Here is a 56,173-nt window from a genome sequence, read left to right as displayed (position 1 = left end):
GTCTACCAGGGCGCCAACGACGGCATGCTCCACGCCTTCAACGCGACGAGCGGGAATGAGCTGTGGGCCTACGTGCCAGGCGGCGTGGTCAACGCCAACCTCTCTACCAGCAGCACGGGCCTCAGTTCCCTGGTCGGCTTGACGCAATCTCCGCCGACCTTCCAGCACCGCTTCTACGTGAACGGCACGCCCTCTGCGACCGATGTGGACCTGACGAACACCTACGCCAACCAGCCCACGCCTTCCGGTGTCAACTGGGCCACGGTGCTCGTGGGCGGGCTAGGGGCAGGCGGCCGCGGCTACTATGCGTTGAACGTCACCAACCCCGACGCCAGTTCGGACGCTGACGTGGCCAGCAAGGTCATGTGGGAGTTTCCCAATGCAGGCACCGACAGCACCGTCAAGGCCAACGTCGGCAACACCTACGGCACGCCCCTCACCGTCAAGACCAAGGCCGCGGGCTGGGTGACGCTGGTGACCTCGGGCTACAACAACGGCACCGACACGACCGGCGGAGATGGCAAGGGCCACCTCTTTGTTTTGAACACGGCCACCGGCGCGTTGATCAAGGACATTCCCACGACGGCGGGCTCTGGCGCGGCGCCGAGCGGCCTCGCGAAAGTCAGCGCGTATCTGGTCAACCCCGGCGTGGATGACACGGCGGACTTTGTCTATGGAGGCGACCTGCTGGGCAATGTGTGGCGCTTCGACCTGTCGGGCGATGCAGTCACCAACTGGAACGTCAAGCGTCTTGCCACGCTGGTGGACGCGAGCGGCACCGCCCAACCGATCACCGGCGCGCCGGACATGGGCGTTGTGGATGGCAACCGGATGATCTACGTCGGCACCGGCCAATACTTGGGCGGCAAGGACATTCCGGGTGCCACGGGAGCCAATGCGAGTGCGACCCAGCGGCAATCGTTCTATGGCCTGAAGGATGACAAGACCACGACGCCGACGATCACGCCCTTGCGCACGCAACTGGTCGCCCAGACGGCAACGGCCACGGGCACCGCCGACGGTGCAGCCATCAATGTGACGACCAATCCCGTGAGCCTCACGACCAAGAAGGGTTGGGTGCTCGACTTTGCAACGACGCCGCAAGGAGAGCGCTCGTACACGAGCCCCGTCCTCTTCCAAGGTGTGATTGCATTCACGACGAACGTCCCTTCGAGCGACGCCTGCTCGCCGGGGGGTAGCTCCAATCTCTACTTCCTGAACTACTCCACCGGCGGGGCCATTCCCAACCTGCCCAGCCGCCACGTGGGCAATGTGCTGGCCAGCCGCGTGCAGCCTGAAGGCCTGCCGAATGGTTCCGTCAAGAGCCTGGTGCGGACGTCGGATGGCAAGACGAAGGTGTATGACGTAGCGATACCATCGTCGACGACTCCCACACGGATCATGTGGCGGCGCGTGACGATGAATTGATGGGCCTGCGCGCGTGGATAGCCTCTAACGGCTGTCCATGTCTGCCACCAAAATTGCAGCCCTCCCCAATTGACGTCGGGCTACACTCGCTATTTGGGCGCCGGGAGTTAGGTCCGGGCCTATTTACCACCTAAATTCAGAGTCTGACTACAAATCATGTTTGGAAAATTGTTCGGCTCTGCCGCGGCAAAACAATTCGGCACCGAAATGGCGCTGCTCCTGATCGAGAGGGCGGAGAACGAAACAAAAAAGCACGCGCAAGCAAAGTCGATCAAGAAAAGCGAAAAACGTCATGAAGGCACACTCCTCCTGATTGAAAAACACCTGGATCAATTCAAGAAAATAAATCGCCTGAACATCCTCTCCAAGGCACAATTGGGCAGCGCGTTCAAATATACACTCCTCGACAACGGCTACGATCAGGAATTCTCGGACAAGACAACCACTTGGCTCTTGTTAAAGTGCAAATAGGCATGTTCAATTCCCTCAAAAATAGCCTGCAAAAATTCTTCGCAGGTGCCGATCGCCCTTCCGAAGTGGCAGAGGCGGTTGCGCTGGAAGATCTCTTGCGGCAAGGCAATATTGCGGTTCAAAACGAGGATTTTCCCAAGGCGATCGAGTGTTACAAACGGTTTGCCGCCGCACGCCCCAAGAGCCTTTCAGCGCTCATTGGTCTTGGATTTGCCCTGCTGGAGACACATCAATTCAAGGAGGCGATTGACGCCCTGCAAAGAGCAGTTGCGCTGGATTCCAAGAGCATCGATGGTTTCTACATGCTTGGAAAAGTATATTTCGAAACAGGCGACTTCGAGATGGCAGAACTTGCGTGGCACAAGGCACACGCCCTTTCGCCTGAATTTGAGCACCTCTATCTTGACTATTGCCTTTTGCTGTTCAACAAAGGCAAGTTGCCCCAAGCGAGAAGGCTTATCGAGACGGGTCTGTCCCATTACCCTCAAAATGCCAACTTCCTGTTCTACTTGGGCAATCTGTACGCAGAAGGCGGGGACTACGCGCGGGCGGCGGAAATTTACCCACGATCCATCGAATTGCAACCAAACTCGCCGAATGTACTTTCGAACTACGGCACGGCGTTAATGCAAACAGGGGACCTCGAAAAGGCCGCAGAGTTTTTGGAAAAGGCGCGGCACCTCGCACCTGATGTAGCGTCAATTTTCAGCAATTATCTGTTTTGCATCCAATATAGCAACAAATTCTCGCATCAGGAGCGATTCGAGGCGCATGTCGAGTTCGCATCGCTATTTGAGAACCCACTTAAGGCGCAATGGGGCAATTACGAGAGATCCCTGTTAGCTCGACAGAGGATTAGAATCGGTTACGTGTCAGGCGATTTGCGCGCTCACGCATTGTCCTTTTTTATTGCGCCCATCATTGCCCGCCACGACCGGACAAAGTTCGAAATTTATTGTTATTACTCCCATCCCGTCCACGATGCGACCTCCCAGCGGATCAAGGAAATGGCAGATCAATGGACGCCCTGCCATGGGATGACGGACGAAGACCTTGCGAAGCAAATCCGCCTTGACGAAATCGATGTGCTGATCGATTTGTCCGGCCACACCGCGCACAACCGGTTGCTTGTGTTCGCGCGCAAGCCGGCGCCAGTTCAGATGACTTGGCTGGGATATCAGGCCACGACTGGACTTCGTGCGATCGACTTTCGTATCACGGATGAAGCGCTCGACCCTATTGGTGCGACCGAGAAATTCCACACTGAAGCTCTGCTGCGCCTTCCCGCTTGCGGCACCTTCAACCCTGCGCCGGATAGCCCTCAGGTGAATGAGTTGCCCGCGCTCAGCGGCGCCCCCTTTACCTTTGGCTGCCTGAACAACCCATCTAAAATCACGGATGACGTTATTGACTTGTGGGCTGAGATCTTGCGAAGGAACACATCGTCAAGGCTCATGCTTGGAAATGCCACGCCGGACCTGATTGAAAAATTATCGGCTCAATTCTCCCGTCGAGGTATTGAACCGACACGATTGATTTTTCATCCCAAGGTCTCGCTCCAGGAGTACCTTGCGCTCCATCATGAAATTGATCTGGCGCTCGATACCTTCCCCTACAACGGCGGTACGACGACTTTTCATTCACTCTGGATGGGTGTTCCCATTGTCGCGCTCGACGGCAGTTCTTCTCTTTCGAATGTCGGGTCTTCCGTCATGAAGGGCTTTGGGCTTGGTCGCTTCTGTGGAGACACTGCAGCGGCCTATGTCGAAAACGCAATCTACTTTTCTGAGCACCTTGACGAGCTTAGCCAAGTTCGTCTGATGCTTCGCGAAAAAATGGCTGATGTGACCGGAGAACTCACGTCGGTGGTCACGACTTCACTGGAAAAAGCCATTGAAGGATGTTGGAAAGAGTACTGTGAAAAGGCGCACGTCTTGGAAATCACTCAATGACGCCGATTTACGTCGCCCAGCCAGATCTGCCACCGCTGGAAGAATTTCTTCCGTTCTTGCAGCAGATATGGGCCAACAAGATATTGACGAACGGGGGTCCATTCCATCAGCAGCTGGAAACGGCGCTGTGTGAATACCTCGGCGTCGAACATCTGGCCCTATGCTCGAACGGCACCTTGGGGCTGGTGACAGCCCTGCAGGCACTGGGGGTGAGTGGCGAAGTCATTACCACGCCTTATTCTTTTGTTGCCAGTGCCCATTCATTGCTATGGAACGGAATTCAACCCGTCTTCGTAGACATCAAGGCTGAGACGCTCGGTCTAGATCCTGCCAAGATTGAAGCAGCCATCACATCGCGCACGACCGCGATCCTGCCAGTGCATTGCTATGGGCATCGGTGTGATGTCGAGGCAATCCAAGAAATCGCTGACAAGCACAATCTCAAGGTCATTTACGACGCGGCGCACGCCTTCGGCGTACGGGACACCGGCGGAAGCATATTGCGGCACGGCAACCTGTCGGTTCTCAGCTTTCATGCGACCAAGGTTTTTCACACCTTTGAAGGCGGCGCGATCATTTGCCCTGATGCGGAGACGAAGCGGCACATCGATCATCTAAAGAATTTCGGCTTCGTCAATGAAACCACCGTCGTTGAGGCCGGCATCAACGGCAAAATGAGTGAGATCAACGCGGCCTTCGGCATGCTGCAGCTCACCCATATCGACAAGTCGCTGCGCAAGCGCCGAGACATCGATTCCATTTATCGAAGGCAACTTGCCGAAGTACCCGGCATACGCTGCTTGAGCGGATCCAAAGAGCTGACGGCGAACTATTCTTACTTTCCGATACTGGTGGGGCCCGAATACCCGCTGAGCCGGGACGATTTGTATCAAAGGCTGAGGGAGAACGAGATCTATGCGCGGCGCTATTTCTACCCTTTGATCGCAGACTTTCCGATGTATCGCGGAATGCCGTCGGCACACCCTTCGAACCTGCCGACTGCCCGAGAGGCGGCACAAAAAGTGCTGTGTCTGCCAATTTATGCCGACCTGAGCGCTCAGGATGTTGGACGCGTTATCAACATAGTTCAACAACCGTAAACTCGATCACTACAGCGTCCAGGCGATAGCCATCGTTTCGTTCAACCACTAAGTCGTCATTCACGCGACGGCTTAATACCAATTACTACACCCATGCAAACACTCACAGAGCAAAGCTTGCCGACCATCGAGCAATTCATCGAAAACTTCCTGATTGCCGTCGATTTTCAGGATCCGGTCGAAGTGGAGGCTGGCACCGAGCTGCGCAGCCTGCCTGAATGGGATTCGCTCGCGGCCTTGGGCGTGATCGTCATGTTCGACGTCGACTACGGCAAGACCATCGTCGGTGACGACCTGAAGAACTGCGTCACGATCGCCGACCTGTACAAGTTGCTGGGGTAAGGTGCCATGGGCCTGTCGACGCTACACAACGTTCGTTTCGCTGGCATGGCCAGTTGCGTTCCCAAGCGAGTCCTTTCGAACCTGGACGACTGCGCGCCCAAGATGCGTTCTGAGCGCGAACGCCTCGTTCGAAACATAGGCATCCAGAACCGACGAATTTGCGCGGACTGGCAGTGCTTTTCGGATCTGGCATTCGATGCTGCGGAGCGGTTGTTGGCAGACCTGGAGTGGCGGCGCGACGAAATCGACGCGCTGATCGTTGTGACGCAGTCGCCTGACTACCTGATTCCGGCGACGGCGATCATCCTGCAAGACCGCCTGAAATTGTCCAGCGCCACCATTGCGTTCGACGTGAACCTGGGATGCTCCGGCTATCCTTTCGGAATCCACATCTTGGGCAGCATGATCGCGTCGGGTGCTGTGAAGAAGGGGCTCGTGCTGGTGGGTGACCGTTGCGCCACCGTGAATGACCCACTCTTTTCGGATGCGGGCACGGCGACGGCCCTGGAATTCGACGCGAACGCTGCGCCGATGCATTTTGATTTGAACAGCGATGGGACCGGTTATCGCGCGATCATGCTGCCTGTCGGTGGGCATCGTGAGCCCTTCGGTCCGCAGCACGCTGTTCCCACGCGCGACGAGAACGGCGTCCTCCATTGGCCCGCGGAATTGATCCTTGATGGTCCGGCCGTCCTCAGCTTTTCCACCCAGCAGGTGCCGCCTTCCGTGCGCCGTGTGCTCGAATTTGCAGGCGCCACGACGGACGACATCGACTACTTCATCTTTCACCAGGCCAACCGGATGATCAATGAAACCATCCGCAAGAAGTTGGCGCTGCCCGCAGAAAAGGTGCCCTCGACATTACACGACTTTGGCAACACCAGCGGTGCATCGCTGCCAGTGACGATGACAGCGCGCATCCAGGAGTCGTTGAGCAAGGGGCGTCATCGACTTGTGTTGGGTGGATTTGGAATAGGCCTCTCGTGGGGCACATGTGTGCTGGAAATTGATGGTGCCAAGTTTCCGCCCTTGCTGATTTCATGACGCTGCCCTTCGACGCTCCCGTCTCAAATCCGGACCGGCGAGTTGCATCAACCAATGCGTTTTCGCTGGAAGGTCGCGTCATCCTTGTGACTGGCGCGTCTTCGGGCATTGGTGCCGCGACGGCGCGCCTGTGCGCCCAACTGGGCGCACGAACAGTGCTAAATGGTCGTGACACCGAGCGCCTTGAAGCTGTACGTGGCGCGCTCGCCGGCGATGGCCACGTGGCAATTTCGGGCGATCTTTCCCTTGTCGAAACACGAGAGGCCCTTGTTGAAGCCGCGGAGTATGACGGCTTGGCTTCGTGCGCCGGGGTCGCGGCACTCGTGCCTCTTCGCATGGCGAACGAAACGCACCTGCAAAAAATGCTGTCGGTGAATTACCTCGCGCCGATCACGTTGACCCAGCGCCTGCTCTACAAGAAGCGTTTGCGTACTGGCGCATCACTTGTGTTCGTGACTGCTCTCTCGGCCAACGCGGCTCCACAGGCCGCCGCGGGCTATGCCGCCTCGAAGGCCGCTCTGGAAGCAGCGTCGCGTACGCTGGCGCTCGAACAAGCAAAGCTTCGCATCCGATCGAATTGCATTGCGCCAGGGTATGTCGAAACACCCATGCTGAAAGGATTGGGCGCTCAGGCGGGAATGGATGAAAAGATCGATCTCACGCCGTTGGGCAGGCTTGCGCCAGAGGACGTCGCATCATCCGTCTGCTTCCTGCTTTCCGCAGCCAGTCGCTGGATTACTCGCTCCACGCTGACGGTCGACGGCGGTTTGGGCATTCCGATGCGGATCTAGAAATGATGACAACACTTTCGGAGAGCTCTGGTCAGGTCGCGCGCCATCTATTCGGCCTTGAAGGCAAGACTGTACTAATCACCGGCGCCTCGAGGGGGATCGGCGAGGCGGTCGCTCGCAGTTGCGCCGAAGCTGGAGCGCGACTCGTACTATCGGGACGCGACCGCGAACGACTTCGGGCAACGCTCGAAAGCCTTCCAGGTCATGGCCACAAGGCGCTGCCTGCAGACCTGACCGACATGGGCGCGCTACGTCAGTTGGCCCTCGACTGCGGGCCAATTGACGGCGTCGTACACAGTGCAGGCATCCGCGGTCTTTCACCCATGAAAATGGTGGGCGATGACTTCCTGCGCGAGGTCATGGAGTCCAACTACATCGCGCCGATGATGCTGACGCGTCATTTGCTTAGTCGTTCATTCATCAAGCCGGGCGGCTCAATCGTCTTTCTCTCGTCAATTGCAGCTGTGACCGGAACAGTGGGCCTCGGGCCGTATGCCGGCTCAAAGGCGGCTCTTATCGGCACGATGCGCCCCTTGGCCCTGGAGATTGCAAAGCGTCGTATTCGAGCGAATGCGTTGGCGCCTGGGATCGTCGAGACTCCATTGACCACAATCGACGCGGACTGGTTCGACTCTATTCGCAAACGCTATCCGCTTGATGTCGGGCAGCCTGAAGACGTCGCGTGGGCCTGCTTGTTTTTCTTGTCGGATGCCAGTAGCAAGATCACAGGCACCGTGTTCAGTCTTGACGGGGGCGTCGAATACACGTGACTTCAACGCCGACTCCGAAAGTCCCTAACCACCTCATCGTGATCGGCGCAGGCGGCTTTGGACGCGCCATGGCCAGCCTCGCCAGGTCCGACGTCGCATGCGGCGTGCATTGGGACGTCAAGGGCTTTCTGGACAACCGACCGGATATCACTACGCCATCAGACCTTCCGATCTTGGGTGATCCCCTCACGTACGAAATCGTTTACGGCGACATCTTTATCTGCGCCTTGGGAGACCCCGCCCAACGTCGTCACTACTCCGCGCCCCTGAGCGCAAAGGGCGCCGATTTCATCCGCTTGCAGACGGACATGCACGTCGGCGAACGGGCGCATATCTCGCGCGGCTGCATTTTCGAGCGAAAGGTGTCGCTGGGCCCTGATGTGCACCTCGGTGAATTCGTCACCATCTTATCGACCACCATCGTCGGCTACGACGTTCGCATCGGCGACTACTGCCAGATTGGCAGCTTCGTTTTCATTGGCGGGGGCGCGCAGATTGGCAACGACGTTGTCGTCCATCCCCATGCAACTATTCTTCCCGGCGTCCGCGTCGGCGATGGCGCCGTCATCGGCGCAGGCAGTGTGGTGATACGCGATGTTGCACCTCACACCACGGTCATGGGCAATCCTGCCAAACCATTCAACTTTCGCTAGGTTCAGGCCCTCACGGTGTTATCCAGACTCACGCCTGCTCACTATCTGAGCCAGGCCATCTTCGACCTTGAGCGCGAGCGGATTTTTCGCAAGCTCTGGTTGTTCGCCGCTTTTCGGACGTCGTTGGCCGAACCGGGTGCGTTCGTGACGCGAACGATGGCGGGCCTTCCGGTGCTGCTTCAAAACTGCGGGGGAGACATCCGCGCCTTCGAGAACCTTTGCCCACATCGCCAGATGCCGCTGCAAAGGGAAGCCTTCGGGCAGGCGCGAATGGTGTGCCCGTACCACGGCTGGGTTTTCGATGACGAAGGCAAAGTCAAATCCATCCCCCACGAAGAGACGCTCTACGCCTATCCGGCGGAGGAACGCGAACGACTGTGTTTGCGGCGCTATGCCGTCGCAGTCATCGGGAACTTGGTCTTTATCAACTTCGATGTGTCGCCGATGTCTGTGGACGATCAGTTCACGCGCGGATTTCAGGCAGCATTGGCAGAAGCCTCGTCCCACTTTGCGTCGCAGGCGGTTCACGTCAACATTCCCGTTCGGTACAACTGGAAGTTCAACTACGAGAACGTGCTGGACGGCAATCACGTTCCATACGTTCATCCCAAGAGTTTTCAGCCCTTGTTGCGGGAAGGTGCAACCGCGCACAAGCAGTTGTCGCCGACAACAGCGCCCGCATCGCGCAATGCATTGCCGGCAGGCGAGTCGATCGCTTTGTCCAAATTACAGGCGCAAAGTTGTCTGGAGAGCACCCCATTTCGCGTGGAGAGCTGGCCATGGCACGAATCCGTTGAACGATATGGCGACGGCGACCTATTTCATACCTTCTCCATTTTTCCGAACGTCAACTTCATCTCACCAGGTGGATTGACTTTTATCGCCCAGCAGTTCGAACCCGTGGCGCCCGGCCAAACAGAACTGCGCATGACTTTGACCCTCGCGCGCGAGAAGCGCCGCATGCCGGGACTACCGGCCTTATTGCGGACCTATCTCAAAGGCGAGGCTGCCGTGGTCAACGAAGACATTGCCTACCTTGAAGCGCTGCAGTCGCACCTGCATCTCGGTGCGCCGCGTGCGCAGCAAGGGCGCTACGAGGCGAGTCTGCGCTCTGCTGCCGACGCCTACCTTGACCTTTTGGGTCCGGAGGGATGCCTATGAGCGCGTCCATGTCGTATTGCCTGGTCGGCGTTGGTAGCGTGTTTGACGCGATTGCGGCCGAGACGCATGCGTACGGGGCAGATGCCGGCTGGGAGATGCGTCCTGCCGCCGGAGTGGCGCAACTTGCTGGAACAGCAAGCGCGTTGCTTGCCGGCATCGATCCGACGACGACATTGCTGTTTGTTGCGGTCGATGCGCAAGCTCTCAACTACGCTCGATTGGAGTTGTACGGCGTTGCGCGATTGGCCGGACTGAAGATGGCGACGCTTGTACACCCCACCGCATGGGTGTCCCCCGGAGCCCGCCTTGCCGACAACGTCTGGGTGGGCCCAGGCGCGCGCGTGGCCACCGGCTGTCGGATCGACAGTAACGTGATGATCAATGTGAGTTCCCGCATCGACGAGAAGGCTCGCATTCACGCACACGGCTGGATTGGCTCAGGCGCATCTTTGGGCGCCTGTGTGCAGGTCGGCACGCACAGTGCGATTGGTGCGGACGTCCATGTCCGTGCAGGCCTTCAAATAGGGCGTCATTGCACCATCGACCATCCGGGTCCTTGGACCCGCTCACTGGCCGATGGCAGTTTTGTCGAGCCGGAAATGCCCGGCCTTGCGCAGGTAGTTGGCGCGGGCTACAACTTTCTAAAGAGATCCTGACATGCGTTCCCTGATGCCGGCAGAGGCATACGCTGATGAATCCTGGTTCGCGCGCGAGCGCGAGTTGCTGATGCGCCCGCTGTGGCAGTTTGTCGGTCCACGCATGCTGCTGGGGAAGCACAATTCCTTCTTGCGCCGAAGCATTTGTGGCGTGGATGTGGTGGTGCAGAACTTCAACGGCGAGCTTCGCGCTTTCGACAACGTGTGCCTGCACCGCCAGAATCCGTTGCAACAACAACCACAAGGCGTTCGCCCACTCGTTTGCAGTTACCACGGGTGGGGATACCGAGCCGACGGCGCGGTGGAGAACATTCCGTTCCACGACGAGGCATACCGATTGCCGCAGGAAGAACGCGCGTGCCTCAAGCTTAAGCGCTATGCATTGGCGTGCATCGGAAGCTTGGTTTTCGTGAACCTCAGCGAGCAGCCAATACCCATTGAAGCGCAATTTTCGATGGAGGCGCTCGAGAGCTTGCGCGCAGCATCTGAGCAGTTCGACGATGAAGTCCTTATCGCCACCTTTGAAATGCGCTGCAACTGGAAGCTCGCTTACGAGAACCTGCGCGACAGCATGCATCCGCGCTTCGTGCATTCGCGTACGCTTTACCAGCAAGTGAAGTTTCAAGTGGGAATGGACGAGGCTGGGATCGCGGCCTCTCGCGCCTACCGCGCCCAAGGAAGCCCCAACCTCGAAGGTCATCTTGAGACGCTGCGAGGCTTCAGCAGCGGTGGACTCAACGAACCCCTTGGACAACTACGGCATTACGCTTGGCACGACAACGTAGCGCGCTACGGCAAGGACGACTGGTACCTCAACTGGTTGGTCTTTCCCAACTTACACGTCGCTTCGGGCTCGGGCGGCTACTCCTTCATCATCGAGCATCACCAACCGGTGTCTGCATCGCGCACCGAACTCACCGTCTACTACGTCACCGCCCGCAAGACGCGCCGCTACGCAACTTCGGCTGCCGTTTTGCTCGCGCACCTTGAAGGCGCCGAAAAGGTGCTTCGCGAGGATATTGACGTCATGGAAAGGGTTCAATCCAGCCTGCGCCCCGGCTCACCGCGCGCAACATTGGGCGACTACGAATACGCCAACTCGGCAGTCGAGCGTTGGTACATGGACGTCATGGAGGGGCGCCATGCCCTCTAAGAAGTTCGTCATCGGCACCGGGAGCCTTCTTGTCTGGGCAGTGTCCGCTTGGGCCGAGGTATCACCAGAAGAGCTACTGATTCCTATCGACGTTGGCCAGGATGCCGACTACCGATTCGAGCTCGGCGCCCTCGACGACGTTTCGCCTCAGGACGCGACAGCATTTGTTGTATGGGGCTCCCAGTTTTTGAACTTTCGCCGACTCGAACTCATGGGGGAGTTAAAGGCGCGCGGCTTCAAGCTGCCTCCGCTGGTGTGTAAGGGTGCAATCGTGAGCTCATCTGCCACGCTCGGCGAAAACTGCGCAGTTGGCGCAGCGTCTGTTGTCGGTAGCGGGTGCAAGATCGGATTCAACAGTCATATCGGGGCCGGAGCAATCATTGGCCACCATTCGATTGTTGGCACGTCCGCCTGGATCGCGGATGGCGCACAGCTCGGCGTGCACGCCAAGATCGGAGCAAATGCCTCGCTCGGACGCAGCGTCGTTGTGGACGATGGTGTATCCATCGGCCGTCAGTGTGTGCTGGACCTACCTGGCAGACGTAGCTCCCCACTACCAGACAAGACGTTTATTACCACCGCCTTCCCAACCGGCATCGTCGTCGTTGATGGCGGAGGCGCCATTTCTACTAGCTGAACTCATTGCACGAGATAAATGATGTACTCAACACTTTCTGAAAAACTAAGAGCTCAACTCATGGAGGCGAGCGCGGAGGGTTCAGAAGCCACCATTTCCGAGCTGAATAGCCGCCCTGTATTTATTCTTGCACCGCAATCATTGCTGGGAAATATTCATGGTCCCGCTATCGTAGCCGCCGCGAAAGGAGTTGTTGCCGTGGTGGATGACTTTTCAACGGCATCGACCATTCATGGCGTTGAACGATGGACGAGCGAACAATTCATGCAACGCGCCGGTCAACACCGAGGTGCGGTCGCGATTGATTTTTCGTGCGAACCGGGTGCACGTGCCATGTTCGCGGATCTCTGCGAGCGAGCAGGCGTTGAGCGCAAGGATTGCGTCGTGGCCCAAGCGCAACTTGGCCTGGTGTCGGTATACGAGCCTGCTGCCGAATATCGCCGCAAGACGCTTGAGCGCATGGATGACTTCTTGCGTCTGGCGGATCGGCTTTCGGACGACCATAGCCGCGCCACGCTCTATGCGAACCTGTTGTTTCGCATCACCTACGATCGTTCCCACATGATTGCGACGTGGGCCAACCCGATTGAAGAATATTTTTCGACCTACGCCACCCCGTCTACCTTCAGGCTCGGCAGCAACGAGCATTTTTGCGACTGTGGCGCCTATCAAGGACCCATTGTTTCGAAATTCTTGGGCGCAACCCGCCACCGCTACGCCAGCATCACGGCGTTTGAACCGGACCGGCCCAACTTTGAAGCGCTCCAGCAAGTCAGGCCGCTGCCGCTGCCAAACTTTCGTGCAGTCAACAAGGCCGTTTCGAGCCGCCGGCAGACATTGCGTTTTATGGAAACGGGAACGATGTCAAGCTACGTCTCTGCGGATGGCGGGGTCGCCGTTCAAACCACAAAGCTTGATGACGAACTTGAGAACTTAACGTTCCTCAAAATGGACGTCGAAGGCTTCGAGGCGAAAACTCTGCAAGGGGGCGCGCGGTTGTTGAATAGTCAACGCCCCCGCGTTGCTGCGTGCGTCTATCACTACGCTCATGACCTGCTGGACGTCATGGATCAATTCGACAAGAGTGTTGACGACTATCACTTCCGCCTGCGCCAGCACAACGGCAGCTACTACTATGACCTCGTGCTTTACGCGTCACCGGTAGCGGGAGTTGAAGCGCCCTCATGGGCTGCCTAGCGTATTAATCAGTGGTCAGCGAGACGAATGCCAAATCAGGCGTTCGAAGGCCCCAGCCTGTGTGTCGATCGATGCTGCCGCGCACCGTGTGCGACATTGCGTCGGTTAGTGAGCGCAGCAGGCGAAGTTAGAGAGAAAAAGGCGCCGAGGTCGATTGCAGTGGGCCGGGCCCGGTGCGAGATCGCTTAAACGACTTTTCGCTGACAGCATGGCGACCATCCGAGATGCATACGCCTGAATTTTCAACTTTTCGTCGTGATATCAACGGCCTGCGTGCATGGGCCGTCATAGCCGTCATCCTGTACCACTTTTCCGTTCCAGGATTTGGCGGCGGCTTTATTGGGGTTGACGCATTTTTTGTGGTGTCTGGATTTCTAATGACCGGCATAGTTGTCGGTCAATTGGAGCGCGATGGCAGTAAATTCTCGCTACTGTCTTTCTACCTTGCAAGAGCGCGCCGCATTCTTCCGGCATTGATCGCGCTTTGCGCTGTGGTCTTGGCCTTGAGTTGGCCGGTCCTGCTTCAAGCGGACCTTCGAAATTTGAGCAGTGATGTAGCGCTGAGTCTTGCATTTCTCTCTAATTTCAAGTTTTGGCTCGAAGCCGGATACTTCGACGCCGCGTCGCACGAGAAGTGGCTGCTCCACACATGGTCGCTCTCTGTGGAGTGGCAGTTCTACCTGCTACTTCCGGTGATCCTGCTGGTTGTGTGGAGATGGCGACCTGATCGCACTTCCGTCACACAGGTGATGGCGGCAGGCTTTGTAGCGTCGTTGCTCGTGTGCGTTGCGCTAACGCCGTGGTGGTCTTCCGCGGCGTTTTACCTGCTCCCAGCGCGAGGTTGGGAGCTATTGGCCGGCGGACTTGTAAACCTGCTGGGGCAGCGGTGGTCGCCGACATTGAAACAGCAAAGATGGCTTGAGGCCGGAGGTCTGGCAATCATCACAAGCATGGTTGTTGGCTTGGATTCCTCGCCCCCTTGGCCCGGCTGGCGCGCTCTCCTGCCAGTGATCGGCACCGTCGCCGTACTGCTGGCCTCACGGCATGACTCCATCTTGACCGGCCTGCCGATTGCCCAATGGCTCGGAACGCGCTCGTATTCACTTTACCTGTGGCACTGGCCCATCATGGTCGCGCTGAATGGCCCAGACGGACAGATGCCGCCAGAGGTGATTGCCAGAGGCCTTGTGTGGACGCTAGTGGCGGGTCATCTGTCGTACGTGATGGTGGAACGGCCATCTCGAACTCTTCTCAGTCGATTGCGGATGCGCTGGATAATCTTGACGTTATGCGTCGCGATGCTTGCGGTAGCCGGGCCAGGCGCCGCGGCATATCTGAGGCAAGGCATCTCTGATCGGTTCCCTTCCCCGGCCGAGCTAGCGGCCAGAGAGACCGACAACATGAATCCGCGTCGCGAAGCCTGCCACGCGATGAAAGGCGTCGAGTCCCCCTCCTGCGTTTACGGCGGTGAACGGCTGCGCGCCATCATGATCGGAGACAGCCACGCCAACGCGCTGGTCACCGGGCTGGCCGCTGCTGCGCCCGAGGCCGATGATGGGGTCATGGAGTGGAGCTATACGAGTTGCCCGATTCTTTTGGGGTTCAGGTTCATAGATCCAACCTTCAATCCAGAATGTCGTACCTTTCTGGACTGGGCCGTCAGCAAACTTGCCGCCATGCCCAAAAACATTCCAATTGTCATCGTCAATCGAAGTTCGGTGTACGCCATCGGGCACAACGAGTTAACTGCCCATGATCAAAATCAACCATCGGTGTATTTCAGCAAACCCTATGAGGCTGCTTCGCCAGAATTCCTCTCGGAATACGCGGAACATCTGATCGCCACAGCGTGCCAGTTCGCAAAGGATCGACCCGTGTTCCTCGTGCGGCCGATTCCGGAAATGGGCGTCGACGTTCCGAGGACAATGGCGCGGGCGATTATGCAAGGCAAGACAGATAACGTTTCAATTTCTCTTGCAGACTATTACAAGCGCCATTTCACGGTATTAGCAGCGCAAGATGCCGCTCATGAGCGCTGCGGCGCTAGTATTCTTGATCCCCTGCCCTATTTGTGCAATGGCAACCGCTGTCATGGTGCAAAGGACGGTCGCCCCCTCTATTACGATGACGATCACCTTAGCGAATTCGGAAACAAGATGCTTATTCCGATGTTCGGTCAGGTGTTTGAGTGGTCGCACTAAATGGCGCAATTGAGCGCCCAAAATTGGACGTGCCCGGGTTAGATGGTAATCCCATCAAGCACCGCTGAATCTTTGGGTGATGCAATGGTTGGATTCTGCCTGCTTCCAGCCGGGGGCTGGGAGAAACCCTTGAAGGCAGCGCATGGCGCGTGTTTCGCCACTTGACTTTGGATTCTCACAATTTCCTTAGGCCGATGAATCGCGCAGATTTCTAATTGCCGATATGGCTTTCACCGGCGATAGGCCCAAGGCTCTGTTTCTTTATTTTAGAGGGAATTCCTTGGGCGTTCAGTCAAGGCATTGTGAGGGCGCATTTCGCTTATGCTCGGCAAGTAATTTCTGGATCTTGATTTGCGCCTGAATTGCATTGCAGATTTCAAGCAAAAAAGCCGCCCGAAGGCGGCTTCTCTCAGGCGCGGGAATGTCGCTTAGGTGCGGCAGGCGGCAGGACGATACTTTGCCTGCAAAGAGCCACCGGTGCAGTCCCATTCAACGGAGCCACCCGTGGGGATGCTGCTTGCGGTGGTAGTTCCACCGGTGAAAGCAATTCCACCCGACTTAGGGGTCAGAAGAATCGTCTTGTTGCCGCCGTCAATGGCGGTTGCGTACGTAATAGTAATGACGCCAGTAGCATCCACAATGTCAACCGACGCAACGTTGTTCGTCGCTGCTGGCGCATTCCAGCCAGATTTATAACCCTTGCCGTTCGCGGCATTTTCTGCCACGGCAACCTTGGCGGAGCCGGCCAACGTGAGACCTTCCGACACCTTCGCACGGACGGTGTAATCTTGGTAGGCCGGAAGTGCGACGGCAGCCAAGATACCAATGATCGCCACAACGATCATCAATTCAATAAGGGTGAAACCCTTCTGCACCTTGCGTGCAATGGAACGACGGTTCATGTCAAAAACTCCAGGTTGGTTTGTCAGACCCCGGGACCTCCCCGGAGCTGTCTCGTCTTCCGCACCATCTGTGCCAACCAACTAGCAAGTTACTGATTGACCATTGGTCGCGACTTTGTTCACGTTCCGGTTACACCATGTGACAAGTTCCGTTGCTAGCCTGCCGCACCGGCTGACAATTATTGTCAATCGTCAGCGCAAATTGTCGCTACAGGTGGAGGACGTTATCCGCTTCGAGCCAACGAATGTCGTGATGGGCGATGCCGCCGATCTGGCTCATGATTTCCGCCGTTTCAGCGGGCTTGGTGTGGGTGATGTAGATCGGGTAGTGCTTGTCCGCCCCGATACGCGCCAGCTCCCCGATGAGCGTGGATGGCGACAGGTGCCGACTGCGTTCCGCCAGCGCCTGCTCGCGGTTGCTGAACGCAGTCTCGATCACCAACATCCCCACGTCGAGCTGATTCACACGGTTCCAGAAGTGCTCGTTGCGCTCGGTGTCACCACTGAACACCCACTGCTGTCCGCCTTGGGCGCAGCTCACGGCAAAGCCGCAGGCCGGCACGGTATGAAAGGCCGGCAGCACTTCCACGTTCTTCGGTGCCTGCGTACCCAGCCGCAAGGTCTGGCCAATGGACATTTCATGAAAGGTCACAAAGGGCGCGTCCCGGCTGGGGATGTTCGAGAAATCCGGCCAGATGATGTTGTTGAAGACGTGCTTGCGCAGCGCTTCGATGGTGGCGGCCAGCGCATGTACGCGCAGCGGGCGCTTGCGGCGGGTGGCCACGGCGTCCAGCATGAGGGGAAGGGCCGCGATGTGGTCGAGGTGCGAATGCGTCAGCACCACGTCGTCGATGTCAACCATTTCGCACAGGGTGAGGTCGCCCACGCCGGTGCCCGCGTCTACCAGCAAGTCGCGGTCGATCAGGAACGAAGTCGTCCGGCAGTCTTTGGCGATGGCGCCAGAGCACCCCAACACACGCACCTGCATTTGGCAGCGCCCTTATCTTGATTTCTACTTGGATTCGAACCGCGTTGCGCCGTCCCACTCCGGGTCAAAGGGCCGCAACTTCATTGAGGCTATACGCTCTGTATATAAGCGGTAAAGGACTTTTTTGGCATCTCGAGCCATCAGCACATCCAGCAACTCCTGCGCGTCGTCGGGCCGCTGCGCCTGATAGGCCGCCAACATTTTCTCCCATTGTGCTAGTTCTGCAGAATCCTTGGCACTTTGTGCAGCCACAAAGGTTAACGGTGTGGAGATGGTGACCACTTGCTTGCGGCCCTTGACCCGCACCCGATCGAGCTCCCGCCACGCAAAAGTCGGCGAGGCGTCGCGCGTGGTGGCGCTGGCAACTATGGACACACCGTAGATGCCGCCGAGCCCCTCCAGGCGTGAAGCCAGATTGACCGCGTCGCCGATCACCGTGTAGCTGCGGCGTACGGCCGAGCCCATGTCGCCCACGCTCATGACGCCGGTGTTGATGCCGATGCCAACGCTCACTTCCGGCAGGCCCGCGGCGCGATTTTGTTCGCTCATCTCCGCCATGGATCGGGCCATTTCCAGCGCGGCCTGGACTGCCAGCGAGGCGTGGTTGGGCGTGTCCACGGGCACGCCCCAGAAGGCCATCACGCAGTCGCCCATGTATTTGTCCACCGTTCCGCCGTGGCGGCTGATGACTTCGGTGAGCCGGCTGAACACGGTGTTGAGGAACTCCTGCAATACCACCGGCGCCAGGTGTTCGGAAAGCTCCGTGAATCCGCGCATGTCGCAGAACATGGCCGTGAGCTCCTTGCTTTCCGCGCGCATGCTGTAGCGGCCGGGGCGTTCGAGCATTTTCTCGACGAGTTGTGGCGGCACGTAAGTGCCAAACAGGTTGGCCAGGCCACGCCGGGCGCGAGCCTCGACCAGGTAGCCCCACCCCATGTTGACGCCAAAGGCCACCGTCATGCTGACGAGGGCGGAGGCCAGCGGCAAGACGAGGCCATGGGCCAGAAAGAGCCAGGTGTTGAGCCCGATCACCGCCGCCAGCGTCGCTACGAACAGCGCCACGGCGCGGGTGACCGACAACAGCGACAGGCCCACCGCCAGGATGACGCCTGCGAGCAGCAAGACCGTCACCTCATAGCCAATCGAGTAGTCGGGCAGCGTCAAAAGCCGCTGATCGAGCAGGGCGGACACCACGTTGGCGTGCACTTCCACACCCGGAAAGGTCGCCCCCGCGGGCGTCGCACGCAGGTCCTGCAGGCCGGGTGCGGTGGTGCCGACGAGGACGATCTTGTCCTTGAGATCCCCCGGCGCGAGCCCCTTGCTGAGCACGTCCATTGCCGAGAGGTATTGAAACGATCCGCCGAGCGTGCCGCCCGCTCCTCGATAGGGCACGATCAAGCTGGCGCGCTGGTTGACCGGCACGCGCAGGACGTTGTCCCCATGCCCGAGCAGCAGGGCTTCCACAGGGGGCGGACCGTTGACGGAATCGCCCATGGCGGAGGCAAACACCGGCGCTATGCCGGACTTGCCCGTCGCGAGCCGATACACCGCAAGTCCGAGCGATTCGTAGTAGCCCGCCGGGCCGCCGCTCCCGTCGTAGTAGGCAATGAGCGGCGCGGCGCGCAAGAGTCCGTCGCTGCGGGGGCCGATGGCGGCGTTGATGAATCCCGCCGTCGTTGCCGCCTTGGCCAAGGCCGGAATGTTTCCGCCGAACCCGTTCCACTGGGTCGCGTAGAAGGCGCCCTTGGGAAACGCGGCGGGCGGCAGCACGGGCGGTGGCAAGACCCCCCGGGCCAGCGGCGTGCTGCCTTGCGTCAGGTAGTAGCCGAGCGCCACCCGGTGCCCGGCCAATGACTTGGCGAGATGCCGTCGTAGTCCAGCGTCGCTTTCAGTCGCTCGACTTCAGCCGCGACGTCCGCGTTGTCGCGCAGGGGGCCGCGCGACAATTTCTGCAGTTGGGCCAGGCCCGAGCTTTGGTCGGCCTCGGCGAACACCACGTCAAAGCCGAGCACCGCCGCCTGCTGGCGAACCATGATTTCGTCGGTCAGGTGCGCAAGCTTGTCGCGTCCCCACGGCCATTGACCCACCGCCTGGAGGCTGGCGTCGTCGATGTCGACGATGACGATGCGCGGATCGAGCCGCTCGGGCATCGTGGCGCGCAGGCGCAGGTCGTAGATGAAGAAGTCCAGCCCATCGTCAATGGGCCGAAGGGGAGCGCTGACGGCGTGCAACAACGCCAGCACCACCGGAACGAGCGTGATGAGGATGCGCTGCCAATGCCTCAGCAGCCTGCCCATCGCACTCCGCGCTCAGGCGTAGTTGAACTGCATCCTTGTTCCGCCGAGTTCCAGCATGTCGCCGTCTTGCAGCGCGACGGCTTCGGTGCCCAAGGGTTCGCCGTTGAGCAAGGTGCCACCGTCAATGGGCGCCACCACGTAGCCTTGCAGCCGCCGCGTAACGGCGGCCACCGCGACGCCGGGCTTGCCGACGGTGGTGACGACCTTTTGCAATGAAACTTCGCGGCCCGCGCCAACGCCCGAGAGCACACGCAGCACGGCCGCGCCAGTCGAGCCGCCGAGCGGCATCTGCGCCGTGGGCGCCATGGACAGGGGGACGTTGCCCGAGGGGGTGGTGGCCGGCGATCCGCCATAGGCCGGGTCGACCGCCTCGGTCGAGCTGCCGCGTGCGAGGTAGCGGATCTTGTACTTGCCGACCTCGATGAGGTCGTGGTGCTCCAGCGCCTGCTTCTTGACGGCTTGAGCGTTGACATAGGTCCCGTTGGTGCTGTGCAGGTCTTCGATATAGACGTCGCCGCCGATCATGTGCAAGACGGCGTGCTCCCCACTGACCGCCAGATTGTCAATCACGATGTCGTTGTACGGCCGACGACCCAGCGTCGTGCGGTCTTTTGCGAGCGTCACTTCCTTGATGACGACCCCGTCAATCGAAACGATCAATTTCGGCATGGCCAGCTCCTCAATCTATCCCTGTTTTTATCTTTTTCCGGCCCCTTCGGAACATTTGACCTTCCCTGGAACCATCTAGACCTGCACTTCCGCAATCTCCGGGCCTGAATTGACACTGGCTCGGGCTAGAACGACAGAAATGTTATCTCTGCCGCCATTGTCGTTTGCAAGTGCAACCAAAAGTGTTGCTTTCTGAGAAAGATCGATATCTTGTAATAAAACCGTGAAAAGATCCTCGTCGGAAACCATCTCGCTCAGACCGTCCGAACAGAGCAAATACACGTCGCCGGGAACGGTGTCGTACTCGTGCATTTCGAGCGTGACCTGTCGCTCGATGCCCACAGCGCGCGTCACAAGATTGCGGATCGGCGAGCGCGCGGCCTGCTCCAAAGTGATGACGCCCGCGTCGAGTTGCTCCTGCAACAGCGAGTGGTCGTGCGTGAGTTGTTCGAGGGTTTGACCCCGCAAACGGTAGCAGCGCGAATCGCCAATGTGGCCGACGACGACGCGCTTGGGCCCGAACACGGCGACGACGAGCGTGGTGCCCATGCCCTGGAGTTGCATGTTGGCAATGCCCGCCTCGAGGATGGCAAGGTTGGCCTCGTCGACGCCCGCCTGCATGGCGCGGCGGATGCCACGGGTGTTCGCCTGCTGGCCCGCGTGGGCGAGCCACCGGCCGAAGCTCGCTTGCAGCAGCGCGATGGTCATGCCGCTGGCAACTTCGCCGCCGTTGTAGCCGCCCATGCCATCGGCCAGGATGGCCAGTCCCAGCGACGCGTCAAAGGCGATGGCGTCTTCGTTGTTGGCACGCACGCGACCGGCATCGGTCAACGCGACAAAGTCCCAAGGCTGCACAGCGGATCCGTTCAATGAGGATGCGCCAGAGCTTGCCATAGGTCAGACGTCCGGCAACTCAATGGGCCGAGGCCATGGAGCGCTTTTGCATGAAGCGTCCCACAAACATCACGAACACGAGACCGGCGACGGCCGCGGCATGGTGCAACCACGGGTTGGCCTCCAGCGCCTCGTGAAGCGACACGTCGCTCACGATGGTCTCGCCAGCCACCCAGCCGATCAAGGCGGCGCCGAGCATGACGACGATGGGAAAGCGCTCCATGAGCTTGATCATGAGCGCGCTGCCGAAAATCACCAAAGGAATGCTGATGGCCAGCCCCGCCACGAGGAGCGTCATGTCGCCCTGCGCTGCCGCAGCGACCGCAACGACGTTGTCCAGGCTCATGACCAGGTCGGCGATGAGGATGGTGCGGATGGCCGCCAGCAGGCCGCTGTATTCCCTGGACTCGCCGCCGTCTTCTTCCTCTTCGCCCAACAGTTGCACGCCGATCCACAGGAGCAGCAAGCCGCCGACGATCTGCAGGAACGGCAAGGAGAGAAGCGCGGCTGCCACCACCGTGAGCGCGATGCGCAACACCACCGCCGCGCCAGAACCGATAGCAATCGCTTGCTTCTGCTGGGCGTCCGGCAGCGCGCGGGCCGCCATCGCGATCACCACCGCGTTGTCGCCCGACAGGAGGATGTTGATCCAGATGATCTTGAACAGACCAATCCAGAAATCAACGCTTTGCAGCAAGGCCATGGGCTGTTTTTCCCGGTTTCCTTTTTCTACCGCTCATTGAAAAAGCGCTCGCAATCAACATTGCGAGCGCTCCGGATTCCCTGCAACGCAGGCGGTTTTAAAGCCGCGACTTCAGCAGTTTGCCGAGTTCCGAGAAGTTGCGCGTGACGGTAAACCCGCACTCTTCCATGATGGCCAACTTGGCTTCAGCCGTGTCGGCGCCACCGGAGATCAGCGCGCCGGCGTGGCCCATGCGCTTGCCGGGAGGCGCCGTGACGCCAGCGATGAAGCCGACGATCGGCTTCTTCATGTTGTCCTTGCACCAACGGGCGGCGTCGGCTTCGTCCGGACCGCCGATTTCGCCGATCATGATCACGGCGTCGGTGTCGGGGTCGTCGTTGAAGGCCTTCATCACGTCGATGTGCTTCAGGCCGTTGATCGGGTCGCCGCCGATGCCGACTGCGCTCGATTGGCCCAGGCCGATTTCGGTGAGTTGCGCCACGGCTTCATAGGTCAGCGTGCCCGAACGCGAGACCACGCCGATGCGGCCCTTGCGGTGGATGTGGCCGGGCATGATGCCGATCTTGATTTCGTCGGGCGTGATGAGGCCGGGGCAGTTCGGGCCCAGCAGCAAGGTCTTCTTGCCGCCGGCCGCTTCCTTGGCTTTCATCTTGTTGCGCACTTCGAGCATGTCGCGAACCGGAATGCCCTCGGTGATGCAGATCGCCAGGTCCAGGTCGGCCTCGACGGCTTCCCAGATGGCGGCGGCAGCGCCGGCTGGCGGCACGTAGATCACCGACACGGTGGCGCCGGTTTGCGTGGCCGCTTCCTTGACCGAGCCGAAGATCGGGATGTTGAAGATCGACTCGCCGGCCTTCTTGGGGTTCACGCCCGCGACGAAGCAGTTCTTGCCGTTCGCGTATTCCTGGCACTTCTCAGTGTGGAACTGACCGGTCTTGCCGGTGATGCCTTGCGTGATGACTTTGGTGTCTTTGTTGATGTAGATCGACATGACTATTCCTTACTTCGAGACCGCTGCAACCACTTTTTGGGCCGCTTCGGCCATCGTGTCGGCGCTGATGATCGGCAGGCCCGAATCGGCCAGCATCTTCTTGCCTTCGACTTCGTTGGTGCCCTTCATGCGCACGACCAGCGGCACTTGCAGGTTCACGGCCTTGCAGGCTGCGATCACGCCGGTGGCGATGGTGTCGCACTTCATGATGCCGCCGAAGATGTTGACCAGGATGCCCTTGACGTTCTTGTTCTTGAGCATGATCTTGAAGGCCTCGGTGACCTTCTCGGGGGTGGCGCCGCCACCCACGTCCAGGAAGTTGGCCGGCTCGCCGCCGAACAGCTTGATGGTGTCCATCGTCGCCATCGCCAGGCCGGCGCCATTCACCAGGCAGCCGATGTTGCCGTCCAGGCTGATGTAGGCGAGGTCGAACTTCGACGCTTCGACTTCGGCCGCGTCTTCTTCGTCCAGATCGCGCAGGGCGACGATCTCGGGGTGGCGGAACAGCGCGTTGCTGTCGAAGTTGAACTTGGCGTCCAGCGCCATGACCTTGCCCTTGCTTTCACGGTTGAGCGGGTTGATCTCGACCAGCGAGGCATCCGTCTCCATGTAGCAGGCGTAGAGCTTCTTGAGGATGTCGACCGTTTGCGCGGTGGAGTCGGCCGGCATGCCGATGCCGTCGGCGATTTCCTTGGCTTGCGCGTCCGTCAGGCCCACCTTGGGGTCGGCCATCACGGTGATGATCTTCTCGGGCGTGTCGTGCGCGACGGCCTCGATGTCCATGCCGCCTTCGCTGGAAGCGATGAACGCGACCTTCTGCGTGGCGCGATCGGTCACTGCGGAAACGTAATACTCTTTGTTGATGTCGGCGCCATCTTCGATATAGAGGCGGCGCACCTTCTGGCCTTCAGGGCCGGTCTGGTGGGTCTTGAGCTGCATGCCGAGGATTTCGCCGGCCAGCTTCTTGACGTCTTCAATCGACTTGGCGACCTTGACGCCGCCGCCCTTGCCACGGCCACCGGCGTGGATCTGGGCCTTGACGACCCACACGGGGCCGCCAAGCTTCTGGGCGGCTTCGACCGCCTCTTGAACCGTGAATGCGGGAATGCCACGGGGGACAGGCACGCCGAACTTGGCAAGGATTTCCTTGCCTTGGTACTCGTGGATCTTCATGAGGATTTCTCTCGGGCGGAGGTTGGACAGGGAAGCTGAAATGGGCTGTTGTCCGCGGGCCCACTGCGTCGGACAATTCGGCGCGGGCGGAGGACAATTCGGGACTGTATCATGGTGCGCTGCACCAACCCCGGGCCTCGGCCTGCGGCTAACACGTACGGAAATCAACTGTAGTTAACCATTATGGCCAAGGTCTTTATCGACGGCGAGGCCGGCACCACCGGTCTCCAGATCCGCGAGCGGCTCGAAACGATGCCGCAAGTCGAACTCGTGAGCATCGCGCCGGAGCGCCGAAAGGACGTGGCGGCCAAGCGCGAACTGATGGCGGGCGTTGATCTTGTGGTGCTGTGCCTGCACGACGATGCGGCGCGGGAATCGGTGGCGCTCATCGACGAACTACAGGGCAAGAAGCCCAAGATCATCGATGCGTCGACGGCGCATCGCACGGCGGCTGGATGGGTGTTTGGCTTTCCGGAACTGGTGGCGGGCCATGCGAAGGCGGTGGCTTCGGCGAATCGCGTGGCGAATCCCGGCTGCTACGCGACCGGCGCCATTGCGCTGGTACGCCCGCTGATTGATGCGGGCCTGCTGCCGGCGGACTTTCCGATCTCCCTGCCCTCGGTCAGCGGCTACTCGGGCGGCGGCCGCACCATGATCGAAGCGTACGAAGGTGGCAATGCGCCAGCGTATGAAACCTATGCGCTGGGGCTCAAGCACAAGCACATTCCCGAAATCATGAAGTACACGGGCCTCACGCAGCGGCCGGTGTTCATTCCTTCGGTGGGCAACTTCAAGCAGGGCATGCTGGTGAATCTGCCTCTGCACCTCGACCTGCTGCCGGGCAAGCCCCGCGCGGCTGATCTGCACGAGGCGCTGGCGGCGCACTATGCCAACAGCAACACGCCCGAGCAGTTCGTGAAGGTGCTGCCGCCGACGGAAGACGGCAAGCTCGATCCGCTGGGGTTGAACGACACCAACGTGCTTGAGATCCGTGTTTTTCCGAACGAGGACCATCGGCATGCGGTTGTCATCGCGAGGCTGGACAACCTGGGCAAGGGTGCCAGCGGTGCGGCAGTTCAAAACCTGAAGCTGATGCTGTCGCTCTGACGAGCGTCGAGGGCAAGCCGTACCACCCTGCCCTCACCCTCACCGGCGCCGCCTTGCTGCAAAGCTGATCGACCGAAAACCGCGGCGCAGCCCGAGCCCGCTCAGCTGCCCTCGAGCAAGTTCCTGAGCGCCTGCAGATCCTTGGCAATCCACGCCGCGTCATGCGCGAACGCCGCATCGTCCATGTGCGGCTGGCGCAGCAGCGTGAACTGGAACTCGCACGCCCCCTCGCCCGCATCGATCACCCGAAACGGCATGTAGAGCTCCGCTGCACCTTCCGGGGCAACCCAGTGATCAAGCACGCCGAGCTCGTTGGCGGGCGCGAAGCGAAGCCGCGCCCTGCCTTGCGGCGTTTCTACCGCCCATTGATGACCCACCGGCGTGAGCGTGCTCTTGGCCAGGCCACTGGCCCAATCGGGCAGTCGCATCGGATCGGCGGCCAGGGCGTAGGCGCGTCGCCAGGGGCAGGCCACGCGTTGCGTGATGACTCGGGAGGTCGCCGAAGCGGGATGCTCATTCATCGTCATCGAAAGCTCCTTGGATCACCTTGCTCACCGTGGCGCCGGCAAAGCCCCGGGCGAGCAGAAACCTCGTTTGCCGCGAACGCTCCCTGGCGTCGGCCGGTGGCTCGCCGAAGCGGCGGCGCCAGACTTCACGAGCCCGGTCGAGTTCGCTCGCTTGCAGATTCGCCACGGCGCTGGCAATGGCCTCGGGCGCAATGCCCTTCTGCTGCAATTCCTGCCGCACGCGCATCGCGCCCATTCGCGACGCGCGCTGATGCACGACCGACTGAACCACCCTCGCCTCGCTGATGAAATCCTTGGCCGCCAGTTCGTCCAGCGCCTGCGCCAGCGTGCCGGGTTCTTCTTCGTACTTGGCCAGCTTGCGTTCGAGTTCGGCGCGTGAATGCTCGCGCTGGCTCAAGAGGCGCAACGCCCGGCCTTTGAGTGAGGGGGCTGCAAAAGCCATGTGCGATCGGAGAAGAAGACGTCGAGCGCGCGATGCCTGCCGTTGTCGACAGCAGGCGCCGCGCAAAACAGCCCGACTTACTTCTCGGCCTTGTCAGCCTTCTCCGCCTTGGCCGGCTTGGCCGCAGGCGCTTCAACGGCGACAGCATTTGCATCGGCGGCCAGCAGCGGAATGCCCAACGACTCGCGCACCTTGTTCTCGATCTCGCGCGACAGCTCGGGGTTCTCGCGCAGGAACTCGCGGGCGTTGTCGCGGCCCTGGCCGATCTTCTCGCCGTTGTAGGCATACCAGGCGCCCGACTTGTCGACGATCTTGGCGTTCACGCCCATGTCGATGATCTCGCCTTCACGGCTGATGCCTTCGCCGAAGAGGATGTCGAACTCGGCCGTCTTGAAGGGTGGCGAGACCTTGTTCTTCACCACCTTCACCTTGGTCTCGTTGCCGATGGCTTCGTCGCCCTTCTTGATGGTGCCGATGCGGCGGATGTCCAGGCGCACCGAGGCGTAGAACTTCAGCGCATTGCCGCCGGTGGTGGTTTCGGGCGAGCCGAACATCACGCCGATCTTCATGCGGATCTGGTTGATGAAGATGACCATGCAGTTGGTCTTCTTGATGGTGGCGGTGAGCTTGCGCAGCGCCTGGCTCATCAGGCGGGCCTGCAGGCCGGGCAGCGAATCGCCCATTTCGCCTTCGATTTCAGCCTTGGGCGTGAGCGCGGCGACCGAGTCGACGACGATCAGGTCCACCGCACCGGAACGCACCAGCGAATCGACGATTTCCAGCGCCTGCTCGCCGGTGTCGGGCTGGCTGATGAGCAGGTCCGACAGGTTGACGCCGAGCTTCTGGGCGTACTGCACGTCGAGCGCGTGCTCGGCATCGACGAATGCGCAGGTGCCGGCTTGGCGCTGCATTTCGGCGATGACTTGCAGCGTGAGCGTGGTCTTGCCCGACGATTCCGGGCCGTAGATTTCAATGACGCGGCCACGCGGCAGGCCGCCGACGCCCAGCGCGATGTCCAGGCCCAGCGAGCCGGTCGAGACCACCTGGATGTCCTCCAGCGCTTCGCCCTCACCCAGCCGCATGATCGTGCCCTTGCCGAACTGCTTTTCGATCTGCGCCAGTGCGGCTTGCAGGGCCTTGGCCTTTTCACTGTTGGGAACCGAAATGCTGGTGCCTTTGACGAGTGCGTCCATGTTGCAAATCTCCTTGAATATCAACGGGTTGTGTTCTGTTTATCCGTCTGCGTTTAATCACAGGCTGGATGCTTGAACAGTAGTGTATGCGGCTGTATGAATGCGTAAAGCCATTTTTTAGTCAGTTTGCTTTACCATTTGCGGATGACCGACACACCCGATGACGCCTGGCGCCAAACGCACCTCGGGCGCCTGCTCGGCCACGCCATGCGCCGCTTCGACGAACGTGTTCTGGAATTGATGGCGCACGACGTCGATGTGCCACTGGCCCTGTCCAACCTGGCCGCGCGCCAGCAGGTGAGCGCCGCCCACATCCACATCACGCGCCACCTGGCACGCAACGGCTCGCGCCTCACCGAACTGGCCGGGCGCGCCGGCATGAGCAAGCAGGCGATGGGCGCGCTGGTTGACCAGTGTGAGGCATGGGGCTTGGTCACGCGCGGCCCCGATCCGCTCGACGCGCGGGCCCGGCAAGTGCTCTTCACAACCGACGGACTGGCGTGGCTCGATGCCTTCCGCCACGCCGTCGAGCAAGCGGAGCGCGAGTTCCGCGCCAGCGTCGGCGACGAGATCGCCACCGTGCTAACCATTGGTCTCGAAGCCTATGCCGCGGCCTAGAATTCTCCTTGGGGAGATGACGTGGCCAATGCATCAAGCAGCCACATTCCGGAGATGCGCAGCGTGCGGATTTTGATTGCCGAAGACGACCAGGTGCTGGCCGATGCCCTGTTGCGCAGCCTGCGCACCTCGGGCGCCGCCGTGGACCACGTCGCGACCGGCTCGCAGGCCGACGCCGCGCTCATGACGAACAGCGAGTTCGACCTGCTCATCCTCGATCTCGGCCTGCCCGTCATGCATGGGCTGGACATCCTCAAGCGGCTGCGTGCGCGCGGCTCGCAACTGCCCGTGCTGGTGCTCACCGCGGCCGACAGCGTCGAGGAACGCGTCAAGGGCCTCGACTACGGCGCCGACGATTACATGGCCAAGCCGTTTTCATTGCAGGAGCTGGAAGCGCGGGTGCGTGCGCTCACGCGGCGCGGCATGGGCGGCACCAGCAACGCCATCAAACACGGCCCGCTGGTCTATGACCAGGCGGGCCGGGTGGCAACCATCGACGGAAAAATGGTGGAGCTGTCGGCCCGTGAACTGGGCCTGCTCGAAGTGCTCTTGCAGCGCGCCGGCCGACTGGTCAGCAAGGACCAACTGGTCGAGCGGCTGTGCGAGTGGGGCGAGGAAGTGAGCCTCAACGCCATCGAGGTCTACATCCACCGCCTGCGCAAGAAGATCGAGAAGGGCCCGATCCGCATTGCGACGGTTCGCGGCTTGGGCTACTGCCTCGAGAAGATCCAGGCGTAGCAAACACTTGAGACTCTTCCAACGCGGCCAGCGCTCGCTTTTCGGCGAGATCCTGGACTGGATGCTCACGCCGCTCTTGCTGCTGGTGCCGGTGAGCATTGGCGTCACCTGGCTGGTGGCGCAGGGCATCGCCAACCGTCCCTTCGACCGGGCGCTCGAATACAACGTGCAGACGCTGGCCAAGCTGGTCACCATGCAGAACGGCAGGGCGCATTTCTACCTGCCGCAGCCGGCCAGCGAGATTCTTCGTGCGGACGACACCGACCGCGTTTACTACCAGGTGCTGGGTGCCAACAAGGAGTTGCTCGGCGGCGAAGCCGACATGCCGCCGCCTTCCGTCGACGACTCGTTCACGCCCAACACCGTCTCCACGCGCGACGACAAGATGCGCGGGGAAGCTGTTCGCGTCGCGGCCACCTGGGTTCAGTTGGAAGCGCCATCCGGCCCGCCGATGCTGGTGCAGGTGCAGGTCGCCGAAACGCGCGAAAAGCAGCAGGTGCTGGCCGCCGAAATCATCAAGGGCGTGCTGCTGCCGCAGTTCGCCATCCTGCCGCTCGCCATCCTGCTGATCTGGCTCGCGCTGGTGCGGGGCATCAAGCCGTTGTCCGAGCTGGAAGACCGCATCCGCGAACGCCGGCCTGACGACCTCAGTCCGCTCGACGACAGCGCCGTGCCGGTGGAGGTCGCGCCGCTGGTGATGTCGGTCAACGGCCTGCTCACCAAGCTCAAGGAGTCGATCGCCACGCAAAAGCGCTTTCTGGCCGATGCGGCGCATCAACTCAAGACGCCGCTTGCGGGCCTTCGCATGCAAGCCGACCTCGCGCAGCGGGAAGGCGCCAATGCCGACGAGCTCAAGCAATCGCTCAAGCAGATCGGGCGCTCCAGCATCCGCGCCACGCACACGGTCAACCAGCTGCTCGCCCTCGCGCGGGCGGAAGGCGGCGCCGGCGCGCTGACACGGCAGCCCTGCGACCTGGCCCGCATCACCATCGAGGTGGTGCGCGAGGCCGTGCCGCGCGCCATCGAAAAGCGGATCGATCTCGGCTACGACGGCAACCAGCCCGCATCGCCCGGCGTCGCGCTGGAAGGCAATCCGACGCTGCTCAAGGAACTGGTGCGCAACCTGGTGGACAACGCGATTGCGTACACGCCTTCGTCGGCCGAGCGGCCGGGCGTGATCACGGCGCGGGTGCTGGCCGATCCCTTTGGGCGGGTGGTGGTGCTGCAGGTGGAAGACTCGGGGCCGGGCATCGCGCTGTCAGAGCGCGAACTGGTTTTCGAGCCCTTTTATCGCGTGCTGGGCAACGAGGCCGACGGCTCCGGGCTGGGCCTGCCGATCGTGCTGGAGATTGCCCGCCAGCACCACGCGCGTGTCACCCTCGAAGACGCACGCCCCGGCCAGCAACCGCCCGGCGCGCGTTTCAGCGTGCGCTTTGAGAAGACGCTTGCGACGCCGGCTTGATCTGCACGGCCTGTGGACGAACCTGCTGCGCCATGCGCTGGGGCTCGCGTTCGGTCATGCCGGCGGGCTCGGTGCCGAAAGCCGCCAGCGCGCCTCGCGTCCACGCAAAGTAGACGACGTTGGCCAGCACGAGGACGAAGAAGACGGCGCGCAGCATCGTCAAGTCGCCTCGCGACGGGGACGTACGCTGACCTCTGAACTGCTGATGGTTTTCATGCCGTCTTCAGTATGCACGAGCAACTCGCCGCCCCAGCCCACGCCTTCGCATCGGCCAAGGGTGCCGTCGCTCAGCTGCACGTCGCGCCCGCGCAAGGCATCGCGTGCGATGAAGCGCTCGGCAAAGCGTGCGAAGCCGTGGTCGGCAAATTCGAGCACCGCGCTCAATAGCGGCGCGGCGACCTGATCGAGAACGCCCTGCGGGCTGGCCTCCGGCTGCCATTCGCGCAGCCATGCCGGCGGGGTGCTCATGCCTTGGGCATCGCGCGGACCCAGGTTGAGTCCGACGCCAATCACGGCATAGCGCGAAGCCGGATCGGCCCCGGCCGATTGCGTCGCGTCAGATTGCGGAATCGCTGTCTCGATGAGGATGCCGCCGAGCTTGCGGTCATGCACCCACAGGTCATTGGGCCACTTGAGGGCCAGGCCGATCTGGCCGTTTGCATCCAGTGCCTGCGCAACGGCCACGCCCACCGCCAGCGACAAGCCGGACCAGTCGCGCGGCGCCAGCGGCACGCCGAGCGAAAAGGTGAGGGAGGAAGGGCGTTCGACATCAGCGCCGCTCTCCCAGGTTCGCCCCATGCGCCCGCGCCCCGCCGTTTGGCGCCTGGCCACGAGCAGCACGGGTTCACCGGCGCCGGTTCGAGCGCGGCGCATCAGCTCCGTGTTGGTGGAATCGATTTCGTCGACCACTTCCACGCCACAACCCGGAAGCAGGGCGTCCAGCTGTCCGCGCAGCGCTTCAACGGGCCAGGGGTCGGTCGACATACGGCGCTCAATCCTTTTTCTTTGCCTTCTTGGCCTTGCTCTTCTTCTTGGCTTTCTTCTTCTTTTTCTTTTTCTTGCCAGTGTCCTCGTCCTCCTTGGGCGCGAGCAGCGTGCCGCGGCAGTTTTCGGCGCCGCACCAGCATGGAAACTCGGCCAGGAGCGAGGGCGTGTACTCTTCGTCGATGATGAGGCCGTAGTCGTAGTTCAGCTCTTCACCCGCCGCAATGTTGCGCAGGGCCTTGATGAACACCCGGCCGTCTACCTCATCGGCTTCGCAATTCGGGTCGCAGGAGTGGTTGATCCACTTGGCCGAATTGCCGTGGATCTTGCCGTCGATGACGTTTTCATCATCGATGTGAAAGTAAAAGGTATGGTTCGGCTGCGACGGATCGTGCGGATGGCGGCGCAGGGCCTCTTCCCAGCTGATGACCTCGCCCTTGTATTCAACGACGGTTTCGCCTTCTGCGAAGTCGCTCAGGGCGAACACGCCGTTACCGTGGATTCCAGAGCGGCGCGTCTGGATGCGGCGACCGGTGGACGAAGGGATTTTGGAAGGCATCGCCGAAGTCTGTTAATTTAAATAAGCACACATGCGCGTGCGTGCGCACGCGAGAAGCGCCAGATTGTAGAGAGACCCGTGATGACGAAGACATTGGTGATTGCAGAAAAGCCGTCGGTGGCCCAGGACATCGTTCGCGCGCTCACGCCCGTGGCCGGTAAATTCGACAAGCACGACGAACATTTCGAGAACGAGACGTACGTCGTGACCAGCGCGGTCGGCCATCTGGTGGAGATCCAGGCGCCGGAGGAATACGACGTCAAGCGCGGCAAATGGAGCTTTGCCAACCTGCCGGTGATCCCGCCGCACTTCGACCTGAAGCCCGTGGACAAGACCAAGACACGCCTGAACGCGGTCGTCAAGCAGGCCAAGCGCAAGGACGTATCGGCACTGGTGAACGCCTGCGACGCGGGGCGAGAGGGCGAACTGATCTTTCGCCTGATCGAGCAATACGCCGGTGGCGCCAAGCCGCTGGGCAAGCCCGTGCAGCGCCTGTGGCTCCAGTCGATGACGCCGCAGGCCATTCGCGATGGCTTCTCCACGCTGCGCAGCGAAAAGCAGATGCAGGGCCTGGCCGACGCAGCGCGTTCGCGTTCCGAAGCCGACTGGCTGGTGGGCATCAACGGCACGCGCGCCATGACGGCCTTCAACTCGCGCGATGGCGGCTTCTTCCTGACGACCGTCGGGCGCGTGCAGACGCCGACGCTCTCCGTCGTGGTCGAGCGCGAAGAGCAGATCCGCAAGTTCGTGAGCCGCGATTACTGGGAAATCCACGCCGTCTTCCAGGCCGAAGCCGGCCAGTACCCGGGCAAGTGGTTCGATCCCGCCTGGAAGAAGGCCAACGCGCCTTTGCTCCCCAGCGGCGAGCCCGACGCCGAGCAGCGCGCCGATCGCGTCTGGAATGAACGCGACGCGCTGGACATTGCACAGGCCGCCCGCGGCAAGACCGCCTCGGTCACCGAGGAGAGCAAGCCCACGACGCAGGCCTCGCCCCTGCTTTTCGACCTGACCTCGTTGCAGCGCGAAGCCAACAGCCGCTTCGGCTACTCGGCCAAGACGACCCTGGCGCTTGCGCAAAGCCTGTATGAACGCCACAAGGCGCTGACCTATCCGCGTACCGATTCGCGTGCCTTGCCCGAAGACTACCTGCCGGTCGTCAAGCAGACGATGGGCATGCTGGCCACGAGCGGCATGCGCCACCTCGCGCCCTTCGCACAGCAGGCCATCGACGGCAACTACGTCAAGCCGACCAAGCGCGTCTTCGACAACGCCAAGGTCAGCGACCACTTTGCGATCATCCCGACGCTGCAGGCGCCCAGCGGCCTGTCCGAAGCGGAGCAACGGCTCTATGACTTCGTGGTGCGCCGATTCCTGTCGGTGTTCTTTCCCAGTGCCGAATACCAGGTGACGACGCGCATCAGCACCGTCGCGCAGGCCGGCAAGGACTACGCCTTCCGCTCCGACGGCAAGGTGCTGGTCAAGCCGGGATGGCTCGCCATCTACGGCAAGGAAGCCGTGAGCGACGACGACGAAAAGGACGGCAAGAACCTCGTGCCGGTGAAGCCGGGCGAGATGGTGGGCGTGGAATCCTGCGACGTGAAGGGCCTCAAGACCCGGCCGCCGGCACGCTACTCCGAAGCCACCTTGCTGGGCGCCATGGAAGGCGCCGGCAAGATGATCGACGACGACGAGCTGCGTGAGGCCATGCAGGAAAAAGGCCTGGGAACGCCAGCCACGCGCGCGGCGACCATCGAAGGCCTGATCGCCGAGAAATACATGCATCGCGAAGGCCGCGAGCTCATCCCGACGGCCAAGGCCTTCCAGCTCATGACGCTGCTGCGCGGCCTGGGCGTCGAGGAACTGTCCAAGGCCGAACTCACCGGCGAGTGGGAATACAAGCTCGCCCAGATGGAGCACGGCAAGCTCAGCCGCGACGCCTTCATGCGCGAGATCGCCAAGATGACGGAGCACATCGTCAAGAAGGCGAAGGAATACGACCGCGACACCGTCCCCGGCGACTACGCCACGCTGGCGACGCCATGCCCCAACTGCGGCGGCGTGGTGAAAGAGAACTATCGCCGCTACACCTGCACCGGCAAACCGGGGCAGGAGCCCTGCGGCTTCTCCTTCGGCAAATCACCAGCAGGCCGCACCTTCGAAGTGCAGGAAGCCGAGGCGCTTTTGCGCGACAAGCACATCGGCCCGCTCGAAGGTTTCCGCTCGAAGGCTGGCTGGCCCTTCGTGTCCGAGATCATCCTGAAGTTCGACGAGGAGACGAAGAACTACAAGCTCGAGTTCGACTTCGGCGACGAGAAGGACCCGGCCGAGACCGGCGAGATCGTCGACTTCAGCGGCCAGACCTCGCTCGGCCCGTGCCCGAAATGCGCGGCGCGCGTGTTCGAGTTCGGCACCAACTACGTCTGCGAGAAGTCGGTGCCGACCGCGGAACAGCCCACGCCAAGCTGCGACTTCAAGACCGGCAAGGTCATCCTGCAACAGCCGGTGACGCCCGAGCAGCTGCAAAAGCTGCTGGGCGAAGGCAAGACCGACCTGCTCGACAAGTTCGTGTCCATGCGAACCCGCCGCGCGTTCAAGGCTTTCCTGGTGTGGAACAAGGAGGAGGGCAAGGTGACTTTCGAGTTCGAGCCGCGCACCTCCAAGTTCCCGCCGCGCAAGACCTTCGGTGCCAAGACAGCGGCCGCGCCGGCTGCGAAGAAAGCGGCGACCGCGAAGAAGGCCGCCGCCAAGAAAGCGCCCGCAGCGAAGAAGGCGGCCGAGCCCAAGGCGCCACGCAAGACGGCTGCCGGATTGAAGCCGAGTGACGCGCTGGCCGCCGTCATCGGCGCCGAGGCGGTTGCGCGCACCGAGGTCATCAAGAAGCTGTGGGACTACATCAAGGCCAACGGCTTGCAGGACGCCGCCAACAAGCGCGCGATCAACGCCGACGCCAAGCTCAAGCCCGTGTTCGGCAAGGACCAGGTCACCATGTTCGAACTCGCCGGCATCGTCGGCAAGCACCTGAGCTGACGCCATGCTCGCCACGCCTACCTACGACGACGTCGCGGCTGCGGCGGCTCGCATCGCCGGCCACGCGCACCACACGCCGGTGCTGCGCTCGCGCACGATCGACGAAGCCACGGGCGGCGCGCAGTTCTTCTTCAAGTGCGAGAACTTCCAGCGCATGGGCGCCTTCAAGTTCCGGGGTGCTTTCAACGCGCTGTCGTGCTTCGATGAAAGGCAGCGGCGAGCGGGCGTGGTGGCGTTTTCATCGGGCAACCACGCGCAGGCCATCGCCCTGTCGGCGCGCATGCTCGGCATTCCGGCCACCATCCTGATGCCGCAGGACGCGCCAGCCATGAAGGTCGCCGCGACGCGGGGCTATGGCGGCGAAGTCGTGATGTTCGACCGCTATACCGAAGACCGCGAAGCCATTGGCCGTCGCTTGGCCGAAGAACGCGGACTGACGCTGATCCCGCCCTACGACCATCCCCACATCATTGCGGGGCAGGGCACGGCGGTGAAGGAGCTGCTGGAAGAAACCGGTCCGCTCGACGCGCTGTTCGTCTGCCTTGGCGGCGGCGGCTTGCTGTCGGGCTCGGCCCTCTCGGCGCGCACGCTGGCACCGAACTGCAAGATCTATGGCGTCGAGCCCGAAGCGGGCAACGATGGCCAGCAGTCTTTCCGCGCGGGCCACATTGTGCACATCGACACGCCGCGCACCATCGCCGACGGCGCGCAGACGCAGCACCTGGGCGAGCACACGTTCGCCATCATCCGCCGCGAGGTGGATGACATCTACACCGCCACGGATGCGGAGCTGGTGGATGCGATGCGCTTCTTTGCGGAACGCATGAAGATGCTGGTCGAGCCGACCGGCTGCCTGGGCTTCGCGGCCGCGCGCAGGCTGGCGGCTACGCAACTCGCCGGGCAGCGCATCGGCGTGCTGGTGAGCGGTGGCAATGTCGATCTTGAGCGCTTCTGCGCCCTGATCGGCCAAGCGCCCGACGCCTGAGCGCGTGAGCGCCTGCGCGCGTCAGCGCGTGAGTGCCGAGCAGTTTGGGCCGAGCGCGTTGGCGTGCGGGAGCCTCGGGCTCCGCACGCCGCCGCCTCAGCCCTTGGTCGGTTCGTTCAGAAAGGCGTCGATCACCGGCGCGATTTCGCGCGCCTTGGTCAACAGGAACAAATGGCCGTCTTCCACCACGTGCAAGCGCGCATTGGGCAGAAGCAAGGCGTGCATGCGCGCGTTGATGAGCGGCACCAGCGGGTCGTCGTTCCCCGCCATCACCAGCGTCGGCTGGCGGATGCGCCAGAGCCACGGAAGGCTGGTCCAGCCCATCATCGCCATGAGCTGGTAGCGGTAGCCGACCGGGTCGCCACCGCGCGCATGGTCGGTGAAGAGCTTGATGGCTTCAGGGTCGGTCCGCAACATGCCGCCGTAGATGTCCGGCGCGATGCGCTTCATGTAGCCCTTGTCCAGATAGCGCTCGGGGCTGGCCATCTTCATCAGCACGCTGGGCTTGCCGGGCACCATCGTCAAGCCGCCCATCGCCGTGGCAGCAAGGATCAGGCGCCGGACCCGCTTGGGGTATTGCATGGCGAACTGCTGGGCCATGCCACCACCCCAGGACACGCCCATGACGTCGACCTTCTTGTAGCCGAGCAGATCGAGCAACTTGGCGGTCAGCCGCGCAAGCCAGAACAGGCGATAGGGCCGCTTGGGCGGCGGTGACTGGCCCGCGCCGGGCACGTCGAAGATCACTGCACCGCGACCTTCCAGCTGGCCGAGCAAGGGGCCCACCAGCTCCAGGTTGGCGCCAATGCCGTTGAACATCAGCAGGGGCGCCAGCGCGCCAGCCCCATCCGGCGCAGGATGGATCCCGACGCGCAGCAATTGACCGTCGATCGTGACGGTTCCGATGTGCAATCCAGTCCCGGGATCGACGCGCACGTCCTTCAGGCGATCTTGCGGAGCGCCAGTCATGGCTTCCGATTTCTGCAAGGAGCGTGCGAGCGAAGTTGAACAGGGAAGAAACGCCCCGAGGCGTTGCACGGCAGTACTCATCATGGTTCGTGTATGTAGTCCCCGGGCGCGGCTGCGCCCGGCTTGTGTTTCGAGTTGCCGAGAGTGGTGGGCGCCGCGACCTCGGGGCCTGAGCGCTCATCCATCCACTTGATCCAATGCGGCCACCAGCTTCCGTCCTGACGCGGGGCGCCGGTGGCCCAGTCGTCGGGCTTGGCGCTGGTGGCTTTGCCTGAAAGAAAGAAAGACTTGGCCGAGCTGGGCGGGTTCAGCAGGCTTTGCAGGTGCCCTGCGTTGGCCAGCGTGAACACGCTGTTCTCGCCATAGATTCGCGCCGTGGGATAGCAGGCCTTCCACGGCGTGATGTGGTCGGTGATGCCGGCCACGATGTACGCATCGACCTTGGCCTTGCGCATGTCGATGGGCTTGCCCAGCACTTTCATCTTGTTCGGATGCACAAAGGGGCTCTCCGACATGATGTCCAGGATGTTGGCGTGGAAGGCCGCTGGCAGGCGCGTGGTGTCGGCGTTCCAGTAAAGGATGTCGAAGGCCGGCGGATCGGAGCCGAGCAGGTAGTTGTTGACCCAGTAGTTCCAGATCAGGTCGTTGGGCCGCAGCCACGCAAACACGCGTGCCATCTCGGCGCCATCGACAAAGCCCTTGCGCTTCACTGTGGCCTTGATGGCGGCCACGCTTTCGGGCGTCATGAACAGGCCCATGCTCGTGTCCCGGACGTTTTCCGGATCCAGCGTGCACACCGGGCTGATCACGTTGACGACTTTCTTCTGGTCAGTGGCCGCGAGCCAGCCGACGTACGACGCAGCGGTCATCCCACCGGAGCAGGCGCCCCATAGCGAGACGTCGTCGCTTCCCGTGATCTCGCGCGCGGCGTCCACGGCGGCATCCAGCGCCTCGACATAGGTAGACATGTCCCAGTCGCTTTGCTTGCCGGTCGGGTTGCGCCAGCTCACCGCAAAGATCTGGACGCCTTGCTCCGTCGCGAACTTGACCAGGCTCTTTTCGGGCGACAGGTCGAGCGCGTAGAACTTGTTGACCTGCGGCGGGCAGATCACCAGGGGCCGCTTGTAGACCTTGTCGGTTTGCGGCTTGTACTGGATGAGTTCCAGCACTTCGTTCTTGAAGACCACACTGCCTGGACTCAGGCACAGGTTGCGCCCGATCTCGAACTTTGACTTGTCGACCGACGACGGGAGACCACCGTTGTGGCGCATGTCGTGGATCAGGTTCTTGAAACCCTTGACCAGGCTCTTGCCGCCGGTTTCGCGGGCACGCTTGATCGCCATGGGGTTGATGAGCGCGTTGCTCGGCGCAATGGTGTCGATGTAGATCGACGCCACCAGATGCACCCGCGCCTTGTCGCGATCGTTCAGTCCGGATGCATCGATGAAGCGGCGCAACTCGGTCGCCGTTGCCGTGTGCGTCTGGAGCAGGCCCTTGTGCAGCTTGCTCTCGCGCCACGCCGGATCGGTAAAACGCTTGTCCTTCGGATCGGTCTCGATGCTGGACTTGCCCGCCAGCACCTTGGTGACCTCGACCACATACTTGCCCCAAGCCGACATGGCCTTGGCCGGCTGCTTGGTCACAGCGCCGATGAGCGCTTGCACGGCTTCGCCAAGATCCTCGACGCGAACGCCCACCATGGGGTTGAGGGCCAGGGTGTTGCTTGCGGCGTCGTCCGCGAGGCGATTGACCATGGCGGCGGTGTCGACGCCCTTGGCAGTTGGCGCGGGCGCTGCCGCCGGCTTCTCGGCGGTGGGCCTGGATGCGGCCTTGGGCGCGGGCTTGGGTGCTGGCTTTGCAACGGCCTTGGCCGACTTGGCCGCGACGCCTTTCTTCCCGGGCACCGCGGTCGCCTTGGTGGTTTTGACAGCCTTCGCGGGCGCCGCCGCCTTTACGGCCTTTTTTGCCACCTTGCTGGCCGGCTTTGCCTGCGCAACCGCCGGCACGCTGGCAGACGCCTTCTTCGCAGGCGCCTTTTTCGCGGTTGTCTTCTCCGCAGGTGCCGCCTTTGCTGAAGCAGCGCGTGCGCGCTTGGAAGGCGCTGCTGGCTTCTTCTTTGTGGCTGTGGCTGTTTCGCTCATGGAGCCCCCACCAGAACGGCCAGAGTCTCGGCAATGAGCGCAGGCTTGTCGGCGCCTTCGATCTCCATGGTGTTCGTCAGCGTGACGAGCTTTCGTCCGCCGCCCTGGTCAACGACCGCAGTCACGCTGACGCGGGCGCGAAGGCGCGAATTGACCTTGACCGGCGCGAGGAAGCGCACCTTGTTGAGTCCGTAGTTGAAGGAGGCGATGGAGTCCTTGGGCACGAGGCCAATCTCCATGCCCATGGGCGCCAGCAGCGACAGGGTCAGGAAGCCATGCGCCACGGGTGCGCCGAATGGGCTTTCCTTGTTGGCGCGCTCCACGTCGACGTGGATCCATTGCTTGTCGCCGGTGCAGTGCGCAAACTCATTGATGCGCTGCTGGTCCACCAGGACCCACTCCGAAACCCCCAGTTCCTTTCCGACGAAGGAATCCAGGGTTGCCATGGAAAACTCTGAGTTCAATTTGCAGCCTCCTCACTAAGTGCGCGCGGTATGCAGCGGACCGAACGCCCAAGACTGCCCCCGACAACGCTTTTTTCAGGGTATCTATCATGCACCGGCACGACCCTGAGGCAAACCCCTAGGGCGGCGGCATTCCTGCCCGCTTCTTGTCGCGTCAGCGACGCAACAAGGCCTGCGTCAGCAAACGCCCTGCGCGGTCGCGGATCTTTCCGGGGGTGTGGTGCGAGGTGTTCTTGTGCGCACGCGCGGCCGAACAAGCACCCAGGAAGTCGTTGAGGATGGCGGTGTCATCGACCGTGTTGACGGGGCTGCCTTCGCGATGGAATTCCGGGTGCCATTGCGTGGCCGCGATGTAGCCGCGCCCGCCCTTTCCGCCCACGCGCCGGATGGCTTCGGGCACGTGGTCCGGATAGCTCCACGCCTCGACCTCGAAGCCCGGCGCGAGGTGCTTGATCCCCTGGTGGTGAATGCTGTTGACGCGCACGTGTGCAAGACCCGGATACATCTTCGACAGCCGCGTGCCGGGCACGAGTTCGATGTCGTGGAAGTTCTGGTCGTAGCTCACCGGATCGCGATGCTGCAGTGCATAGGGGTGCTGCGTGGCGATGTCCTGGTACAGCGTGCCGCCAAAGGCGACGTTGATGAGCTGCAGCCCGCGGCACACGCCGAAGATTGGCTTGTCGGCCTGCTCGAAGGCTTCGACCAGCGCCAGGTCGTACAGGTCGCGGATGCGGTCGCCCACCCATGCTTCGCGCAGCGGCATCTCGCCATAGCTGCCGGGCCACACGTCGGCGCCGCCGTGCATCACCACGCCATCGAGCCACTCGGCATAGTGCGAGAGCTTGGTGTCGCCGCGCGCGGTCTCGCCCGTGGGGCAGGGCACCATCACCACCATGGCACCGGCCGACATGAGCCAATGCGCGATGGATTGCTCGACGTACTGCAGCGTCTTGTTGGTGAACAGCGATCGACTGGGATCAGCGTGCTGGAAGCAGGCCGAGAGACCAATCTTGAGTCGGCTTGCAACGGTTTGTGACATCCGGGTAAGGGACGCCGCGTTCCTCCGCGCGCCCCTGGAGTTCATTCAAGCGAACATTGTGGCGCGATGCGTTGAATTGCGCTTGGGCTTCAGGCTTTCGACTGCGCCGGATTTCACGCCGCCCGCCTGCGATGAAAAGCCGGCACGGCCTCGGGATTGATGCAGTGGGGCGGCACCCGGCCCGCCAGCAGGTGCTCGGCGGCCAACGCGGCGCCGTGGCCCATCGCCAGCATGCTGTCGTTCGTGATGCCAGCGATGTGCGGGGTAAGGAGCACCTGTTCCATGGTCCAGTACGGGTGATCGGCACGCAGGGGAACGGCGTCGAACACATCGAGCGCTGCGCCGGCGAGATGGCCAGCTTGCAGCGCGTCGATCAGGGCCGCGTCCTGCACGACGGGTCCGCGCGCGACGTTGATGAGCCAGCTCCCCGGTCGCATCGTGGCCAGTTGCGCCGCCCCGATGAGGCTGCGCGTTTCGGCCGTGAGGGGACAGGCCAGCACCACGAAGTCGCTGGCGGCCAGCAGTGCGGGAAGCGCCACGCGTTCGGCAGCGGTTGCCCCGGCATCGATCGGCGTGCGCGTATGCGTCAGCACCTTCATGCCCAGCCCCGCTGCGCAGATGCGCGCTATGGCGCGGCCGACGTTGCCGAAGCCGACGATGCCCACCGTTCGGCCCGCCAGCTCCACGCCTTCGTCGGAGAAGGCGCGTGCCGAAGCCCAGCCCGCGGTGCGCTCGCGCAACCGGTTGGCGATGAAGCTGCTCTTGCGCGCAAGCTGCATCATGCTGCGCACGACATGCTCGGCGACCGCGTTGGCGTTGACGCCCGGCACGTTCGCCACGAGCACGCCGTGCGCGCTGGCCGCATCGATGGGGATCATGTCGACGCCCGCGCCGTGCCGCACGGCGCCCACCAGGCTGGGGGCGGCATCGAAGATGTCTTCAGGCAACTGGGCGCGCACGATGATGACGTCGCATCCGGCGGCGCTGCGGCGAAGGCTGTCGGGCGAGGTGTCGGGCGCGATGCGCAGCTCGCCCAGCTGCGCCAGCCGCGCCTGCACCTGTGGATGGATGGACTGCGTCAGCAGGATGGCTGCCATCGCCGCGCGCTCTTCAGGCCTTGGCGCCGCGCCGGGACGCCGGCGTGGCGGCCGGGCGTGGCGCGGACGCCTTCACAGAAGAGGCCCGCTTCGCCGCAGTCTTGGCCACGGCGCGATGGGCAAGCTTCGGCACGGCCTTGCCCGGCGCGGCTTCCTCATCCTCCGAAAAGAACATGCGGAAATAGGTGTCGACGCCCTTCAGGTGCCGCCGCAGGATCTGCTGCCCCCGCTCTCCGTCCTGCGCCTTGATGGCAGCATACAGCTGTAGATGTTGGGCATGCGACCGCTTGCTCTGGTCCTGCTCGTGGAAGTACAGCTCGCGGCGCTTGCGCGACATCCGGTAGAACACGTTGATGAAGCGCAGCAGCACATCGTTCTTGGTCGCGGCGACGATGGCCTTGTGGAACAGCGGGTCGTACTCCGCCAGGGTCTCGCCCCGGGCCATGGCGGCCTCGCTGTCGCGCAGGATCTGCTGCATGGCGTCCAGGTCTTCCTGCGTGCGGCGCAGGCACGCGAGCTTCAAGGCCTCGCTCTCGAGCACGCTGCGCAGCTCGACCGACTGCACGACTTCCGCAGCCGTCAGCGGCGTGTTCGTTTCCGCAAAAAGCACCATCGCCTCGATGCTGCGTTCGGCGCCGTAGGGCTGCAGATAGACGCCCGACTTGGGGCGGCTTTCGACGATGCGCAGCGTGTCCAGGCGAATGAGCGATTCGCGCACGGCGCTGCGGCTCATGCCGAAGAGGGCGGCCAGGTCGCGCTCCGACGGAAGCTTGTCGCCGGGTTTGAAACCGCGCTCGCGAATCAGCTCCAGCAACTTCGCGGTTTGCTCCAGGCCTTCCATGGCTTCAGTCTTTCCGATAGGTCTCGACGAACTCTCGCCGCACGGCGATGCCGAGTCCGGGTCGCTCGGGAATCGCGAGCGTACCGCCTTCCACCGGGAAGCCTTCTTCGACCAGGTCGTGGATCATCGGATTGGCACCGAGCGAGTATTCGAGGATGTGGGTGGCGGGCGATGCGGCGGCCACATGCAGGCCCGCCGCGAAGGCCGGCGCACCGGCCCACAGGTGGGGCGCCAGCCGCAGGTTGGCGGCGCTCACCAGCGCCGAGATGCGCATGGCCTCGGTGATGCCGCCGCAGATCGCCAGGTCCGGCTGCAGCACGTCGGCGGCGCGCAGGTCGATGATGTCGCGGAAGTCGAAGCGCGTGCAATCGCTCTCGCCCGTTGCAATGGGAATGTGCGTGCCGGCGCGCACCTCCGCCAAGCCGCGCTTGTCGTCGGCGGTGACGGGCTCTTCGAACCACGCCAGGTTGCAGTCGCGCACGAGGTGGCAGAACTGCTTGGCTTCCGACACGGTGAAGGTGCCGTGCGCGTCGCACATGAGGTCCACGTCCGGCCCGATGGCCTCGCGCGCGGCGATGACGCGCCGGGCCGATGCCGCCGGCGAGCCGTCGAACACGCCGATGCGCATCTTCACCGCGCCGAACTGGCCTTGCGCGATGTAGCTGTTGAGCTGCGCGCCGATGTCCTGCGCATTGGCCCAGCCGCCCGAGGCATAGGCCGGCATGCGATCGGCCTTGCGGCCACCCAACAGTTGCCACACCGGCGCGTTGAGTGACTTGCCCAGGATGTCCCACAGCGCGATGTCGATGCCCGAGATGGCCGAGATCGACGCGCCACGCCGGCTCATCGCGGGAAACACATGGCCGCGGGCGAGGGCGTAGTGCCCGCGCGTGCCGTTGTAGAGCTGCTCCCAGATGCGCGAGATGTTGCGCGGGTCTTCGCCGATCAGAGAGGGGCCGAACTCGTGATTGATGATGGCCACCACGCCGTGGTAGTCCCCCGGACTGCCGGCCGACACCTTGGCCTCGCCCACGCCGCTGATGCCCGCGTCGGTATCGATCCGGACCAGGGCCGTGTCGAAGGTGGTCGCTCGGCCGAAGTCGCTCACGTGCTGCCGGTCCTCGGGAATGGGAACCTGCAGCCAGACGGCCTCGACGCGGGTGATTTTCATCGCGATGCTTTCGTTCGATGCGTCAGGCCGTCGTGGATTCGAACTGGCGATACAGCGCTGGCTGGAACCAGCGCTCGCGTGCGTTGTAGCGGCGTTCGTCGGGGATGACCGGCACGGCTTCGGGCTCCGCGGCCGAGTGGAAGGTGAGTTCCAGTTGCACGCCGTTCGGGTCGTAGATGAACAGTTGCCACAGCGGCGTGGCGGGCACGAGGTTCTCGCGGTAGGCGAGGCCGAATTTCTCGAAGCGCGCCTTGAAGTCGCTGTAACCCTGGCACACGACCGACACGTGGTCGATGGCGTTGGTGCCGGTCTGCACCGAGCCGTCCGCCTCCTTGGCCGCATCGCCCGCGTAGAGATGGATGATCGCGTCGGCGCCCGGCTGCGCGGGCTTGAGCCACGCGCCCGGAAAGCCGATGGGCGGACGGTCGGCCACGATCATGCCGAGCACCTCGGTATAGAAGCGCACCGTGGCATCGAGGTTCGCGGTCTTGATGGCCGTGTGGAAGAGTTTGCCGAACAGCATGGCGATGCCTACATCAATGGGCGCAGGACCTTCACCGACTGGTGGTACAGGTCCGTATAGAACTTGTCCGCCAAGAGGTTGGAGCCGTGGTCGATGATGAACTTCATCTGTTCGGGCGTGACGTCCACCGGGTTCGTTTCCACCTGCGCGCCGTAGGGGCTGGCGGGCGTGCGGTCGATGGTCGCAACAAATTCCAGCGTGAGCGCGCCCGTGTAGCCGACCGACTTGATGGTTTCGACAATCGCCTTGAAGTCCAGCGTGCCCATGCCCGGCGCGAAGCGGTTGTTGTCGGCGATGTGGATGTCGTAGATGCGGCCCTTGGCCTTGCGGAAGGCTTCGTGGATGTCGTTCTCTTCGATGTTCATGTGGAAGAGATCGAGGCACACGCCACAGTTCGGGCCGACCGCATCGGCCAGCGCCAGCGCCTGGTCGCCGCGGTTGATGAGGTAGGTTTCGAAGCGGTTGAGCGGTTCGACGGCGATGCGGATGCCGGCCTTTTCCGAATGCGCGTAGACCTCCTTGATGCCTTCCACGAGCCATTTCCATTCTTCGTCGGGCGTGCCGTCGGCGACGACCTTGCCGACCGTGGCGGGCACGAGCGTGATGATCTGGCCGTCCAATTCCTTGGCGAAGGTGACGACGCGCTTCATGTAGTCGACCGTCTTCTCGCGTTGGGCCTGATCCTTCGACGCGAGGTTGCGGTCGCCGAGCGTGAGCGTCACCGAGCCCCAGCAGGTCTTGCCGTTTTCCTTGAGCAGCGCGCGCACTTCCCTGGTGTCGAACTGGTCGGGCTCGCCCGAGATCTCGATGGCGTCCACGCCCGTCTGCTTCATGCGCTCGATGGTGCGCTTGATGGTCTCGGGGCGCATCCAGTTGTGGGTGGCGATCGTTTGCAGCATTCGGTGTCTCCTTGGGTGGGGTTGAAGTGCGGTTGAAGGGAGTCGACTCAGGCGCGAAGGCTCTCGCCGGTGTCGGGATGGAAGTAGTGCAGCTTGTCTTGTGCGAAGGCGAACTGCACGGGGTCGTTGACGGCGACGCGCGAATCGGCAGGGATGGTGGCGCGCAGCATGTGCGGGCCGCATTGGATGATGGCGATGATCTCCACGCCATGGTTCTCCGCGCCATACAGCACGCCGGGAATGCCGCCGGACGACACCAGCCGCACGTCCTCGGGCCGCGCGCCGACACGCACCGTGCCGCCCTCGGGCAGCGCGAGCGCGGCCAGCCTGTTGCGCGTTCCATCGTCGAGCTTGAAGATGATGGCGTCGCCTTGCGCTTCGCTGTTGGACAGGTCGATGGTCAGGTCCAGCAGGTTGATCGCCGGCGTGCCGACGAAGGAGGCCACGAAGGTGTTCTTCGGCGTGTTGTAGATCTCGTAGGGCGTGCCGACCTGGATGAGCCGGCCTTCATGCACAACGCCGATGCGGTCGCCCATCGTCATTGCCTCGACCTGGTCGTGCGTGACGAACACCAGCGTCGTGCCCAGGCGCTGCTGCAAGCCCTTGAGTTCCGCGCGCAGCAACTCGCGCAGCTTGGCGTCGAGATTGGACAGCGGCTCGTCCATCAGGAACACACGCGGCTCGCGCACGATGGCGCGGCCGATCGACACGCGCTGCATTTCGCCACCGGACAGGCGATCGGTGCGCCGGTCGAGGAGATGCGTGATGCGCACCGTGCTGGCCGCCTTGTTCACGCGCTCCTCGATCTGCTGCGCGCTGAAGTTGCGCAGCTTCGACTTGAGCGGAAAGGCCAGGTTCTCGCGCACCGTGTAGTTCGGGTAGAGCGAGTACTGCTGGAACACCAGCGCCACGTCGCGCTGCGCCGCGCTCCAGTCGTTGATGCGTTCGCCGGCAATCTCGATGTCGCCCGATTCAGGCTGCTCCAGCCCCGCGATGCAGCGCAGCGTCGTGCTCTTGCCGGCACCGGTGGGGCCGAGCAGCACGAAGAACTCGCGGTCGCGGATGTCCAGCGTGAGGTCGTTGAGGGCGTGCACCGCGCCATAACGCTTGTCGACGCCACGAAGGGATATCTGTGCCATGGCGCTCAGCTTCCTGCTTGCAGCAAGAGACCGCTGCGCTTGTCGAACAGATGCGTGCGGGCGTCGTCGAGCGCGACGTAGATCGGCTCACCCTGCACGCGCACGAACTGGCTGGCGGTACGTGCGCGCAAGGTCGCGCCGGCGCTTGCGCCCATCGCGATGTCGACGATGTCGTAGGCACCCATCGGCTCGATGAGGTGCACGTGCGCAGTGACGGCACCCGGGATGGGCGCTTTCGATACCGAGATGGCTTCGGGCCGGATGCCCAGCGCGATTTCCCCGCGCTCGCCGTTGCTTTGAAGCGTGGCGTTGGCGCGTGGGCCCAGCATGAAGGGCGTCTTCATGCCCGCGAGACACATGGAGGTGCCGGTTGCGGCGGAGGCCACGGTGCAGTCCACCACGTTCATGATGGGACTGCCGACGAACTGCGCAACGAAGAGGTTGGCCGGATGGTCGTACACACGCGTCGGTGTGTCGTACTGCTGCAGCACGCCGTCGTTCATGATGCCGATCTTGTCGGCCATGGACATCGCTTCGACCTGGTCGTGCGTGACGTACACGGTGGTCGAATCGTTCTCGATGTGAAGGCGGCGCAGCTCGGCGCGCATCTCTTCGCGCAACTTGGCGTCGAGCGCGCCGATGGGTTCGTCCATCAGCATGGCCTCGGGACGGCGAACGAGGGCGCGACCGATGGTCACGCGCTGCATGTCGCCACCAGCCAGCGCGGACGGCCGCTTCTTCAGCAGGTGTTCGATGCGCAGGACCTTCGCCGCGGCATTCACCTGCTCCTTCACATTCGCCTCGGGCACGTTGGCCGCACGCAGCGGAAAGGCGATGTTGTCGAAGACCGTCAGGTGCGGGTAGAGCGAATAAAGCTGAAAAACGAAGGCCGTGTCGCGCTGCTGCGGCGGCAGGTGGTCGACGCGCCTTCCGCCGATGCGTATCTCGCCGGAGTCGATGGTTTCAAGGCCGGCCAGCGCACGCAGCGTCGTCGTCTTGCCGCATCCCGACGGCCCGAGCAGCACCACGAATTCGCCGTGCTTGATGTGCAGGTTGAGCTTGCGGATGACGTGGTTGCTGCCGAAGCGCTTTTCGGCGTCGATGACTTCGATGTCCGCCATCAGTGCGCGCCTCCCCGGGGGATCACGCGATCGGCTGCGGGCTCGTCCGGCGACTTGATGCGCGAGAACACGTTGAATGCGATGAGGCCCAGGATGATCATCAGGACGCTGTAGCTGTGGAAGAACTCGCTCCACGGCTGGCATAGCGCGACGATGCCCAGCACCATCAGAACCATGCTGGCGAATTCGAGTCGGCGGGCGTGTTGCTTGAAGAACATCGGGTTCATCGGCGGATGGCGCCGAAGGTGACGCCGCGCAGCAAGTGCGCGCGCAGGAAGAAGGTGAAGAGCGCCACCGGAATCAGGAACAGCAGGCTGCCCGCCGCGATCACGGTCCAGTCGGTCATGCCCGAGCCGAGCTGCGAGGGGATGTAGGGCGGCGCCGTCTGCGCGTTCTTGTTGGTCATCATCAGCGCGAAGGCGTATTCGTTCCAGGCAGTGATGAAGCAGAACACGGCCGTCGCCGCGATGCCGGTGGTTGCCTGTGGCAGCACGATTTTGAAGAAGGCCTCCATGCGCGTGTAGCCGTCGACCAGCGCAGCCTCTTCGTACTCCTTCGGGATCTCGTCGATGAAGCCTTTCATGAGCCACACCGAGAAGGAGAGGTTGAAGGCGGTGTAAAGAATGATGAGCCCGATGTGCGTGTCGACCAGCCCAACCGCGCGGTACATCAGGAACATCGGAATCGCCACCACCACCGGCGGCAGCATGCGTGTCGAGAGGATGAAGAAGAGCCAGTCATCCTCGCCCGGCATCTTGAAGCGCGAGAAGCCGTAGGCCGTCACCGTCCCCAGCGCCACCGCGAGGAAGGTGCTGATCACCGCGACGATGATGCTGTTGATGAAGCGCGAGATGTAGCCCGACGATTCGACGTTGCCCTTGTCGTCGCGCAGGAAACGGTCGCCGCCTTCCATCACGCGCTTCTCCCACCAGGGCGCCTTGTCGTAAGCCGCCTGGTCCATGGCGCCACGCTGCTGCACGCGCGATGTGAAGAGCTTGATGAAGGGCGTGAGTTCGGGCTCGAAGATCACCGTGGGCGGCACGGTCGTCGCGTCGGCACGCGCCTTGAACGCGGTTGAGCCGATCCAGTAGAGCGGGATCATCATCAGCACCAGCAGCGCCAGCGCCAGCACGATGGCGCCGCGGTTCCACCAGCGGGATGCGCGGGATTGGACGATGGCCATCTCAGCGTTCTTTCAAACGGTTGAGGTACTTCACGTACACGTTGGTGATGGCCAGGACCGCGAGCAACACGATGTACGCCAACGCGCACGATCGCCCCGTCTGCCATTCCTGGAACGCCATCTTGTAGAGCTTGATCGCCACCAGCTCGGTCTCGTCCATGCTGGTCATCACGTAGGCGATGTCGAAGGTCTTGAAAGCTTCCATCGTGCGGAAGATGATGGCGATGAGCAGCAGCGGCGCCACCAGCGGCAGCGTGATGCGCCTGAACACGAACCAGCGCGAGGCACGGTCGATGGCGGCCGCTTCATAGAGCGATGGCGGAATGGCCGAGAGCCCTGCCAGCGACAGCAGCATCACGAATGGCGACCACATCCAGATGTCGGTAATCGCGATCGCCATCAGCGCGGTGTCCGGGTCCGACAGCCACACCTTTCCGTCGGTGAAGAACACGTAGTTGATGATGCCCCACGACGGGTTGTAGAGCAGTTGCCAGAAGAGGCCCACCACGGCCATGCACATCATCATCGGCAGCATCAGCAGCGTGGTGAGCAGGCCCTTGGCCGGGATTGCGCGGTTGAGGAGCAGGGCTGCACCGAAGCCCACCAGCACCTGGCCAGTCACCGACATCACGACGTACTTGGCGGTGAGCGTGAAGTTGGCCCACACGTATTCATCGGCGAGCAACTCGCGGTAGTTCTGCAACCCGACGAAGTTCACCGGGTCGTTCATCGACGCGCGGTAGTCGGTGAAGGAATAGCCCAGCGAATAGAGCAGTGGAAAGATGTTGAAGATGATCAGGAAGGCGATCGTCGGGATGATGAACAGGTTGCGTATCGCCAGATCGCTCAGGCCGCGGCGTGGCGCTGCCGGCCCGGCACGCTTGAGTGCGGGTGAAATGATGGTGCTCATGTCGGGATTCCGGTATTGGCTCCCTCGCCCCTCGGGGGAGAGGGCGGGGGTGAGGGGCATGGGCGGTGGATGACTTGCAGCCTGTTCAACCGCCCGGTGCCCTCACCCCGACCCTCTCCCGGAGGGAGAGAGAGGAAGAGAACCTGCTACTTCGTGCGGCCGTATTTCTTGAAGGTGGCTTCCCAGTCCTTGGCCAGACCGTTCGCCGCTTCCTCGGCCGTGCCCTTGCCGCCGACGATGAACGGGTGCCAGCGCTTGTTCGCAGCGGTCAGCAGTTCCGCATACTCAGGCACCGCCCAGAAGTCCTTCACCATGAACATCGACTGGTAGAAGGCTTCGTTGTAGGGCGTCGCCTTGCGGAACTCATCCGACTTCAGGATCGCGGTGCTGCAGGTGTAGCCGCCCAGCGCAGCCCACTTCTTCTGCGTGTCGTCCTTGATGAACCACTCGAGGAACTTCATCGAGGCGTCCTTGTTCTTGGAGTACGACACCACCGAGATGCCCTGGCCGCCCAGCGCCGCGAACTGCTTGCCGCTCGGGCCCTTGGGCATCGGGAAGAAGCCCGTCACCTTCGAGTACTTGTTGGTCGCCGGGTTGGCCAGCGCCGGGAAGAAGGCGAAGAAGTTCATGCTCATCGACACGAGGCCTTCGGTCATCGCCTGGTTGGCTTCCTGGAAGAAGGTCTTGCCCCAGTCCGGCGGCGTGTAGCCGTAGAGCTTCTTGTAGAACTTCAGCGCTTCGATCGCTTCCTTGGAATTGATCATGCCCTGCACCTTGTAGGTGGAGAAGTCTCCCAGGTCGGCGCCGTAGCCGAAGGTCACGTTCTCAACGCCCATCACCAGCGCGTCATATGCGTTGTCGGTGTAGATGGTCAGGCCGTAGCGCTTTTCTTTCGGGCGGTGGAAGAACTCGGCGATGTCGCCCAGTTCCTTCCAGGTCTTGGGCACCGCCAGGTCATAGCCGTACTTGGCCTTGAAGGCGGCCATTTCCTTCGGGTCTTCGAACCAGTCCTTGCGGTAGGCAAAGCCGTTGGCATCGCCTTCGAGCGGAATGGCCCAATATTTGCCACTCTTGCCCGGGTACTCGGCGTAGCCCGCCACTGTGGCGGGTGCCATCAGGTCGCCCACCTTGTTCTTCTTGAAGAAGTCGGTCAGGTCGACGTAGTGGCCGCCGGTAGATCCGGCACCCAACCATTGCGAGTCACCCACCACCATGTCGTAGGCCGAGCCCTTGGCGGTGAACTCCTTGAAGGCCTTGTTCTGGAAGTCCGGCCATGGCGTGGTTTCGACGACCACCTTCACCCCTGATTGCTTTTCGTAGTCCTTCACCAACTCCTGCAAGTAGTTGGCCGGGTCCCACTCCGCCCACAAGATCGTGAGCTTCTGCTGCGCCTGACCCAGTTGCGCAAACGTCAGCAGCGCAGCCGCTGCCATGACCTTCGAGAAAGTCTTCAACATGCGTGTCTCCTGTCTCCGTTGTAGTGCGGTTTCCCGCTTGTGGTGCCGACCTGCATCTGGTCAGACCAGCGCAGAATAGGAGCTTGAGAAACGAGTGTCAACTGGTCAGACCAGATGTTGACATTGAATTTTTTGGGTCGCATCATCGCGCCGGATTTCGGGCACCGCGCACGTGCTTCGCGCGACGGTCGCTCGCGTTTTCACCGCAGGAGACAACACATGAAAACCATCAAGGGCCCCGCCATCTTCCTGGCCCAGTTCGCAGGCGACCAGGCCCCCTTCAACGCCCTCGATTCGATCGCCGCGTGGGCCGCGGGCCTGGGCTACAAGGGCGTGCAGATGCCGAGCTGGGACGGCCGCCTGTTCGACCTGAAGAAGGCCGCCGAAAGCAAGACCTACTGCGACGAAGTGAAGGGCACACTTTCAAAGCATGGCTTGCAGATCACCGAACTCTCGACGCACTTGCAGGGCCAACTGGTGGCCGTGCATCCGGCGTACGACGCGGGCTTCGATGGCTTTGCAGCGCCCGAGGTTCGCAACAACCCCGAGGCGCGGCAGAAGTGGGCGGTGGAGCAGATGCGCTTCGCCGCGCAAGCCTCCGCCAACCTCGGACTCACGGCACACGCCACCTTCTCAGGCGCGCTCGCGTGGCCTTACCTTTATTCATGGCCGCCGCGCCCGGCCGGCCTGATCGAAGAAGCCTTCGACGAACTGGCCAAACGCTGGAAGCCGATCCTCGATGCCTTTGACAACGCGGGCGTCGACGTCTGCTACGAGATCCATCCGGGTGAAGACCTGCACGACGGCGTCACCTACGAGATGTTCCTGGAGCGAGTGGGCAATCACCCACGCGCCTGCCTGCTGTACGACCCGAGCCACTTCGTGCTGCAGCAACTCAACTACCTCGACTACATCGACAACTACCACGAGCGCATCAAGATCTTCCACGTGAAGGATGCGGAGTTCAACCCGACCGGCAAGCAAGGCGTGTACGGCGGCTTTCAGTCGTGGATCAACCGGGCAGGGCGCTTCCGTTCGCTGGGCGACGGGCAGGTCGACTTCGCGGCGATCTTCTCGAAGATGGCGCAGTACGACTTCCCCGGCTGGGCGGTGCTGGAATGGGAGTGCTGCATCAAGCATCCGGAAGACGGCGCCCGCGAAGGCGCGACCTTCATCGCCGACCACATCATCCGCGTGGCCGAGCGCGCCTTCGACGATTTCGCGGGGGGCGGCGTGAACACTGCCGCGAACAAGAAGATGCTGGGCGTCGCCTGAACCGCGAAGGGGCGCGCCCATGACCATCGAAGGAAGCAAGACAAGCGCAGCGCCACGCCGCATTCGACTGGGCATGGTGGGGGGAGGGCAGGGCGCCTTCATTGGCGGCGTGCACCGCATCGCGGCGCGGCTGGACGACGCCTATGAACTGGTGGCCGGCGCACTGTCGTCGGACGCCGCGCGGGCCGCGGCGAGTGCGGCCGAGCTGCACATCGCGCCGGAACGCAGCTACGCCGACTTTGCGGCAATGGCCAAGGCCGAGGCGTCGCGAGAGGACGGCATCGACGTGGTGTCGATCGTCACGCCCAACCATCTGCACGCGCCGATCGCCCGCGCTTTTCTGGATGCGGGCATCGACGTGATCTGCGACAAGCCCGTGACCACCACGCTCGCCGAGGCGATCGACCTCGTGCAGCGCGTGCGCGAAAGCAAGCGTCTGTTTGCGTTGACCCACAACTACAGCGGCTACCCGATGGTTCGGCAGGCGCGCGAAATGGTGGCGGCCGGCGAGCTGGGTGAGATCCGCCTCGTGCACGCCGAGTACCCGCAGGATTGGCTCAGCACCGACCTCGAATCGACCGGGCAAAAGCAGGCGTCGTGGCGTGTCGATCCGGCGCAGGCGGGGGCGGGCGGTTCGCTGGGCGACATTGGCACGCATGCGGAACATCTGGGACGGTTCATCTCGGGCCTTGAGCTGCAAGCCGTCAGCGCCGACCTCACGACCTTCGTCGAATGCCGCCGCCTGGACGACAACGCCCACGTGCTGATGCGCTACACGAACGGTGCGCGCGGCATGGTGTGGTCCAGCCAGGTGGCACCGGGCAACGAGAACGGGTTGCGGGTGCGCGTCTACGGCACCAAAGCCGGCCTGGAATTCCGCCAGGAGCAGCCGAACCACCTGTGGTTCACGCCGCTGGGTCAGGCGCCGAGGCTCATCACGCGCGGTGGCGCGGCCGCAGGCGCGGCGGCCGGCCATGCCACGCGCATCCCTGCCGGGCATCCCGAGGGCTATCTGGAAGGCTTTGCACAGCTCTACCGCGATGTCGCCGAGCAATTGCACGCACGCTGGGAATCGCGCGCGCCGGACCCGAAAGCCTGCTCGGTGCCGACGGTGGAAGACGGCGCACGCGGTATGAAATTCATCGAAGCCGTGGTCGAATCGAGCCGTGCGGACGGCCGTTGGGTGGACGCCCGCTTGCAACTTTAGGGACGGAATGGATCTGGGAATCGATCTCGGCACCTCCGAAGTCAAGGTGGTGCTCGTCGACGACGCGCAGAGCGTCGTGGGCCAGGCGCATTGCGCCATCGACATTTCGCGGCCGCACCCTTTGTGGTCGGAGCAGGACCCGCAGGACTGGTGGCGCGCGACCGAGACTGCGCTGGGCAAGCTGCGCGCGGCACATCCCAAGGAATATGGCGCGGTGCGCGGCATTGGCTTGTCGGGCCAGATGCACGGCGCGACCCTGCTCGACGCTCAGCACCGCGTGCTGCGGCCCGCCATCCTCTGGAACGACGGCCGCAGCCACGCCGAGTGCGCCGAACTCGAGCAACGCGAACCGGACAGCCGCCGCATCACCGGCAACATCGCGATGCCGGGCTTCACCGCGCCCAAGTTGATGTGGGTCGAGAAGCACGAGCCCGACATCTTTCGCCAGACCGCGCTGGTGCTGCTGCCCAAGGACCATGTGCGCCTGCAACTCACGGGCGAAGCCGTCTCGGACATGTCCGATTCGGCCGGCACGCTGTGGCTCGACGTGGCCGCGCGCCGCTGGTCCGATGCGATGCTGGCGGCCACGCACCTGAACGCGTCGCACATGCCGCGACTGGTCGAGGGTAGCGAATCCAGCGGCACCGTGCGCGCGGATGTAGCCGCGCGCCTCGGCTTGTCGCCGGGCGTGATCGTGGCAGGCGGCGCCGGCGACAACGCGGCGAGCGCGGCCGGCATCGGCGTCGCATCACCGGGCACCGCCTTCTTGTCGCTCGGCACCTCGGGCGTGTACTTCGTCGCCAACGAGGCGTTCTCGCCCAACCCGTCGCGGGCGGTGCACGCCTTCTGCCACGCCTTTCCCGGCACTTGGCACCAGATGACGGTGATGCTCGCCGCCGCAAGCTGCCTTCGCTGGCTGCGCACCGCGACGCATGCGGACAGCGAGGCGCAACTGGTGGCTGAAGCCGAGGCACTGCCGCCAAACGCATCGCTGCCCATCTTCCTGCCCTATCTCTCCGGCGAGCGCACGCCGCACAACAACCCCTACGCGAGCGGCACCTTCTTCGGCCTCACGCACGACCATGGCCGCGGCCATCTGGCGCGCTCCGTTCTGGAAGGCGTGGCCTTTGCGTTTCTCGATGGCCAACAGGCGCTGATCGACGGCGGCGCGCGCATCGACAGCGTCACGCTCGTGGGCGGAGGATCGCGCAGCGCCCCATGGGCCCAACTGCTGGCCGACGTGCTGGGCCGCGCGCTGGACCGGCGCAGCGGCGCCGAAGTGGGCGCAGCCCTGGGTGCGGCGCGCTTGGCTCGACTCGCGCGCACGAACGAATCCGTTGCATCGGTGTGCACGCCGCCACCGGTGACCGACAGCTTCCATCCCGACGCGTCGCGAAGCTCCGCCTTTGCCGAACGCCACGCCCGCTTCCAGCGCTTGTACGAGGCCCTGCGCGCCGAAATGCAGCCGCCGACGAACCCCTGATTTCATCCGAGGTCACTTCATGTCCACCATCTTCGACACCGTCGAGCCCATCCGCTTCGAAGGCGCGGCTTCCAACAACCCGCTGGCCTTTCATCACTATGACGCCAACCGCATGGTGCTGGGCAAGCGCATGGAAGACCAGTTGCGCTTTGCCGTGTGCTACTGGCACAGCTTCGCGTGGAACGGCTTCGACGTGTTCGGCTACGACGGCAGCTTCAAGCGTCCGTGGCACCAGATTTCCGACCCGTGGGAATCGGCACTCGCCAAGGCCGACGCCGCCTTCGAGTTCTTCCGCCGCCTGGGCGCGCCCTTCTATTGCTTTCACGACCGCGACGTGGCGCCCGAAGGGGCGACACCCAAGGATTCGGTGGAACTGTTCAAGCGCATGGTCGACGTGCTTGAAAAGAAGCAATCCGAGGCGGGCGTCAAGCTGCTGTGGGGCACGGCCAACCTGTTCAGCCACCGGCGCTTCATTGCCGGTGCGGCCACCAATCCGAACCCCGAAGTGTTCGCGCTCGCCGCCCTGCAGGTGAAGGAGGCGATGGAAGCCACCAAGCGCCTGGGCGGCGAGAACTACGTGCTGTGGGGCGGCCGCGAAGGCTACGAAACCCTGCTCAACACCGACATGCAGCAGGAACTCTCGCAACTGGGCCGCTTCATGCAGATGGTGGTGGAGCACAAGCACAAGATCGGCTTCAAGGGCACCATCCTCATCGAGCCCAAGCCGCGCGAACCCACCAAGCACCAATACGACTTCGACGTCGCCACGGTGTTCGGCTTCCTGCAAAAGAACGGGCTCGAAAAGGAGATCAAGGTCAACATCGAGGCCAACCACGCCACGCTTGCCGGCCACAGCTTCGAGCACGAGATCGCAACGGCGCAGGCGCTGGGCATCTTCGGCTCCATCGACATGAATCGCGGCGACATGCAGTGCGGCTGGGACACCGACCAGTTTCCGAACAATCTCAGCGAGATGGCGCTCGCGATGTACACCATCCTGCGCGGCGGCGGCTTCGCCACCGGCGGCCTGAACTTCGACGCCAAGGTGAGGCGCCCCTCCATCGACCCCGAAGACATGTTCCACGGCCATGTCGGCGCCATGGACCTGTGCGCGCGGGCATTGCTCGCCGCCGAGCAGATGATCAACGACGGTGGTCACGCGCGCTTCCTGGCCGATCGCTATGCCGGCTGGCGCGAAGGCACCGGAACGAAGCTGCTGGCCGGCAGCCTGGCCGACGCCGCGGCGCACGCGCTGGCGCGCAATGTCGATGAGCCGCCGCGCTCAGGTCAGCAGGAGCGGCTGGAGAACTGGTTCAACCGCTTCAACGGCGGCTAGCAGGCTGTTGAAATACGCTTCGGGGTCGCGTTTGCGAGAGAAAGGGCCTGATGGTAGGCGCGAGGCGAAGCGTCGTACTGCTCGTACGACCGAGCCTCGCAAC

Annotated in this window: 55 protein-coding genes (1 of these 55 cut by a window edge); 25 read left to right on the top strand and 30 right to left on the bottom strand. The window is 62.6% G+C overall.

What is annotated here, in order from left to right:
• From QTI66_RS24155 to QTI66_RS24085, 15 genes are all read left to right on the top strand, one after another.
• Window positions 1-1,428, top strand: the final stretch of a protein-coding gene (locus QTI66_RS24155; RefSeq protein WP_286562558.1) for a pilus assembly protein. The gene continues 2,055 nt to the left of window position 1, outside the view; only the last 1,428 of its 3,483 coding nucleotides appear in the window; its start codon lies off the left edge, out of view; its stop codon occupies window positions 1,426-1,428.
• A 156-nt stretch (window positions 1,429-1,584) separates the two neighbouring features.
• A complete protein-coding gene (locus tag QTI66_RS24150) occupies window positions 1,585-1,899 on the top strand; it encodes a hypothetical protein (RefSeq protein WP_286562557.1) in 315 nt (104 codons plus the stop codon).
• 2 nt (window positions 1,900-1,901) lie between these two features.
• Window positions 1,902-3,851 carry an O-linked N-acetylglucosamine transferase, SPINDLY family protein gene (locus QTI66_RS24145; RefSeq protein WP_286562556.1) on the top strand — a complete coding sequence of 650 codons (1,950 nt, stop codon included), beginning with the start codon at window positions 1,902-1,904 and terminating at the stop codon, window positions 3,849-3,851.
• Entirely contained in the window at window positions 3,848-4,951 is a 1,104-nt protein-coding gene (locus QTI66_RS24140; RefSeq protein ID WP_286562555.1) for a DegT/DnrJ/EryC1/StrS family aminotransferase, read from the top strand. The genes QTI66_RS24145 and QTI66_RS24140 overlap by 4 nt, the downstream gene beginning before the upstream one ends.
• Before the next feature lie 93 nt (window positions 4,952-5,044).
• Window positions 5,045-5,293 carry an acyl carrier protein gene (locus QTI66_RS24135; RefSeq protein ID WP_286562554.1) on the top strand — a complete coding sequence of 83 codons (249 nt, stop codon included), beginning with the start codon at window positions 5,045-5,047 and terminating at the stop codon, window positions 5,291-5,293.
• Between the two features lie 6 nt (window positions 5,294-5,299).
• Window positions 5,300-6,337 (top strand): ketoacyl-ACP synthase III, encoded by a 1,038-nt coding sequence (locus tag QTI66_RS24130; protein ID WP_286562553.1) that lies wholly within the window; start codon window positions 5,300-5,302, stop codon window positions 6,335-6,337.
• Window positions 6,334-7,128 carry an SDR family NAD(P)-dependent oxidoreductase gene (locus QTI66_RS24125; RefSeq protein ID WP_286562552.1) on the top strand — a complete coding sequence of 265 codons (795 nt, stop codon included), beginning with the start codon at window positions 6,334-6,336 and terminating at the stop codon, window positions 7,126-7,128. The genes QTI66_RS24130 and QTI66_RS24125 overlap by 4 nt, the downstream gene beginning before the upstream one ends.
• A gap of 2 nt (window positions 7,129-7,130) precedes the next feature.
• A complete protein-coding gene (locus QTI66_RS24120) occupies window positions 7,131-7,898 on the top strand; it encodes an SDR family NAD(P)-dependent oxidoreductase (protein WP_286562551.1) in 768 nt (255 codons plus the stop codon).
• Window positions 7,895-8,551, top strand: a complete 657-nt coding sequence (locus QTI66_RS24115) for a NeuD/PglB/VioB family sugar acetyltransferase (RefSeq protein WP_286562550.1) — start codon at window positions 7,895-7,897, stop codon at window positions 8,549-8,551. Before QTI66_RS24120 ends, QTI66_RS24115 begins: the two co-directional genes overlap by 4 nt.
• A 15-nt stretch (window positions 8,552-8,566) precedes the next feature.
• Complete coding sequence (locus QTI66_RS24110) at window positions 8,567-9,712, top strand: aromatic ring-hydroxylating oxygenase subunit alpha (RefSeq protein WP_286562549.1); 1,146 nt, start codon at window positions 8,567-8,569, stop codon at window positions 9,710-9,712.
• Window positions 9,709-10,368 (top strand): LbetaH domain-containing protein, encoded by a 660-nt coding sequence (locus QTI66_RS24105; RefSeq protein ID WP_286562547.1) that lies wholly within the window; start codon window positions 9,709-9,711, stop codon window positions 10,366-10,368. The genes QTI66_RS24110 and QTI66_RS24105 overlap by 4 nt, the downstream gene beginning before the upstream one ends.
• Before the next feature lies 1 nt (window position 10,369).
• Entirely contained in the window at window positions 10,370-11,521 is a 1,152-nt protein-coding gene (locus tag QTI66_RS24100; RefSeq protein ID WP_286562546.1) for an aromatic ring-hydroxylating oxygenase subunit alpha, read from the top strand.
• On the top strand, window positions 11,511-12,158 hold the full coding sequence (locus QTI66_RS24095; RefSeq protein WP_286562542.1) for a DapH/DapD/GlmU-related protein: 648 nt from the start codon (window positions 11,511-11,513) through the stop codon (window positions 12,156-12,158). The genes QTI66_RS24100 and QTI66_RS24095 overlap by 11 nt, the downstream gene beginning before the upstream one ends.
• Window positions 12,159-12,176: 18 nt before the next feature.
• Window positions 12,177-13,355, top strand: coding sequence for an FkbM family methyltransferase (locus QTI66_RS24090; protein ID WP_286562541.1), 1,179 nt, complete (start codon window positions 12,177-12,179; stop codon window positions 13,353-13,355).
• Between the two features lie 224 nt (window positions 13,356-13,579).
• On the top strand, window positions 13,580-15,556 hold the full coding sequence (locus QTI66_RS24085; RefSeq protein ID WP_286562540.1) for an acyltransferase family protein: 1,977 nt from the start codon (window positions 13,580-13,582) through the stop codon (window positions 15,554-15,556).
• 428 nt (window positions 15,557-15,984) lie between these two features.
• Here the strand turns inward: QTI66_RS24085 and QTI66_RS24080 are convergent, their stop codons facing one another.
• From QTI66_RS24080 to sucC, 9 genes are all read right to left on the bottom strand, one after another.
• Window positions 15,985-16,458 (bottom strand): pilin, encoded by a 474-nt coding sequence (locus tag QTI66_RS24080; protein WP_286562539.1) that lies wholly within the window; start codon window positions 16,456-16,458, stop codon window positions 15,985-15,987.
• Between the two features lie 208 nt (window positions 16,459-16,666).
• Window positions 16,667-17,446: a 3',5'-cyclic-nucleotide phosphodiesterase gene (locus tag QTI66_RS24075; protein WP_286562538.1), complete on the bottom strand. Its 780-nt coding sequence runs from the start codon at window positions 17,444-17,446 to the stop codon at window positions 16,667-16,669.
• Window positions 17,447-17,470: 24 nt separating this feature from the next.
• Window positions 17,471-19,297, bottom strand: a complete 1,827-nt coding sequence (locus QTI66_RS24070) for a CHASE2 domain-containing protein (RefSeq protein WP_353506215.1) — start codon at window positions 19,295-19,297, stop codon at window positions 17,471-17,473.
• Complete coding sequence (locus QTI66_RS39605; protein ID WP_353506214.1) at window positions 19,261-19,743, bottom strand: CHASE2 domain-containing protein; 483 nt, start codon at window positions 19,741-19,743, stop codon at window positions 19,261-19,263. Before QTI66_RS39605 ends, QTI66_RS24070 begins: the two co-directional genes overlap by 37 nt.
• A gap of 12 nt (window positions 19,744-19,755) precedes the next feature.
• Entirely contained in the window at window positions 19,756-20,412 is a 657-nt protein-coding gene (locus tag QTI66_RS24065; RefSeq protein ID WP_286562537.1) for an FHA domain-containing protein, read from the bottom strand.
• 75 nt (window positions 20,413-20,487) lie between these two features.
• Window positions 20,488-21,306 (bottom strand): Stp1/IreP family PP2C-type Ser/Thr phosphatase, encoded by an 819-nt coding sequence (locus QTI66_RS24060; protein ID WP_286562536.1) that lies wholly within the window; start codon window positions 21,304-21,306, stop codon window positions 20,488-20,490.
• 19 nt (window positions 21,307-21,325) lie between these two features.
• Window positions 21,326-22,009 carry a TerC family protein gene (locus QTI66_RS24055; protein WP_286562535.1) on the bottom strand — a complete coding sequence of 228 codons (684 nt, stop codon included), beginning with the start codon at window positions 22,007-22,009 and terminating at the stop codon, window positions 21,326-21,328.
• Window positions 22,010-22,106: 97 nt separating this feature from the next.
• Window positions 22,107-23,000, bottom strand: a complete 894-nt coding sequence (gene sucD / locus QTI66_RS24050) for a succinate--CoA ligase subunit alpha (RefSeq protein ID WP_286562534.1) — start codon at window positions 22,998-23,000, stop codon at window positions 22,107-22,109.
• Window positions 23,001-23,009: 9 nt separating this feature from the next.
• Window positions 23,010-24,173: an ADP-forming succinate--CoA ligase subunit beta gene (gene sucC, locus QTI66_RS24045; protein ID WP_286562532.1), complete on the bottom strand. Its 1,164-nt coding sequence runs from the start codon at window positions 24,171-24,173 to the stop codon at window positions 23,010-23,012.
• 183 nt (window positions 24,174-24,356) lie between these two features.
• Here sucC and argC point away from each other — a divergent pair, with 183 nt between their 5' ends.
• A complete protein-coding gene (gene argC / locus QTI66_RS24040; protein WP_286562531.1) occupies window positions 24,357-25,280 on the top strand; it encodes an N-acetyl-gamma-glutamyl-phosphate reductase in 924 nt (307 codons plus the stop codon).
• Window positions 25,281-25,381: 101 nt separating this feature from the next.
• On the opposite strand, the gene QTI66_RS24035 is transcribed toward argC, so the two are convergent.
• The 3 genes from QTI66_RS24035 to recA all read right to left on the bottom strand — a co-directional run bounded on the left by QTI66_RS24035 (window position 25,382) and on the right by recA (window position 27,442).
• Window positions 25,382-25,807 (bottom strand): SRPBCC family protein, encoded by a 426-nt coding sequence (locus tag QTI66_RS24035; RefSeq protein ID WP_286562530.1) that lies wholly within the window; start codon window positions 25,805-25,807, stop codon window positions 25,382-25,384.
• Window positions 25,794-26,249 carry a recombination regulator RecX gene (recX, locus tag QTI66_RS24030; RefSeq protein ID WP_286562529.1) on the bottom strand — a complete coding sequence of 152 codons (456 nt, stop codon included), beginning with the start codon at window positions 26,247-26,249 and terminating at the stop codon, window positions 25,794-25,796. Before recX ends, QTI66_RS24035 begins: the two co-directional genes overlap by 14 nt.
• Window positions 26,250-26,326: 77 nt before the next feature.
• Window positions 26,327-27,442 carry a recombinase RecA gene (gene recA, locus QTI66_RS24025; protein WP_286562528.1) on the bottom strand — a complete coding sequence of 372 codons (1,116 nt, stop codon included), beginning with the start codon at window positions 27,440-27,442 and terminating at the stop codon, window positions 26,327-26,329.
• Window positions 27,443-27,586: 144 nt separating this feature from the next.
• Here recA and QTI66_RS24020 point away from each other — a divergent pair, with 144 nt between their 5' ends.
• From QTI66_RS24020 to QTI66_RS24010, 3 genes are all read left to right on the top strand, one after another.
• On the top strand, window positions 27,587-28,060 hold the full coding sequence (locus QTI66_RS24020; RefSeq protein WP_286562527.1) for a MarR family winged helix-turn-helix transcriptional regulator: 474 nt from the start codon (window positions 27,587-27,589) through the stop codon (window positions 28,058-28,060).
• A 63-nt stretch (window positions 28,061-28,123) separates the two neighbouring features.
• A complete protein-coding gene (locus QTI66_RS24015; RefSeq protein ID WP_286562943.1) occupies window positions 28,124-28,798 on the top strand; it encodes a response regulator in 675 nt (224 codons plus the stop codon).
• Between the two features lie 7 nt (window positions 28,799-28,805).
• The gene (locus QTI66_RS24010) at window positions 28,806-30,260 is read left to right on the top strand and encodes a sensor histidine kinase (RefSeq protein WP_286562525.1); all 1,455 of its coding nucleotides are present in this window, start codon (window positions 28,806-28,808) and stop codon (window positions 30,258-30,260) included.
• Here QTI66_RS24010 and QTI66_RS24005 read toward each other — a convergent pair.
• From QTI66_RS24005 to QTI66_RS23995, 3 genes are read right to left on the bottom strand one after another with little or no spacing between them, the layout of a single operon-like run.
• Entirely contained in the window at window positions 30,220-30,417 is a 198-nt protein-coding gene (locus QTI66_RS24005; RefSeq protein ID WP_286562524.1) for a sporulation protein, read from the bottom strand. The genes QTI66_RS24010 and QTI66_RS24005 overlap by 41 nt on opposite strands.
• Before the next feature lie 2 nt (window positions 30,418-30,419).
• Window positions 30,420-31,244, bottom strand: a complete 825-nt coding sequence (locus QTI66_RS24000; protein WP_286562523.1) for a biotin--[acetyl-CoA-carboxylase] ligase — start codon at window positions 31,242-31,244, stop codon at window positions 30,420-30,422.
• A 7-nt stretch (window positions 31,245-31,251) separates the two neighbouring features.
• Window positions 31,252-31,803 (bottom strand): SET domain-containing protein, encoded by a 552-nt coding sequence (locus QTI66_RS23995; RefSeq protein ID WP_286562522.1) that lies wholly within the window; start codon window positions 31,801-31,803, stop codon window positions 31,252-31,254.
• 81 nt (window positions 31,804-31,884) lie between these two features.
• Here QTI66_RS23995 and QTI66_RS23990 point away from each other — a divergent pair, with 81 nt between their 5' ends.
• Entirely contained in the window at window positions 31,885-34,830 is a 2,946-nt protein-coding gene (locus tag QTI66_RS23990; RefSeq protein ID WP_286562521.1) for a DNA topoisomerase III, read from the top strand.
• Window positions 34,831-34,834: 4 nt separating this feature from the next.
• Window positions 34,835-35,815, top strand: coding sequence for a threo-3-hydroxy-L-aspartate ammonia-lyase (locus tag QTI66_RS23985; RefSeq protein ID WP_286562520.1), 981 nt, complete (start codon window positions 34,835-34,837; stop codon window positions 35,813-35,815).
• 96 nt (window positions 35,816-35,911) lie between these two features.
• Here the strand turns inward: QTI66_RS23985 and phaZ are convergent, their stop codons facing one another.
• The 15 genes from phaZ to QTI66_RS23910 all read right to left on the bottom strand — a co-directional run bounded on the left by phaZ (window position 35,912) and on the right by QTI66_RS23910 (window position 50,769).
• Window positions 35,912-36,784, bottom strand: a complete 873-nt coding sequence (gene phaZ, locus QTI66_RS23980; protein ID WP_286562519.1) for a poly(3-hydroxyalkanoate) depolymerase — start codon at window positions 36,782-36,784, stop codon at window positions 35,912-35,914.
• 80 nt (window positions 36,785-36,864) lie between these two features.
• Window positions 36,865-38,925 (bottom strand): alpha/beta fold hydrolase, encoded by a 2,061-nt coding sequence (locus QTI66_RS23975; protein WP_286562518.1) that lies wholly within the window; start codon window positions 38,923-38,925, stop codon window positions 36,865-36,867.
• A complete protein-coding gene (locus QTI66_RS23970) occupies window positions 38,922-39,371 on the bottom strand; it encodes a MaoC family dehydratase (RefSeq protein ID WP_286562517.1) in 450 nt (149 codons plus the stop codon). Before QTI66_RS23970 ends, QTI66_RS23975 begins: the two co-directional genes overlap by 4 nt.
• A 172-nt stretch (window positions 39,372-39,543) precedes the next feature.
• Window positions 39,544-40,428 (bottom strand): gamma-glutamyl-gamma-aminobutyrate hydrolase family protein, encoded by an 885-nt coding sequence (locus QTI66_RS23965; protein ID WP_286562516.1) that lies wholly within the window; start codon window positions 40,426-40,428, stop codon window positions 39,544-39,546.
• Window positions 40,429-40,541: 113 nt separating this feature from the next.
• Complete coding sequence (locus QTI66_RS23960) at window positions 40,542-41,525, bottom strand: NAD(P)-dependent oxidoreductase (protein WP_286562515.1); 984 nt, start codon at window positions 41,523-41,525, stop codon at window positions 40,542-40,544.
• 13 nt (window positions 41,526-41,538) lie between these two features.
• Entirely contained in the window at window positions 41,539-42,366 is an 828-nt protein-coding gene (locus QTI66_RS23955; protein WP_286562514.1) for a FadR/GntR family transcriptional regulator, read from the bottom strand.
• Between the two features lie 4 nt (window positions 42,367-42,370).
• Window positions 42,371-43,537 carry a mandelate racemase/muconate lactonizing enzyme family protein gene (locus tag QTI66_RS23950; RefSeq protein WP_286562513.1) on the bottom strand — a complete coding sequence of 389 codons (1,167 nt, stop codon included), beginning with the start codon at window positions 43,535-43,537 and terminating at the stop codon, window positions 42,371-42,373.
• A gap of 22 nt (window positions 43,538-43,559) precedes the next feature.
• The gene (locus QTI66_RS23945) at window positions 43,560-44,060 is read right to left on the bottom strand and encodes a VOC family protein (protein WP_286562511.1); all 501 of its coding nucleotides are present in this window, start codon (window positions 44,058-44,060) and stop codon (window positions 43,560-43,562) included.
• A gap of 8 nt (window positions 44,061-44,068) precedes the next feature.
• Window positions 44,069-44,959, bottom strand: coding sequence for a sugar phosphate isomerase/epimerase family protein (locus QTI66_RS23940; protein WP_286562510.1), 891 nt, complete (start codon window positions 44,957-44,959; stop codon window positions 44,069-44,071).
• 47 nt (window positions 44,960-45,006) lie between these two features.
• A complete protein-coding gene (locus QTI66_RS23935) occupies window positions 45,007-46,098 on the bottom strand; it encodes an ABC transporter ATP-binding protein (RefSeq protein WP_286562509.1) in 1,092 nt (363 codons plus the stop codon).
• Between the two features lie 5 nt (window positions 46,099-46,103).
• Window positions 46,104-47,219, bottom strand: coding sequence for an ABC transporter ATP-binding protein (locus QTI66_RS23930; RefSeq protein ID WP_286562508.1), 1,116 nt, complete (start codon window positions 47,217-47,219; stop codon window positions 46,104-46,106).
• Complete coding sequence (locus QTI66_RS23925) at window positions 47,219-47,446, bottom strand: hypothetical protein (RefSeq protein ID WP_286562506.1); 228 nt, start codon at window positions 47,444-47,446, stop codon at window positions 47,219-47,221. The genes QTI66_RS23930 and QTI66_RS23925 overlap by 1 nt, the downstream gene beginning before the upstream one ends.
• Window positions 47,443-48,402 carry a carbohydrate ABC transporter permease gene (locus QTI66_RS23920; protein WP_286562504.1) on the bottom strand — a complete coding sequence of 320 codons (960 nt, stop codon included), beginning with the start codon at window positions 48,400-48,402 and terminating at the stop codon, window positions 47,443-47,445. Before QTI66_RS23920 ends, QTI66_RS23925 begins: the two co-directional genes overlap by 4 nt.
• 1 nt (window position 48,403) lies before the next feature.
• On the bottom strand, window positions 48,404-49,312 hold the full coding sequence (locus tag QTI66_RS23915; protein ID WP_286562503.1) for a carbohydrate ABC transporter permease: 909 nt from the start codon (window positions 49,310-49,312) through the stop codon (window positions 48,404-48,406).
• A gap of 146 nt (window positions 49,313-49,458) precedes the next feature.
• Complete coding sequence (locus tag QTI66_RS23910; protein ID WP_286562502.1) at window positions 49,459-50,769, bottom strand: ABC transporter substrate-binding protein; 1,311 nt, start codon at window positions 50,767-50,769, stop codon at window positions 49,459-49,461.
• Between the two features lie 219 nt (window positions 50,770-50,988).
• Here QTI66_RS23910 and QTI66_RS23905 point away from each other — a divergent pair, with 219 nt between their 5' ends.
• Genes QTI66_RS23905 through xylA form a run of 4 tightly spaced genes read left to right on the top strand, consistent with a single transcriptional unit; the run spans window position 50,989 to window position 56,070 of the window.
• Window positions 50,989-52,044, top strand: a complete 1,056-nt coding sequence (locus QTI66_RS23905) for a sugar phosphate isomerase/epimerase family protein (RefSeq protein WP_286562501.1) — start codon at window positions 50,989-50,991, stop codon at window positions 52,042-52,044.
• A 19-nt stretch (window positions 52,045-52,063) separates the two neighbouring features.
• Window positions 52,064-53,251, top strand: coding sequence for a Gfo/Idh/MocA family protein (locus QTI66_RS23900; RefSeq protein ID WP_286562500.1), 1,188 nt, complete (start codon window positions 52,064-52,066; stop codon window positions 53,249-53,251).
• Between the two features lie 7 nt (window positions 53,252-53,258).
• Window positions 53,259-54,734: a xylulokinase gene (gene xylB / locus QTI66_RS23895; protein ID WP_286562499.1), complete on the top strand. Its 1,476-nt coding sequence runs from the start codon at window positions 53,259-53,261 to the stop codon at window positions 54,732-54,734.
• Between the two features lie 19 nt (window positions 54,735-54,753).
• Window positions 54,754-56,070, top strand: a complete 1,317-nt coding sequence (gene xylA / locus QTI66_RS23890; protein WP_286562498.1) for a xylose isomerase — start codon at window positions 54,754-54,756, stop codon at window positions 56,068-56,070.
• The last annotated feature ends 103 nt before the right edge of the window (window positions 56,071-56,173 follow it).

Origin of the sequence: Variovorax brevis (genome assembly GCF_030317105.1) — a bacterium.
GTDB classification, from domain to species: domain Bacteria; phylum Pseudomonadota; class Gammaproteobacteria; order Burkholderiales; family Burkholderiaceae_C; genus Variovorax; species Variovorax brevis.
This window is presented reverse-complemented; position numbering and strand designations above follow the sequence as displayed.

Excerpts from the sequence above, each read along its gene's own strand:
- QTI66_RS24150 (WP_286562557.1), top strand. The coding sequence starts at position 1,585 with ATGTTTGGAAAATTGTTCGGCTCTGCCGCGGCAAAACAATTCGGCACC.
- QTI66_RS24145 (WP_286562556.1), top strand. The coding sequence starts at position 1,902 with ATGTTCAATTCCCTCAAAAATAGCCTGCAAAAATTCTTCGCAGGTGCC.
- QTI66_RS24140 (WP_286562555.1), top strand. The coding sequence starts at position 3,848 with ATGACGCCGATTTACGTCGCCCAGCCAGATCTGCCACCGCTGGAAGAA.
- QTI66_RS24135 (WP_286562554.1), top strand. The coding sequence starts at position 5,045 with ATGCAAACACTCACAGAGCAAAGCTTGCCGACCATCGAGCAATTCATC.
- QTI66_RS24130 (WP_286562553.1), top strand. The coding sequence starts at position 5,300 with ATGGGCCTGTCGACGCTACACAACGTTCGTTTCGCTGGCATGGCCAGT.
- QTI66_RS24125 (WP_286562552.1), top strand. The coding sequence starts at position 6,334 with ATGACGCTGCCCTTCGACGCTCCCGTCTCAAATCCGGACCGGCGAGTT.
- QTI66_RS24120 (WP_286562551.1), top strand. The coding sequence starts at position 7,131 with ATGATGACAACACTTTCGGAGAGCTCTGGTCAGGTCGCGCGCCATCTA.
- QTI66_RS24105 (WP_286562547.1), top strand. The coding sequence starts at position 9,709 with ATGAGCGCGTCCATGTCGTATTGCCTGGTCGGCGTTGGTAGCGTGTTT.
- QTI66_RS24100 (WP_286562546.1), top strand. The coding sequence starts at position 10,370 with ATGCGTTCCCTGATGCCGGCAGAGGCATACGCTGATGAATCCTGGTTC.
- QTI66_RS24095 (WP_286562542.1), top strand. The coding sequence starts at position 11,511 with ATGCCCTCTAAGAAGTTCGTCATCGGCACCGGGAGCCTTCTTGTCTGG.
- QTI66_RS24090 (WP_286562541.1), top strand. The coding sequence starts at position 12,177 with ATGATGTACTCAACACTTTCTGAAAAACTAAGAGCTCAACTCATGGAG.
- QTI66_RS24085 (WP_286562540.1), top strand. The coding sequence starts at position 13,580 with ATGCATACGCCTGAATTTTCAACTTTTCGTCGTGATATCAACGGCCTG.
- QTI66_RS24080 (WP_286562539.1), bottom strand. The coding sequence starts at position 16,458 with ATGAACCGTCGTTCCATTGCACGCAAGGTGCAGAAGGGTTTCACCCTT.
- QTI66_RS24075 (WP_286562538.1), bottom strand. The coding sequence starts at position 17,446 with ATGCAGGTGCGTGTGTTGGGGTGCTCTGGCGCCATCGCCAAAGACTGC.
- QTI66_RS39605 (WP_353506214.1), bottom strand. The coding sequence starts at position 19,743 with ATGGGCAGGCTGCTGAGGCATTGGCAGCGCATCCTCATCACGCTCGTT.
- QTI66_RS24065 (WP_286562537.1), bottom strand. The coding sequence starts at position 20,412 with ATGCCGAAATTGATCGTTTCGATTGACGGGGTCGTCATCAAGGAAGTG.
- QTI66_RS24060 (WP_286562536.1), bottom strand. The coding sequence starts at position 21,306 with ATGGCAAGCTCTGGCGCATCCTCATTGAACGGATCCGCTGTGCAGCCT.
- QTI66_RS24055 (WP_286562535.1), bottom strand. The coding sequence starts at position 22,009 with ATGGCCTTGCTGCAAAGCGTTGATTTCTGGATTGGTCTGTTCAAGATC.
- sucD (WP_286562534.1), bottom strand. The coding sequence starts at position 23,000 with ATGTCGATCTACATCAACAAAGACACCAAAGTCATCACGCAAGGCATC.
- sucC (WP_286562532.1), bottom strand. The coding sequence starts at position 24,173 with ATGAAGATCCACGAGTACCAAGGCAAGGAAATCCTTGCCAAGTTCGGC.
- argC (WP_286562531.1), top strand. The coding sequence starts at position 24,357 with ATGGCCAAGGTCTTTATCGACGGCGAGGCCGGCACCACCGGTCTCCAG.
- QTI66_RS24035 (WP_286562530.1), bottom strand. The coding sequence starts at position 25,807 with ATGACGATGAATGAGCATCCCGCTTCGGCGACCTCCCGAGTCATCACG.
- recX (WP_286562529.1), bottom strand. The coding sequence starts at position 26,249 with ATGGCTTTTGCAGCCCCCTCACTCAAAGGCCGGGCGTTGCGCCTCTTG.
- recA (WP_286562528.1), bottom strand. The coding sequence starts at position 27,442 with ATGGACGCACTCGTCAAAGGCACCAGCATTTCGGTTCCCAACAGTGAA.
- QTI66_RS24020 (WP_286562527.1), top strand. The coding sequence starts at position 27,587 with ATGACCGACACACCCGATGACGCCTGGCGCCAAACGCACCTCGGGCGC.
- QTI66_RS24005 (WP_286562524.1), bottom strand. The coding sequence starts at position 30,417 with ATGCTGCGCGCCGTCTTCTTCGTCCTCGTGCTGGCCAACGTCGTCTAC.
- QTI66_RS24000 (WP_286562523.1), bottom strand. The coding sequence starts at position 31,244 with ATGTCGACCGACCCCTGGCCCGTTGAAGCGCTGCGCGGACAGCTGGAC.
- QTI66_RS23995 (WP_286562522.1), bottom strand. The coding sequence starts at position 31,803 with ATGCCTTCCAAAATCCCTTCGTCCACCGGTCGCCGCATCCAGACGCGC.
- QTI66_RS23990 (WP_286562521.1), top strand. The coding sequence starts at position 31,885 with ATGACGAAGACATTGGTGATTGCAGAAAAGCCGTCGGTGGCCCAGGAC.
- QTI66_RS23985 (WP_286562520.1), top strand. The coding sequence starts at position 34,835 with ATGCTCGCCACGCCTACCTACGACGACGTCGCGGCTGCGGCGGCTCGC.
- phaZ (WP_286562519.1), bottom strand. The coding sequence starts at position 36,784 with ATGACTGGCGCTCCGCAAGATCGCCTGAAGGACGTGCGCGTCGATCCC.
- QTI66_RS23975 (WP_286562518.1), bottom strand. The coding sequence starts at position 38,925 with ATGAGCGAAACAGCCACAGCCACAAAGAAGAAGCCAGCAGCGCCTTCC.
- QTI66_RS23970 (WP_286562517.1), bottom strand. The coding sequence starts at position 39,371 with ATGGCAACCCTGGATTCCTTCGTCGGAAAGGAACTGGGGGTTTCGGAG.
- QTI66_RS23965 (WP_286562516.1), bottom strand. The coding sequence starts at position 40,428 with ATGTCACAAACCGTTGCAAGCCGACTCAAGATTGGTCTCTCGGCCTGC.
- QTI66_RS23960 (WP_286562515.1), bottom strand. The coding sequence starts at position 41,525 with ATGGCAGCCATCCTGCTGACGCAGTCCATCCATCCACAGGTGCAGGCG.
- QTI66_RS23955 (WP_286562514.1), bottom strand. The coding sequence starts at position 42,366 with ATGGAAGGCCTGGAGCAAACCGCGAAGTTGCTGGAGCTGATTCGCGAG.
- QTI66_RS23950 (WP_286562513.1), bottom strand. The coding sequence starts at position 43,537 with ATGAAAATCACCCGCGTCGAGGCCGTCTGGCTGCAGGTTCCCATTCCC.
- QTI66_RS23945 (WP_286562511.1), bottom strand. The coding sequence starts at position 44,060 with ATGCTGTTCGGCAAACTCTTCCACACGGCCATCAAGACCGCGAACCTC.
- QTI66_RS23940 (WP_286562510.1), bottom strand. The coding sequence starts at position 44,959 with ATGCTGCAAACGATCGCCACCCACAACTGGATGCGCCCCGAGACCATC.
- QTI66_RS23935 (WP_286562509.1), bottom strand. The coding sequence starts at position 46,098 with ATGGCACAGATATCCCTTCGTGGCGTCGACAAGCGTTATGGCGCGGTG.
- QTI66_RS23930 (WP_286562508.1), bottom strand. The coding sequence starts at position 47,219 with ATGGCGGACATCGAAGTCATCGACGCCGAAAAGCGCTTCGGCAGCAAC.
- QTI66_RS23925 (WP_286562506.1), bottom strand. The coding sequence starts at position 47,446 with ATGAACCCGATGTTCTTCAAGCAACACGCCCGCCGACTCGAATTCGCC.
- QTI66_RS23920 (WP_286562504.1), bottom strand. The coding sequence starts at position 48,402 with ATGGCCATCGTCCAATCCCGCGCATCCCGCTGGTGGAACCGCGGCGCC.
- QTI66_RS23915 (WP_286562503.1), bottom strand. The coding sequence starts at position 49,312 with ATGAGCACCATCATTTCACCCGCACTCAAGCGTGCCGGGCCGGCAGCG.
- QTI66_RS23910 (WP_286562502.1), bottom strand. The coding sequence starts at position 50,769 with ATGTTGAAGACTTTCTCGAAGGTCATGGCAGCGGCTGCGCTGCTGACG.
- QTI66_RS23905 (WP_286562501.1), top strand. The coding sequence starts at position 50,989 with ATGAAAACCATCAAGGGCCCCGCCATCTTCCTGGCCCAGTTCGCAGGC.
- QTI66_RS23900 (WP_286562500.1), top strand. The coding sequence starts at position 52,064 with ATGACCATCGAAGGAAGCAAGACAAGCGCAGCGCCACGCCGCATTCGA.
- xylB (WP_286562499.1), top strand. The coding sequence starts at position 53,259 with ATGGATCTGGGAATCGATCTCGGCACCTCCGAAGTCAAGGTGGTGCTC.
- xylA (WP_286562498.1), top strand. The coding sequence starts at position 54,754 with ATGTCCACCATCTTCGACACCGTCGAGCCCATCCGCTTCGAAGGCGCG.